Source organism: Chitinophaga barathri (assembly GCF_003807585.1).
GTDB lineage: Bacteria > Bacteroidota > Bacteroidia > Chitinophagales > Chitinophagaceae > Chitinophaga > Chitinophaga barathri.
Genome location: NZ_RMBX01000012.1, coordinates 1 through 57671, shown reverse-complemented (window position 1 = coordinate 57671; position 57671 = coordinate 1). Strand labels below are relative to the sequence as shown.

General features: G+C 53.0%; 49 protein-coding genes (1 of these 49 running past the window's edge). 18 read left to right on the top strand and 31 right to left on the bottom strand.

Annotated elements, in window-relative coordinates; all coding sequences use genetic code 11:
* From EG028_RS20665 to EG028_RS20650, 4 genes are all read right to left on the bottom strand, one after another.
* A protein-coding gene (locus EG028_RS20665; protein WP_120518238.1) for an MBOAT family O-acyltransferase crosses the window boundary here: on the bottom strand, nt 1–374 show its beginning. 1111 nt of this gene lie to the left of the window's left edge; only the first 374 of its 1485 coding nucleotides appear in the window; it begins with the start codon at nt 372–374; its stop codon lies off the left edge, out of view.
* Nucleotides 375–377: 3 nt separating this feature from the next.
* On the bottom strand, nt 378–1589 hold the full coding sequence (locus tag EG028_RS20660; RefSeq protein ID WP_120518237.1) for a GDSL-type esterase/lipase family protein: 1212 nt from the start codon (nt 1587–1589) through the stop codon (nt 378–380).
* Complete coding sequence (locus EG028_RS20655) at nt 1564–2928, bottom strand: SGNH/GDSL hydrolase family protein (protein ID WP_120518236.1); 1365 nt, start codon at nt 2926–2928, stop codon at nt 1564–1566. The genes EG028_RS20660 and EG028_RS20655 overlap by 26 nt, the downstream gene beginning before the upstream one ends.
* A gap of 69 nt (nt 2929–2997) precedes the next feature.
* The gene (locus tag EG028_RS20650; RefSeq protein ID WP_120518235.1) at nt 2998–3507 is read right to left on the bottom strand and encodes a glucosaminidase domain-containing protein; all 510 of its coding nucleotides are present in this window, start codon (nt 3505–3507) and stop codon (nt 2998–3000) included.
* A gap of 215 nt (nt 3508–3722) precedes the next feature.
* Here EG028_RS20650 and parS point away from each other — a divergent pair, with 215 nt between their 5' ends.
* Together parS and EG028_RS20640 are read left to right on the top strand one after the other, a co-directional pair.
* Nucleotides 3723–4232: a type II RES/Xre toxin-antitoxin system antitoxin gene (parS, locus tag EG028_RS20645; RefSeq protein WP_120518234.1), complete on the top strand. Its 510-nt coding sequence runs from the start codon at nt 3723–3725 to the stop codon at nt 4230–4232.
* Between the two features lie 3 nt (nt 4233–4235).
* A complete protein-coding gene (locus tag EG028_RS20640) occupies nt 4236–4694 on the top strand; it encodes an RES family NAD+ phosphorylase (RefSeq protein WP_120518233.1) in 459 nt (152 codons plus the stop codon).
* A 362-nt stretch (nt 4695–5056) separates the two neighbouring features.
* Here EG028_RS20640 and aspS read toward each other — a convergent pair whose 3' ends face one another.
* The 8 genes from aspS to EG028_RS28130 all read right to left on the bottom strand — a co-directional run bounded on the left by aspS (nt 5057) and on the right by EG028_RS28130 (nt 14617).
* On the bottom strand, nt 5057–6805 hold the full coding sequence (gene aspS, locus EG028_RS20635) for an aspartate--tRNA ligase (RefSeq protein ID WP_120518232.1): 1749 nt from the start codon (nt 6803–6805) through the stop codon (nt 5057–5059).
* A 61-nt stretch (nt 6806–6866) separates the two neighbouring features.
* Nucleotides 6867–7913 carry an NAD(P)/FAD-dependent oxidoreductase gene (locus tag EG028_RS20630; RefSeq protein WP_162946590.1) on the bottom strand — a complete coding sequence of 349 codons (1047 nt, stop codon included), beginning with the start codon at nt 7911–7913 and terminating at the stop codon, nt 6867–6869.
* Between the two features lie 138 nt (nt 7914–8051).
* Nucleotides 8052–8933: a succinate--CoA ligase subunit alpha gene (sucD, locus tag EG028_RS20625; protein WP_120518230.1), complete on the bottom strand. Its 882-nt coding sequence runs from the start codon at nt 8931–8933 to the stop codon at nt 8052–8054.
* Between the two features lie 97 nt (nt 8934–9030).
* A complete protein-coding gene (locus EG028_RS20620; RefSeq protein WP_120518229.1) occupies nt 9031–9843 on the bottom strand; it encodes an ABC transporter ATP-binding protein in 813 nt (270 codons plus the stop codon).
* 20 nt (nt 9844–9863) lie between these two features.
* Nucleotides 9864–10607 carry an MlaE family ABC transporter permease gene (locus EG028_RS20615; protein ID WP_120518228.1) on the bottom strand — a complete coding sequence of 248 codons (744 nt, stop codon included), beginning with the start codon at nt 10605–10607 and terminating at the stop codon, nt 9864–9866.
* A 40-nt stretch (nt 10608–10647) separates the two neighbouring features.
* Nucleotides 10648–11679 carry a hypothetical protein gene (locus EG028_RS20610; protein WP_120518227.1) on the bottom strand — a complete coding sequence of 344 codons (1032 nt, stop codon included), beginning with the start codon at nt 11677–11679 and terminating at the stop codon, nt 10648–10650.
* Between the two features lie 90 nt (nt 11680–11769).
* On the bottom strand, nt 11770–12222 hold the full coding sequence (locus EG028_RS20605) for a DUF2059 domain-containing protein (RefSeq protein ID WP_120518226.1): 453 nt from the start codon (nt 12220–12222) through the stop codon (nt 11770–11772).
* 88 nt (nt 12223–12310) lie between these two features.
* Nucleotides 12311–14617, bottom strand: coding sequence for an NADP-dependent malic enzyme (locus EG028_RS28130; RefSeq protein ID WP_120518225.1), 2307 nt, complete (start codon nt 14615–14617; stop codon nt 12311–12313).
* 115 nt (nt 14618–14732) lie between these two features.
* Here EG028_RS28130 and EG028_RS20595 point away from each other — a divergent pair, with 115 nt between their 5' ends.
* Nucleotides 14733–15182, top strand: a complete 450-nt coding sequence (locus EG028_RS20595; RefSeq protein ID WP_120518224.1) for a DUF4293 domain-containing protein — start codon at nt 14733–14735, stop codon at nt 15180–15182.
* Between the two features lie 55 nt (nt 15183–15237).
* On the opposite strand, the gene EG028_RS20590 is transcribed toward EG028_RS20595, so the two are convergent.
* Nucleotides 15238–15972, bottom strand: a complete 735-nt coding sequence (locus EG028_RS20590; protein ID WP_120518418.1) for a sulfite exporter TauE/SafE family protein — start codon at nt 15970–15972, stop codon at nt 15238–15240.
* A 106-nt stretch (nt 15973–16078) separates the two neighbouring features.
* Entirely contained in the window at nt 16079–18883 is a 2805-nt protein-coding gene (uvrA, locus tag EG028_RS20585) for an excinuclease ABC subunit UvrA (protein ID WP_120518223.1), read from the bottom strand.
* A 294-nt stretch (nt 18884–19177) separates the two neighbouring features.
* Between uvrA and EG028_RS20580 the strand changes: the two genes are divergently transcribed.
* Nucleotides 19178–19759, top strand: coding sequence for an RNA polymerase sigma factor (locus EG028_RS20580; RefSeq protein WP_174235434.1), 582 nt, complete (start codon nt 19178–19180; stop codon nt 19757–19759).
* 52 nt (nt 19760–19811) lie between these two features.
* Here the strand turns inward: EG028_RS20580 and EG028_RS20575 are convergent, their stop codons facing one another.
* Together EG028_RS20575 and EG028_RS20570 are read right to left on the bottom strand one after the other, a co-directional pair.
* Nucleotides 19812–20741: a DMT family transporter gene (locus EG028_RS20575; protein ID WP_120518221.1), complete on the bottom strand. Its 930-nt coding sequence runs from the start codon at nt 20739–20741 to the stop codon at nt 19812–19814.
* 67 nt (nt 20742–20808) lie between these two features.
* Entirely contained in the window at nt 20809–22008 is a 1200-nt protein-coding gene (locus EG028_RS20570) for a thiolase family protein (protein WP_120518220.1), read from the bottom strand.
* Nucleotides 22009–22105: 97 nt separating this feature from the next.
* Between EG028_RS20570 and rlmN the strand changes: the two genes are divergently transcribed.
* The 4 genes from rlmN to EG028_RS20550 all read left to right on the top strand — a co-directional run bounded on the left by rlmN (nt 22106) and on the right by EG028_RS20550 (nt 27275).
* Nucleotides 22106–23152 (top strand): 23S rRNA (adenine(2503)-C(2))-methyltransferase RlmN, encoded by a 1047-nt coding sequence (gene rlmN, locus EG028_RS20565; protein WP_120518219.1) that lies wholly within the window; start codon nt 22106–22108, stop codon nt 23150–23152.
* A gap of 47 nt (nt 23153–23199) precedes the next feature.
* Entirely contained in the window at nt 23200–24762 is a 1563-nt protein-coding gene (locus EG028_RS27950; protein ID WP_120518218.1) for a pseudouridine synthase, read from the top strand.
* The gene (locus EG028_RS20555) at nt 24759–25553 is read left to right on the top strand and encodes an RluA family pseudouridine synthase (RefSeq protein ID WP_317127248.1); all 795 of its coding nucleotides are present in this window, start codon (nt 24759–24761) and stop codon (nt 25551–25553) included. The genes EG028_RS27950 and EG028_RS20555 overlap by 4 nt, the downstream gene beginning before the upstream one ends.
* A gap of 123 nt (nt 25554–25676) precedes the next feature.
* Nucleotides 25677–27275 carry a S41 family peptidase gene (locus EG028_RS20550; protein WP_120518216.1) on the top strand — a complete coding sequence of 533 codons (1599 nt, stop codon included), beginning with the start codon at nt 25677–25679 and terminating at the stop codon, nt 27273–27275.
* Between the two features lie 461 nt (nt 27276–27736).
* On the opposite strand, the gene EG028_RS20545 is transcribed toward EG028_RS20550, so the two are convergent.
* Together EG028_RS20545 and EG028_RS20540 are read right to left on the bottom strand one after the other, a co-directional pair.
* Nucleotides 27737–28372, bottom strand: a complete 636-nt coding sequence (locus EG028_RS20545; protein ID WP_120518215.1) for a peroxiredoxin — start codon at nt 28370–28372, stop codon at nt 27737–27739.
* A 444-nt stretch (nt 28373–28816) separates the two neighbouring features.
* Nucleotides 28817–29407, bottom strand: a complete 591-nt coding sequence (locus EG028_RS20540) for a hypothetical protein (protein WP_120518214.1) — start codon at nt 29405–29407, stop codon at nt 28817–28819.
* A 98-nt stretch (nt 29408–29505) separates the two neighbouring features.
* On the opposite strand from EG028_RS20540, the gene EG028_RS20535 reads away from it, so the two are divergent.
* A complete protein-coding gene (locus EG028_RS20535; protein WP_120518213.1) occupies nt 29506–30513 on the top strand; it encodes a helix-turn-helix transcriptional regulator in 1008 nt (335 codons plus the stop codon).
* A gap of 54 nt (nt 30514–30567) precedes the next feature.
* Here EG028_RS20535 and EG028_RS20530 read toward each other — a convergent pair whose 3' ends face one another.
* Nucleotides 30568–31278, bottom strand: coding sequence for a LolA-like protein (locus tag EG028_RS20530; protein WP_120518212.1), 711 nt, complete (start codon nt 31276–31278; stop codon nt 30568–30570).
* A gap of 108 nt (nt 31279–31386) precedes the next feature.
* Here EG028_RS20530 and ade point away from each other — a divergent pair, with 108 nt between their 5' ends.
* Entirely contained in the window at nt 31387–33033 is a 1647-nt protein-coding gene (gene ade / locus EG028_RS20525) for an adenine deaminase (protein WP_120518211.1), read from the top strand.
* On the opposite strand, the gene EG028_RS20520 is transcribed toward ade, so the two are convergent.
* Complete coding sequence (locus EG028_RS20520) at nt 33034–34125, bottom strand: anhydro-N-acetylmuramic acid kinase (protein ID WP_120518210.1); 1092 nt, start codon at nt 34123–34125, stop codon at nt 33034–33036.
* Between the two features lie 97 nt (nt 34126–34222).
* On the opposite strand from EG028_RS20520, the gene EG028_RS20515 reads away from it, so the two are divergent.
* The 3 genes from EG028_RS20515 to EG028_RS20505 all read left to right on the top strand — a co-directional run bounded on the left by EG028_RS20515 (nt 34223) and on the right by EG028_RS20505 (nt 38246).
* Nucleotides 34223–36127: a YfbK domain-containing protein gene (locus EG028_RS20515; protein WP_120518209.1), complete on the top strand. Its 1905-nt coding sequence runs from the start codon at nt 34223–34225 to the stop codon at nt 36125–36127.
* A 221-nt stretch (nt 36128–36348) separates the two neighbouring features.
* Nucleotides 36349–37002: a uracil phosphoribosyltransferase gene (upp, locus tag EG028_RS20510; RefSeq protein ID WP_120518208.1), complete on the top strand. Its 654-nt coding sequence runs from the start codon at nt 36349–36351 to the stop codon at nt 37000–37002.
* Nucleotides 37003–37229: 227 nt separating this feature from the next.
* Entirely contained in the window at nt 37230–38246 is a 1017-nt protein-coding gene (locus tag EG028_RS20505; protein WP_120518207.1) for a PorP/SprF family type IX secretion system membrane protein, read from the top strand.
* A gap of 77 nt (nt 38247–38323) precedes the next feature.
* Here EG028_RS20505 and EG028_RS20500 read toward each other — a convergent pair whose 3' ends face one another.
* Nucleotides 38324–38935 (bottom strand): DNA-3-methyladenine glycosylase, encoded by a 612-nt coding sequence (locus tag EG028_RS20500; RefSeq protein ID WP_120518206.1) that lies wholly within the window; start codon nt 38933–38935, stop codon nt 38324–38326.
* A gap of 91 nt (nt 38936–39026) precedes the next feature.
* On the opposite strand from EG028_RS20500, the gene EG028_RS20495 reads away from it, so the two are divergent.
* The 3 genes from EG028_RS20495 (at nt 39027) to EG028_RS20485 (ending at nt 41196) form a co-directional block, all read left to right on the top strand.
* Nucleotides 39027–39800, top strand: a complete 774-nt coding sequence (locus EG028_RS20495) for an EI24 domain-containing protein (RefSeq protein ID WP_120518205.1) — start codon at nt 39027–39029, stop codon at nt 39798–39800.
* Complete coding sequence (locus EG028_RS20490; RefSeq protein ID WP_120518204.1) at nt 39790–40494, top strand: SAM-dependent methyltransferase; 705 nt, start codon at nt 39790–39792, stop codon at nt 40492–40494. The genes EG028_RS20495 and EG028_RS20490 overlap by 11 nt, the downstream gene beginning before the upstream one ends.
* Nucleotides 40495–40581: 87 nt before the next feature.
* A complete protein-coding gene (locus tag EG028_RS20485) occupies nt 40582–41196 on the top strand; it encodes a class I SAM-dependent methyltransferase (RefSeq protein WP_206614486.1) in 615 nt (204 codons plus the stop codon).
* A 75-nt stretch (nt 41197–41271) separates the two neighbouring features.
* Here EG028_RS20485 and EG028_RS20480 read toward each other — a convergent pair whose 3' ends face one another.
* Both EG028_RS20480 and EG028_RS20475 read right to left on the bottom strand, forming a co-directional pair.
* Entirely contained in the window at nt 41272–41667 is a 396-nt protein-coding gene (locus EG028_RS20480) for a hypothetical protein (RefSeq protein WP_120518202.1), read from the bottom strand.
* Nucleotides 41668–41674: 7 nt separating this feature from the next.
* The gene (locus tag EG028_RS20475) at nt 41675–43048 is read right to left on the bottom strand and encodes a M20/M25/M40 family metallo-hydrolase (protein ID WP_120518201.1); all 1374 of its coding nucleotides are present in this window, start codon (nt 43046–43048) and stop codon (nt 41675–41677) included.
* Nucleotides 43049–43127: 79 nt separating this feature from the next.
* On the opposite strand from EG028_RS20475, the gene bshA reads away from it, so the two are divergent.
* Nucleotides 43128–44264, top strand: coding sequence for an N-acetyl-alpha-D-glucosaminyl L-malate synthase BshA (gene bshA / locus EG028_RS20470; RefSeq protein ID WP_120518200.1), 1137 nt, complete (start codon nt 43128–43130; stop codon nt 44262–44264).
* A 70-nt stretch (nt 44265–44334) separates the two neighbouring features.
* On the opposite strand, the gene EG028_RS20465 is transcribed toward bshA, so the two are convergent.
* From EG028_RS20465 to porU, 7 genes are all read right to left on the bottom strand, one after another.
* Nucleotides 44335–45765: a murein hydrolase activator EnvC family protein gene (locus EG028_RS20465; protein WP_162946589.1), complete on the bottom strand. Its 1431-nt coding sequence runs from the start codon at nt 45763–45765 to the stop codon at nt 44335–44337.
* A 56-nt stretch (nt 45766–45821) separates the two neighbouring features.
* Complete coding sequence (locus EG028_RS20460) at nt 45822–46652, bottom strand: DUF4292 domain-containing protein (protein WP_120518198.1); 831 nt, start codon at nt 46650–46652, stop codon at nt 45822–45824.
* A gap of 42 nt (nt 46653–46694) precedes the next feature.
* Nucleotides 46695–48434, bottom strand: a complete 1740-nt coding sequence (locus EG028_RS20455) for a tetratricopeptide repeat protein (protein WP_120518197.1) — start codon at nt 48432–48434, stop codon at nt 46695–46697.
* 2 nt (nt 48435–48436) lie between these two features.
* On the bottom strand, nt 48437–48880 hold the full coding sequence (gene dut / locus EG028_RS20450) for a dUTP diphosphatase (RefSeq protein ID WP_174235433.1): 444 nt from the start codon (nt 48878–48880) through the stop codon (nt 48437–48439).
* Between the two features lie 32 nt (nt 48881–48912).
* Nucleotides 48913–49395, bottom strand: a complete 483-nt coding sequence (gene ispF, locus EG028_RS20445) for a 2-C-methyl-D-erythritol 2,4-cyclodiphosphate synthase (protein WP_120518196.1) — start codon at nt 49393–49395, stop codon at nt 48913–48915.
* Nucleotides 49396–49484: 89 nt separating this feature from the next.
* The gene (porV, locus tag EG028_RS20440) at nt 49485–50651 is read right to left on the bottom strand and encodes a type IX secretion system outer membrane channel protein PorV (RefSeq protein ID WP_120518195.1); all 1167 of its coding nucleotides are present in this window, start codon (nt 50649–50651) and stop codon (nt 49485–49487) included.
* A 125-nt stretch (nt 50652–50776) separates the two neighbouring features.
* Nucleotides 50777–54154: a type IX secretion system sortase PorU gene (gene porU, locus EG028_RS20435; protein ID WP_120518194.1), complete on the bottom strand. Its 3378-nt coding sequence runs from the start codon at nt 54152–54154 to the stop codon at nt 50777–50779.
* Nucleotides 54155–54374: 220 nt separating this feature from the next.
* Between porU and EG028_RS20430 the strand changes: the two genes are divergently transcribed.
* On the top strand, nt 54375–55892 hold the full coding sequence (locus tag EG028_RS20430) for an SUMF1/EgtB/PvdO family nonheme iron enzyme (protein WP_241559192.1): 1518 nt from the start codon (nt 54375–54377) through the stop codon (nt 55890–55892).
* Between the two features lie 175 nt (nt 55893–56067).
* On the opposite strand, the gene EG028_RS20425 is transcribed toward EG028_RS20430, so the two are convergent.
* On the bottom strand, nt 56068–56859 hold the full coding sequence (locus EG028_RS20425) for a hypothetical protein (protein ID WP_123864738.1): 792 nt from the start codon (nt 56857–56859) through the stop codon (nt 56068–56070).
* Nucleotides 56860–57671: the final 812 nt, after the last annotated feature.

The window sequence follows — 57671 nt, the reverse complement described above, 5'->3', positions numbered from 1 at the left end:
GCCGTCACATCGTTGACGATCTGTATAAAGAAGTTCGTGTATTTGAAATAACACAACATCCCCACATTGATCACCACGCTGAACCATAGCAGCCGTTTGCGGATGATGTCCTTTTGTTCGGTATGGATGCGGTTGCTGATGTAAAAATCCACGATGGCGGAAAGGATCACCAGCAGTACATATTCGTTGCAGGCTTTATAGAAAAAATAAAGGGAAAACAGTGTGAACACCCATACCCTGGCCCTTTCGTTCTTACGCGCCAGCTGGTAACAAAACAGGAAGGTGGCGAAGAAATACAGGAAAAATGCGCTGTTAAAGAGGATCAATTCCTCTTTGTTATAGAGCAACAGCGATTTCAGGTTTTCAAAAGACATGGGTTATGGTTTGCTTTTTTGTTTGTTCCATTGTTGAAAAGAATCCAGGACGGCTTCGGCCAGCAGCTGCCCTTGCAGGTTGTAGCCGTAGGCGTTAAAATGCACGTGGTCCCCGCTCCAGGCGCGGGCAAACCGTTTGTCCGCCTTCATCGCCTCGTACAGGTCCCAGTACGCCCATCCGTTCTCGTCGCACAGGGTGATCATGGCATCGCGGAGGGTGGTGGCCTGGGGCACTTTTACATAACTCACGCGGTAATACGTGCGTTTTTTGCCCTTCTTTTTATACGGCACCTGCCGTTTTTTCATCATCCCCGATGGCGGGGTGGTAAAAATAAAACGCGCTTCCGGCGCAAGGCTTTTCATCACCTCCATCATCTTCCCGATCTCCTGCCGAAGCTGCACTGCGGATATTCCTCCAAAGGCTTCGTTCGTACCCAGCGAAATGATCACCAGCGCAGGTTTTAATATTTCCATCTGCGAAGCGGTGATCTTCCCCTCAAACTGGTTGTAGTGGGAGAACTGCGCCCCGTTGATCCCGATAGCATGATACAATATGCCAGGCTTTCCATTCTCCGCCACTGCACCATAAAAGCGGCTGATAGAAGGGAACCTCAGGCTGATGCCGCTCACCACCGAATCCATACACACCTTTACTTCCTTTGCCGCCATCACCGGCTCACCTTCATACACCATAGCCTCACCGGCTGCCGGGTGGTCTTCTCCGGCGTTGGCTTCGGGCAGGCCCTCCCCGCCTTCGTACCACAGCTTCAGGCATTTTACGGGTTTGCCGCTGAAAGTAAGCAGCGACATGCCCTGCTGCCTGCTGATCATGATACCTCCCGGACCAGGCCACTGACCCAGGTTCCGGTCCACCATACGATCACCGTTCCAGCGGAAAAAACTGCTCCAGCGGTAATCATCCGGACCATTGGTGCCTGCAAGGTTATAGGGAAACACCCAGCCTTGGCCCGCATCGCCAAATTCACCCTGCAGCCTGTCCCTCACTGCATTCGGGAAAAATCCCGCCTGCACATGCGAATCGCCGAGGTGAAGGATAGGTATCACTTTCTCTTCTTTTTGCTGCAACAGGCCATAAACCCGGTACAGGCTTGTATCGTTGTACAGGTGATGCCGCTGTGCGAATGCCGCCGTGCAACTCCCTGTGAAAAACCAAAACCATATGAGGCCCTTACATATCCGCCTGCTGATATTCATCCATGATCGCTTTATATAAAAGGGCGCCTACCTTGGAGGCCCCGCGGAAATTGAAGTGCGTGTAATCTTTATTGGCCATGGCCGTATCCACCCAGCGCGTCATAGCCCCTTCGCCGCCCATAGCCGAAAAGAGGTTCCAGTAAGCGATGCTGCGGCTTTCCGCAAACTTGTGCTGCACTTTCATCAACGCTTTTACACCGGGCGCGGTCACGTATTTGCCTTTTTTCTTGTACGCCTTATCCGCCGTACCTACGATCAGGATAGAGGTATGCGGAAAATACCGGCGCAGGGAATCCACCACTTTCACCATCGGTTTTTCGTACCAGTCAAACCGGGTGTTCTCCGGCAGGAAAAGCACGTTGGCACCGTAATGCAGTACAATGAGGTCGTACGGGCGCACGCTCTGCACCTGGTCCCACATGCTGCGGCTGAGCTTGCCCAGCTCTATGCCGCTGATGCCGCGGAAGGAATAATTATCGAGGAAGATGCCGTTCAGGCTTTCGAAACATACGCCATAAAAGAGCGCGGGATTGTTGTTGTTGAATTTGAGGGTGAGGGACCTCTGGGAAGAATCCGTTACGAAGGAATAAGCGTTGATCTTGCCCTTGCCGTTCAGTTCCAGGCTTTTGTTGTTCACCACAATGTTCCGGTGGCCGCTGCCGTAGAGGAGGCTTATTTCTTCAAACTGGTCCAGGCGGTGGTGTTTCACCGGCTGGTAGCGCACCCAGCTTTCGGGCGCGGGCACAAATGCATGGCCGGAAGGGCCCAGCTCAGTGCCGGCCGGCGGGTTGTTGCGGAAATGATAATCCGTCCAGTTAGGGGAAAAGCTGTGGCTGATGGTGGTACGGAAGCCGGATACCACGGAAGTGGCGGGCACAAAACCCACGCCTTCCCCGCCGAAATAAGCCTGGAGGCTGTCCCGCAGGTCCGCCGTGATCAGGTCGCCTTCTATCATCGAGTCCCCGAAATAGGCGATCCGCACTTTTTTGCGCCTGCCGGTCTTCAGCTCTTTCAGCGCGTGCATAAAATATTGCATCCCGGCGCCTTTGTCCCCGGCGTTGAAACCGTAGTCCAGGATCCCGGTGTAAGTGGCAAAGTCTTTAGGAATGTGCATCCCTGCCGAATCCGTCTCAAGGGAATCCGCGCCGGCGGGTATAGCCGCCACCGTTATCGTGTCCCCATCGGGCTGCTGCCTGCGGAGATCGGCCAGGATATCCAGCGGCCGCAGGGTATAACTGCCGAAGGTAATGGTATTGTTGACAAGCGAGATCACGGCAAGGCCGAGCAGGGTGCCCAGCACTATCATAAAAGGATAGGGATGTTTGTTTCCGGATGGCATAGTCGGTATATTCAAAAGCGGAATCGTATACCCGGCCCGGTTATACCCCGCTTAAAATCGGATACAAATCTATTGTTTTGCCAGCTTTAATTCATCATCCAGTTCATATAATTTATACTTCCGGATCATGGATTTTACGCGGCTCACCCACACATTTCCCGCGGAGGAATAATTGGAATGAATCAGCTTCTCCAGCCAGGCGTTATAATCCTCGTTCCCTTTCATGGCGGGGTACCATTTCCTTTTCAGCACCAGCCTCACGAATGAATGATAAGAGGCGGTATCTGTGGCATACTCGCGGTACACGCTGCGGTAAGTTTCACCGCGTTTGGCAAGGTTGTTTTTGCCCACGATCCCGAAGTGATTCCGAAGGAGGCGGGCGTTTTTGCTGGTGCCGCTGCCGGACTCCAGCATAGCGATGCCCAGGATCACACTGGCGGGCACGCCGGTTTCTTTCATGAGGTTAACTGCAACGGGCGAGAATTTCTTAATGTAATTTTTGGGGGCTTTCTGTGCCGGGGCCGCAAGGCTGGTAACCAGGAGACCGCTGAGCAACAGGTTTCTTTTCTTTAAAAACATGCGTAAAAATTAAGTGGACCAATCTGCACAGGTAAGGCGTATTCACCCGGCAATATTACAGCAATATGGATACATATCTTGCAATTGATATGTTAATCGGTTGTAATTTAACCTACAGCAAAGGGTATCCGGCTGGTTTTCAGGAAGAAAGGAGAAGAAAGGAATGTTTTGGAAATAGGTAAAATGCATTGTACCTTTGGGTAAAATTACCCACAATGATCAGGAGACACAACAAACAGGAAACATTGGCCGCCGTCGCGCCGGCCTCGGCTTATACCGCCAGGGGCAACTTTTCCGTGTCCCAGTTCACATGGTACCTGCTGGGAGCGGCGAGTTACATCAAAGTAACGCCCACTTCCACCATAGACGTATTCAGGATACTCCACGAAGGCATCCCCAAAAGCGCGGTGGACCACTTTTCGCAGTTCCTCGATATACCCATGACGCTCATGGCCCCGCTGCTGAACATGTCTTACAAAACCCTCATCCGCAAAAAAGAGGACGAGAAGCTGGAAGACTATGTAAGCAGTCATATGTACGAGATTGCCGGCACTTATGCCATGGCCTTCGGCATCTTCCAGGATGCTGGTAAGGTCACACGCTGGTTCAATAAAGAAAACAAAGCCCTTAATAATCAAAAGCCCTTCGACCTGCTGAACACCCCTACCGGCATCAAACTCGTTACCCAGGTGCTGGGCCGTTTGGAAGAAGGCGTTTATTCCTGATATATGCTGGTGTACCGGATCGTTCAGAACGAAGAAAGAACGCGGGACCTTTCCGGCACGGGCGCCTTTAAGTTTGGCGGCCGCTGGAACAATCCCGGCACGTTTGTATTGTATGCCAGCGAAAACCGCTCCCTGGCCATGCTGGAAACCCTCGTGCACGTAGATGAGTCCGAAATGCCCCCGGATATGTTCATCATGGAGATCGAGGTAAGCGACAAGGCTCCCGTTTACCACTTCCCGGATGATAAACTCCCCGCCGAATGGATGGAAACGGAAAATATAGCGCTGAAAGAAGAAGGGGACGCGCTGATGAAAGACCTGCAATACCTCGCCGTCAAAGTACGCTCGGCTGTGTTGCAGCAGGAATTCAATTACCTCCTCAACCCGCTGTACCCGGATTTTAACAACCTGGTGAAAGTAGTAAAGGTGATACCCATCATCCCGGATATCCGGTTGTTCTAAGTTTCCTGGTACTATTTTACCACTTCTTCTCCTTGCTCTTCCCTTGCTCTATCCTTGCTCTTTCCTTGCTCTATCGTTCGACATGGCTTTAGGTGAATATATCATCACTTTAGATCGGCAGAGGCATTCTACCCGGTCTTTTGCTGCTAACCTTCTTCTAACCGGCCTCATACTGGCCTTATACCGGCGTGTAACCGGCATCGCTTCTCCCTTTTACGGCTTAGTAATACCGCAGTAAAAGCGTTCTCACAGCGTTGAAAAACAGATAAAGCGTTCTAATCACCAGAAAATCACCTCAGCCAACCTGCTTAAACGAAAAGGCCACCCAAACCGGGTGGCCCTTCCTTTTATCTTTTACCTGTTTATTTCAGCAGGTTCAATTTCAGTTCATCCAGCTGCACCTGGTCTATTTCACTCGGTGCATCCAGCATTACGTCGCGGCCGGAGTTATTTTTCGGGAACGCGATGAAGTCGCGGATGGTTTCGCTGCCGCCCAGCAATGAGCAGAAACGATCGAAACCGAAGGCGATACCGCCGTGCGGAGGCGCGCCAAACTCGAATGCGCCCAGCAGGAAGCCGAACTTGTGCGCCGCTTCTTCTTTGGTCATACCGAGGGCGGAGAACATTTTCTCCTGCAGGTCGCGCTGGAAGATACGGATAGAGCCGCCGCCGATCTCGGTGCCGTTCAGCACGATGTCGTAAGCGTTCGCTTTGATCCTGCCGTACTGCGAAGTATCATCCATGAGGTGGATGTGCTCGGGCTTGGGCGCTGTAAAAGGATGGTGACGGGCCACCCAGCGGTTGTCTTCCTCCGCGTATTCGAACAGCGGGAAGTCTATCACCCACAGGGGTTTGTACACATCTTTATTACGATATCCCAGGCGCTCGCCCATTTCAAGACGCAGTTCGCTCATCGCTTTGCGGGTGCGTTCTTCTTTTCCGGCGAGGATCAGGATCAGGTCGCCCGGTTTTGCCTGGCACTGGTCTGCGAACAGTTTCAGGGCCGTTTCGTTGAAGAACTTGTCCACGGAGCTTTTCAGCGAACCGTCCGTATTGTAACGGATATATATCAGGCCGGTCATGCCGATCTGCGGGCGTTTCACCCATTCGGTCAGTTCGTCCAGTTGTTTGCGGGTATATTCGGCGCAGCCGGAAGCATTAATGCCTACCACCAGTTCCGCGTCGTCAAATACTTTAAAACCGTTGCCACGGGCGGTTTCGCCGAGGTCTACCAGTTTCATTTCAAAACGGATGTCCGGCTTGTCGTTGCCATAATATTTCATGGCATCGTCCCAGGTCATGCGGGGGAACGGCTCATGGAATTCTATGCCTTTGATCTCGCGGAATACGTGTTTGGTCATTTCCTCGAAGTTTCCCAGGATATCTTCCTGGTCCACGAAGCTCATTTCACAGTCTATCTGTGTGAACTCGGGCTGGCGGTCTGCGCGCAGGTCCTCGTCGCGGAAACATTTCACGATCTGGTAATAACGGTCGTAGCCGCTTACCATCAGCAGTTGTTTGAATGTTTGCGGGGATTGCGGCAGGGCGTAGAACTGGTTGGGGTTCATACGGCTGGGCACCACGAAGTCGCGCGCGCCTTCCGGCGTGGACTTGATGAGCACCGGCGTTTCGATATCCATAAACCCGCGGCTGTCCAGGAAGTTCCGCACGGAGCGGTTCACCCGGTAGCGGAGGGTAAGGTTTTGTTTTACGATATTGCGGCGCAGGTCGAGGTAACGGTATTTCATGCGCAGCTCGTCCCCGCCATCCGTTTCGTCCTGGATGGTGAAAGGGGGCGTTTTGGAACCGTTCAGCACGGTGAATTCCGAAGCGGTTATTTCGACATCGCCGGTGGGGATATTGGCGTTTTTCGCGGTACGTTCTGTAACGGTACCTTTTACCTGGATGACGAATTCACGGCCCAGGGGCTGCGCGTCCAGCTGTGCGTTGAGCGATTCGCCCAGCAGCAGCTGCGTAATACCGTAGCGGTCGCGGAGGTCAACAAACGTAATACTTCCAAACTTGCGGACGGTCTGCACCCATCCTGCCAGCGTGACCGGCTGGCCTACGTGCTCCATGCGCAATTCTCCACATGTGTGCGATCTGTACATTGTATACTATGCTTTTCTATTGATAAAGGAGGTCAAAGATAAGCACTGGACCTCTGAAAATCTATCTTAAGGCATTAAAATACCGTTTAATATCTATTTCAGGCGGCAGCGGGGTGTTTTCCAGCAGGTTGTCCACAAAGGCTTTAGCGGCCCAGGGAGCCAGGGAACAACCTTTGGAGCCCATCCCGTTGAAGATGCCCACCTGCGGAATACGCGGGTGCAGGCCGGCCATCGGCCGCCTGTCCGGCCCGGAAGGGCGCACTGCGGCAATATGGTCCTTTACCTCAAAGCCGGTGTTCAGCAATTGTTTGAGCTGGTTTTCCAGCGATTCACGGGCGGCTGCGGTGGGCAGTGCGTCCGTATAATCCCAGGAAAAGGTGGCGCCTGCCCAGTAGAGCGCTTCAGCAGGCATACCGGGTGCGTCATCCAAAGGCACGAGCGTGACGCTTTTTTTGATAATGTCCGTGGTAGGAAAGGGTAGTTGTATGATCAGGGCTTCTCCTTTATTGGGTAAAAACTTCAGCTTGCCGAACCATGGGTTCAGCGGGCTTTCCACGCCTTCGCAGAAGATCACGGCCTTTGCCTGTACGTCTTCGTATTCCACCCCGTTTTCCTTCAGCGCCAGCTTCCCCGCATCAAACCGTTCCGCGCGCACTTCGGCGGTCTTTCGCCAGGCGGGCAGCAGGCTGCCAAGCTGTACATTCGCTCCCTTCACGATCCCCGCGCCAAAAGGCTGCTGCAATTCCTCTTTATATCTCAGTTCCGGCGGTTGATGGGAATACGGTGTGGGGCAGGCGGCGAACGCGTCCCGCATCTGCGCGGAAGGCCATACGTTCCAGATATCCCGCTCCCGGAAACAGCTGATCTGCAAAGCCGCTTCCATGGCCCGGTAGGTCTGCTCCGCAAAAGGATAGATGCTGTCGTAGCGCCATGCCACTTCAAACTTCCGGCCAGACACGGGGTTGATGATACCCGCGGCGGTGCGGGAAGCGCTGTGCGGGCGGGCATCGTCATATACCACGACCTGCTGCCCCGCCTGTTGCAGGAACCAGCCGAGCATCGTGCCTGCAATGCCCTGGCCTACCAGTATGTAATCGTACGTTCGCATAAAACCGGTGCAAAGGTAATATTTAAGGCGCCATGCCTGTTGCCGGGCCGCAACCCCGTTCATATCTCTTATCCGCACAAAAAAGCCCCGTAGCTTAAACAGCAACGGGGCTTTTAACTATTTCTGAGCTTCCTGGCCTCAGGCGGGTACGCCTTTCAGCACTTCAGCCATTTTCTTTCCGATGTCCGCCGGGCTGTCCACCACGTGAACGCCACAGGCGCGCATGATCTTCATTTTAGCGGCAGCGGTATCGTCTTCACCACCAACAATTGCACCGGCATGGCCCATACGGCGGCCTGCGGGAGCAGTCTGGCCGGCGATGAAACCTACCACGGGTTTGCGGGGATTTGCCTTGATCCACTCGGCTGCTTCAGCTTCCATGCTGCCGCCGATCTCGCCGATCATGATGATAGCGTCCGTTTCAGGATCGTTCATCAGCAGTTCCACAGCGTCTTTGGTGGGGGTGCCAATGATCGGGTCGCCACCGATACCGATAGCGGTAGATACGCCCAGGCCTGCTTTCACCACCTGGTCCGCAGCTTCGTAAGTGAGGGTACCGGATTTGGATACGATGCCGATACGGCCTTTTTTGAAGATAAAGCCGGGCATGATGCCTACTTTAGCTTCTTCCGCGGTGATCACACCCGGACAGTTCGGGCCGATCAGGCGGGTATTATGATTTAACAGGTAACTCTTGGCTTTCACCATGTCCTGTACGGGGATACCTTCTGTGATACAAACCACCAGCGCGATGCCCGCATCGGCAGCTTCCATGATCGCGTCCGCGGCGAATGCCGGCGGTACGAAAATGATGGATACGTTCGCTCCCGTTGCTTTTACAGCATCGGCCACGGTATTAAATACCGGGCGCTCCAGGTGGCTGCTGCCGCCTTTACCCGGGGTCACGCCACCTACCACGTTGGTGCCGTATTCAATCATTTGTGTGGCGTGGAAAGTACCTTCAGTACCGGTAAATCCCTGCACAATCACTTTACTATGCTTATTTACTAAAACACTCATCGCGCTTGATTTAATTAATTTTTACGTTAAGGTGGGGCAAAAATAACGGATAATGGCTAAAAAGAAAAGGAAAGGCCATTTAGTTGAAGAATATTAACTATTTGTTACCGCCACCCGCCTGTTTGGCTCTCCAGTTCTTGTCCCGGAACATCTCCAGCTTCCGCATCTCCTTGATATCCTGGAAGAACTCGGACGCAAAAATGAAGTCGTTCAGCAGCTTGTCTTCGCTGAAGATGATGTCTTCATTGCTGCCTTCCCACTGCTTCTTGCCCTGGTGCATATAGATGATATGGTCGCCGGATTCCATTACGGTGTTCATATCATGGGTGTTCACCACCGTGGTAATGTTGTATTCCACGGTGATGTCCTTGATGAGTTTATCGATAATGAGGGAGGTCTGGGGGTCCAGGCCGGAATTCGGCTCATCCACAAAAAGATATTTGGGGTTGAGCACGATGGCGCGGGCAATGCCTACACGCTTTTTCATCCCGCCGGAGATCTCGGCGGGAAACTTTTTGTTCGCGTCTTTCAGTTCCACACGGTCCAGGCACTCCTGCATTCTTTTGCGGCGTTCCCTGTAGCTCATGCTGGAGAACATATCCAGGGGGAACATGATGTTCTGCTCCACGGTCATACTGTCAAACAGGGCGGAACCCTGGAACAACATGCCTATTTCCTGGCGGATGGGTTTCTTTTCGTGATCGTCCATGGCGGTAAAATCCTGGCCGTTGTACAGCACAGTGCCGCTATCCACCTTCATCAGGCCCACCATACATTTCATCAGCACCGTTTTGCCGCTGCCGCTCGCGCCGATGATCAGGTTCGTTTTACCCGGCTCCATGTTCGCGGACACGTCTTTTAGTATCTCCTTGTCTCCAAAGCTCTTCCGGATGTTTTTCAGTTCTATCATCTGTTCGTGTCTTGTGTTTTTTAGAGCAACAGTGCAGCCAGTGCGTAGTCAGCAAATAAGATCAGCACACAGCTTACCACCACGGCGGTAGTACTGGCGCGACCAATTTCCAGGGCGCCGCCGGTCACGTTGTAGCCGTAATAAGCGGGAATACTGGAAATGATAAAGGAGTAGGTGTATGCTTTACTCAGGGCGAAAAACACGTTGTACCCGTCAAAAGATTGCCTGAGGCCCTGCATGAATTCTTCGTGGGAAATGATGCCGCTCATCTTGCCGGCTTCCAGCCCCCCGAAGATGCCGAGGAAAGCGGCGATCACCACCAGCCCCGGTATGGTCACCAGGGCGGCTAGTATTTTGGGTCCGATGAGGTATGCTTTTGTATTGATGCCCATGATCTCCTGCGCGTCTATCTGCTCGGAAATGCGCATATTCCCCAGCTCGGAGGCTATTTTGGAGCCTACCACCCCGCCCAGCACGATACATACCATGGTGGGGGCCAGCTCCAGGATCAGGGTGTCCCTCACCACCTGTGCGATGGTGGATTTGGGAATGAAGCCGCTTACCAGCTGGTAAGCTGTTTGTACCGTGGTTACCGCCCCGAGGAACAGGGAGATGATCACCACAATGCCCAGGGAGCCCAACCCTATGTCCACACACTGTTTCATGAATTCCTTCCAATACATCCGCATGTTCTCCGGGCGGGAAAACATTCCTTTCAGCATCAGCAGGTACCTGCCGAAATGGTAAAAAAATCTAAACTCCATAACTAGTCAAAGATACTGGGAAAAACTATTTGAATGTCATTTATCGCAAGCTGCCTACCAGCAGCCGTTTAAGGCTCCGCTCGATAATTTCGCCCATCGTGGTGCAGCGGGCAAATACCGCGTCGTGGTAATGCTGCGCCAGCTCCTCACCCAGTTGTTTTATTTTCCCGGGAAAGGATACACGGTCCGTCATGATCACATCCCGCAGGTCTTTGATCCGGTGGCGCTGTACCTTGATGCGGCGGGCAATGAGCGAGCGCTCCTCCTGCTGGTACTGTTTCACCACCTCGGCGTTCAGGTGTTTCATGGCCAGCTCCACAAATACCCGGTTCTCCTTAAAGAACTGGGGCATGTACAGGGTCTTTTTGCCTTCATAGAACTGCTGGTCGAAGTCTATGGCGCGTATGCGGAACTGCACGTCGTCAAAGTCCGGCGTGATGTCGAAGATAAAATTGTAGGAGCGCATATCCCCCAGCAGCCGCACAAAACAGCGTTCGTTGAATTTCACGAACTCCTTGGCGATACGTTTGGGGTTGAACTCCGGGCGGTCCAGGTAATCTTTGGCGAACTGGTCGCCGGGCACGCCCGCAATGTGTTCTTCCACCAGCGTGTTGCCGTCCACGAGAAAGGTCATCCAGTACGGGCTGAGGATATGCTCCAGCTCCAGGCCGTATATCCGCGACGCATCCGCGATCTTGATGTAGAAATAATCGTACACCTCGTTGTAGTTGTTCACGATCTTGATACGGAAAGGATGGCTGTTGCCAAACGTGCAGTAGTCTATCCGCTCGATGTGCAGGTGCTCTTCCGCCGTCTGGTCCCCGCCGGCCTTCATGATGGAATAGATGCGTTTGAGGCCCGCCTGTATGGGGCCTACCATACTTTGCGGGTACATCACCGATTCCCATAGCGTGTCCTTCCCCTGCTTGTCGTACACGGGGATGCCGTAGTCGTAATACTTCAGCTCTTCGTAGCTGAGCGGCAGGTCCACTTCCCTTTCATACAGCTTCAGGTAGTTCCTGAATGCGGGGTTCAGCGGGAAAAATATCTTCTTGCGGGAGATAGATTGCATCCCGAAATTTACGAATTATCCCTGTTGCCGGGTAAAGAAAAACCACCGGGTTCGCCGGTGGTTTAGATCTGTTTTGTCTCTTCAGACAGCTCATCCCTTTTTTTCAAGGTCAATGCCTTTGGCCTTTAGCCGTTCCACTACCCGCTTGCCAAGCTGTTCACCATATTTCTGGCCAGCGTGATAACATTCCTGGGTGACCAGCGGCAATTGTGCCACCGTCTTTCTGCCCAGCGGCGTTTTGTAGAAGGCGATCAGCCCGTCCACATCCTGCGATGTGAAGTGTTTCTGGTAAATGGGAACCACCAGGTCCACCATTTCATCCACCTTCACTTCTTTCGCAAAATCCTGCCAGAATGTTGAATCCACGTGGGGAAGCATGGTCCTGAACTCACCGATCATGTTGTTCATCATCTGGATACCAAGATTGGCAGCGCCGGTGAGTTGCATTAATTCTTTTACTTTCTCAGGTGTCGGTTCAGTTTGGGAGAAAACAGTCTGCGCACAGAAAATGCAGACAAGCATGGTGCATACTAGTTTTTTCATCTTGTAGGGATATTTGGTTACGGCTAACAAAATACAAACGGCACGGGATATCCGTGCCGTTTGCTTATATTAAATTTCAGTTTAACACTTATTTCTTCTTCCCGCCCTTCGTTTCTGCCTCTTTGCAACATTTCGTTTGTGCATCCACGACAGCTATCAGCACCACGTTCACGATCTGCCTTACGGTAGATCCCAGTTGCAGGATATGCACCGGTTTCTTCATCCCGAGCAGGATCGGGCCGATGGCGTCAAAGCCGGCCACTTCCTGGAGCAGGTTGTAAGCCACGTTGCCGGCGGCCAGGTTCGGGAAAATGAGGGTGTTCACATCTTCGCCGATCAGTTCGGAGAAAGGATAATTGTCTTTCAGTATTTCTTTGTTGAAAGCCATCGCCGCCTGTATCTCGCCGTCCACCGTGAGGGTCGGGTCTTTCTTTTTTACGATCTCACGGGCCTGGCTCATCATCTGCGCCTCGGGCGTCTGGCTGGAGCCGAAGTTTGAATAAGACACCATGGCGATGCGCGGCGTGATGTTGAACTGGCGTACTTCTTTGGCTACCAGCAGCGTGATGTCCGCCAGCTCTTCCGCCGTAGGGTTCAGGTTCACCGTGGTATCCGCGAGGAACAGCGGGCCGCGTTTGGTATTGATGATGTACATCCCGGCCACGCGTTTGGCGCCTTCTTCCATGCCTATTACCTGCAGGGCCGGGCGGATGGTGTCCGGGTATTTGCGGGTAAGGCCGGAGATCAGAGCGTCCGCTTCTCCTGTTTCCACCATCATACAGCCAAAGTAGTTGCGCTCGCGCATGATCTTTTTGGCTTCGTACAGGTTCATGCCCTTGCGCTGGCGTTTCTGGAAAAACAGCTCCCCGAAGTGATGGCGTTTGGCCGCCATTTCTTCGCTTTTCGGGTCAATGATCACTACGTCGTCTATCTCAATGCTGTTCTCCTCCATCAGCTGGCGGATACGTTTTTCATTGCCCAGGAGTATCGGGTGCGCGATGTTTTCATCATTCACCACCTGCGCGGCTTTTAATATCTTGATATTGTCCGCTTCCGCAAACACCACGCGGCGAGGGTCTTTGCGGGCTTTGGAGCCGATCACGCGGAACAGCTGGTTGTCCAGGCCCAGGCGGTGGTTCAGCACCACTTTGTAGGCGTCCCAGTCTGTGATGGGCGCATGCGCTACACCGCTGTCCATGGCGGCTTTCGCCACTGCGGGGGCTACGGTGCTCAGCAGGCGCGGGTCCAGCGGTTTGGGAATAATATAGGTAGGGCCGAATACGAGGTTACGTTCGTTGTAAGCCAGGTTCACAATATCCGGCACGGGCGATTTGGCAAGGTCCGCCAAAGCATGTACGGCGGCGAGTTTCATCGCCTCGTTGATCTGCGTGGCGCGTACGTCCAGCGCGCCGCGGAAGATGTACGGGAAACCCAGTACGTTGTTCACCTGGTTAGGATAATCGGAACGGCCGGTGGCCATGATCACGTCTTTGCGGGAGGTTACGGCTGTTTCATAGGCGATCTCCGGGTCAGGGTTCGCCATGGCGAACACGATCGGGTTTTTAGCCATGCTTTTCACCATTTCAGCCGTAACGACGTTGCCCACTGAAAGACCCACAAACACGTCCGCGCCTTTCAGGGCTTCCGTGAGGGTGGTTGCTTTGGAAGTGGTGGCAAACTCAAGTTTCATCTGGTCCAGGTCCGTACGCTGGCGGTTCAGCACACCGTCTTTATCGAACATGATGAAGTTCTCCGGTTTGGCGCCCAGCGAAGCGTAAAGCCTCACACAAGCCATGGCGGCGGCGCCCGCGCCGTTCACCACGAACTTCACTTTTTCTATTTTCTTTTTCACCAGCTCCAGCGCATTCAGCAAAGCCGCGCTGGAAATGATGGCGGTGCCGTGCTGGTCGTCGTGCATGATGGGGATCTTCAATTCCTTTCTCAGCCGCTCTTCTATCGCAAAACACTCGGGGCTTTTAATATCTTCCAGGTTGATGCCGCCGAAAGTCGGTTCCATGGCTTTCACCACCTGTACAAACTCATCTACGTCCCGCGTATTCAGTTCAATATCAAACACATCGATGTCCGCAAATATTTTGAAAAGTACGCCTTTCCCTTCCATCACCGGTTTGCCTGCTTCGGGGCCAATATCCCCGAGGCCGAGTACGGCGGTGCCGTTGCTTATCACGGCAACGAGGTTACCTTTGGCGGTATATTTATAAACATTTTCAACGTCTGCGGCTATTTCCTTGCATGGTTCCGCCACGCCGGGAGAGTAGGCGAGGGAAAGATCCCACTGGGTTTTGGTGTCTTTCGTAGGTATAACTTCTATCTTGCCGGGCCTGCCCTTCGCATGATAATCGAGGGCATCCTGCTTATTCAGTTTCTTAGCCATATAAGATTGTTATTGGGCGTGCAATATACGAAGTATCGGAGGAACGGGGCCTACTCTGTTCGTGTAGGTTCACAATAATTATTTACTTTTACCCTGTTAAACATTCGCAAATATCATGATACAACGCATTCAAAGCCTGTTTCTGCTGCTTGCCGCCATTGCCGGGGGCGCCATGGGTAGTTTTGATCTCTGGAAAGCCACCCTTACCAGGGGCGCCACCACCGCCGTGGAAACGTTCAATGCCACCTCCAGTTATCTGATATTTACCGTGCTGATGGTGAGCACCATCCTGAGCCTGGTCACCATTTTCCTGTACAAAAAACGCAAGCTCCAGTTCAGGCTCACCGTACTGAACATCCTGCTGGCTATCGGCATACTGGCGCTGATCTATTTTAAAGTACAGGATACCGCCAATGCCCTCCAGTCCTCCGGTGCCATCATTGTGCGGGCAAACTACCTGCTGCCGGCCTTTCTGCCCGTGGTAATGGTCGTATGCCTCTTCCTGGCAGCGCGCGGGATCTACAAAGACGAAAAACTGATCAAAAGCCTGGACCGCCTGAGATAAGCGGCTCCATTAAAAGATATGTAAAAAGGCAAACCGCAGGGTTTGCCTTTTTCTATTACCGGAATGTATCCGCGATCAAAAATATCCCGATCAATATCAGCCCCCAGTAAATGTATTTGAAAAACGAATCGTCCTTTAACTGGTGGTTAAAATAACGCCCCAGGAATATGGCAGGTACTGTTACCGGCAATGAAAACAGGAAGTATTTCCACACTTCGGCATTTAAAAGCCCTTCCCAAAAATATCCGATCACGCCAATAAGACTGGCCGGTAAAAAATATGCCTGCAACGTAGCCCGGAATTGTTTAGCGCCCCATTGCCGCATATTGCCATACACCACGAGCGGCGGCCCGTTTATGCCATAAGCCCCGCCAAAAACGCCCGAGGCGAAGCCGCATATAAAAAGCCAGAACATGTTATCCTTTGGAAGCACGATCTTGCTTTTCCCCAACAACGAATACAGTGAATAAACGATCAGGATAAGCCCCAATCCGATTTTCACAAACAACTCACTCCCGTACATCAATATCACAATCCCCAAAGGAATTCCCGGCAATGCGAACAGGATCAGCCATTTTGCACTGCTTAAGTGGATTTTTTTATGGTCCTGCACTACTACGACCAACGCAATAAAAACCGACAAAAGCACGGAGAGCGGAACGGCGATATTAATCGGCAGAAAGAGGATAAGCAGTGGAACGGCGATCAATGCTTCCCCGAATCCAAAAGTTGATCTTATGATGGTGGCAATAAAGGTTATTGCCAATACACCAATCGTTGTATAATCCATTTGTATCTGATTACCAGCTGCAACATTCCCGTCATCCGGAACATGTTGCAGGCGAAACCAATCGGTAATTCGCCACTGGAATACATGCAATCGTTTAATCAGTTTATCAGAGGAACTTGCCGGTATAACTTTCCTTCACTTTTTTCAACCCCTCCGGCACACCGGCGTACAGCAGTTTCCCGCCACCTTCTCCGCCTTCCGGCCCCAGGTCTATCGCCCAGTCCGCACTGCGGATCACGTCCAGGTTGTGCTCTATCACCAGCACGCTGTGGCCCTGTTCTATCAGGGCGTTGAAACTCGCCAGCAGTTTGCGGATATCGTGGAAGTGAAGCCCGGTAGTGGGCTCATCGAAGATAAAAAGGATATGCCCCTGCGCTTTGCCTTTGCCGAGGAAACTCGCGAGCTTCACACGCTGCGCCTCGCCACCGGAAAGCGTATCAGAGCTTTGGCCCAGCTTCACATAACCCAGGCCCACATCGCTGAGCGGGCGGATCTTTCCTGCCACATCTTTTTCTTCTTTGAAAAACTCGATGGCCTCGTCCACACCCATTTCCAGGATGTCGTAAATGCTTTTGCCCTTATACTGCACCTCCAGCACTTCGTCTTTAAAACGTTTGCCGCCGCAGGTCTCGCAGGTGAGGTGCACGTCCGCGAGGAACTGCATTTCCACGATCACTTCGCCTTCGCCTTTGCAGGTATCGCAGCGCCCGCCGTCTACGTTGAACGAAAAATGTTTGGGCTGGAAGCCGCGCATTTTTGACAGCGGTTGTTTGGAGAACAGGTCGCGGATCTCGTCGTAGGCTTTGATGTAGGTCACCGGGTTGGAACGGGAGCTTTTGCCGATCGGGTTCTGGTCGATCATCTCGATCTGGGTGATGTGGTCCATATCACCTTTCATGAGCCGATGCGTGCCCACACGGTCCGTAAACTCCCCTTTCAGCTTCATCAGCGCGGGATAGAGTATCTGTTTCACGAGGGTGGTCTTGCCTGAGCCGGACACGCCGGTCACTACACAAAGCACGCCCAGCGGGAATTCCACGTCAATATTTTTCAGGTTGTGCTGGCGGCAGCCTTCCAGCGTGATGGAGCGTTTCCATTTGCGGAGGTGCGCCGGCGGCTCTATGCGGAGGTGGCCGCTGAGGTATTTGCCGGTGAGGCTTTTGCCGTCTTTTAATATCTCGGGGTAAGTACCTTCAAAGATCACTTCGCCGCCCAGGTGGCTGGCCAGCGGCCCCATGTCTATGATATAATCCGCCTGTTCCATCAGCTGCTCGTCGTGCTCCACTACCACCACGGTGTTCCCCAGGTCGCGGAGCTCGTGCAATACGCGGATGAGGCGGTGGGTATCGCGGGCGTGCAGGCCGATGCTCGGCTCGTCCAGGATATACAGGGAATTGGTCAGGTTGCTGCCAAGGGTGCGGGTGAGCTGGATACGCTGGCTTTCCCCGCCGCTGAGCGTGTTCGCCACACGGTTCAGGGTAAGGTAGCCAAGACCTACGTCCAGCAGGGTCTTTACGCGGTGGTGCACTTCTATCAGGATCCGTTTGGACACCTGTTGCTGGTATTCGTTCAGTTCCAGGCCGTCAAACCATACTTTCAGTTTCTCCACGGGCATTTCCACGAGGTCCGCAATGCTGGCCTCCCCCACTTTTACATAAAGGGCCTCTTTACGCAGGCGGGCGCCGTTGCAGGTGGGGCATACAGTGCGGCCGCGGTAGCGGGCCTGCAATACGCGGTATTGCACCTTGTACAGGTTCTGCTCCACCATTTTGAAGAATTCGTTCAGGCCGTAAAAGTGCTCGTTGCCCGTCCAGAGCAGCTTTACCTGCTCATCCGTCAGCTCGGAGACGGGTTTGTGGATGGGGAAATTGAACTTCCGGGCGGCTTTCACCAGGGCTTCCTTGTATTCACCCATCTTTTCGCCCCGCCAGGGGGCCACGGCGCCTTCGAACACGCTCAGGCGTTTGTCCGGGATCACCAGGTCCGCGTCTATGCCCAGCACCTGGCCAAAACCTTCACAGGTGGGGCAGGCGCCGTAAGGATTGTTGAAGGAAAAAAGGTTCGGTACAGGCTCTTCAAACTGGATGCCGTCCAGCTCGAAGCGGTTGGAGAAGGTCTGGGCGAGCTTGCCGTCCACTTCCAGGATACAATCTCCTTCGCTTTCGTAAAAGGCGGTCTGGATGGAGTCCGCGATCCGGTGTTTATCATCTTCCTCAAAGTCTTTCACCACGATGCGGTCTATCAGCACATAGGCGGAAGCGGGTATTTTGGGCGATTTTTCCTCCAGCAGCTCTTCGATGCGCACCAGGCCGCCGTCCGTATACAGGCGGGAAAACCCTTTCTGCATCAGGATATTCAGTTCTTCCGGCGCTTTACGGTTCGCGTGCTGGCGGAAAGGCACCAGTATCTGCACTTTGCTGCCATGGGGGAGGCGGCTGATAAAGTCCACCACGTCCGCCACTTCGTGTTTTTTGACCAGCTGGCCCGAAACGGGGGAATACGTTCTGCCGGCGCGGGCAAAAAGCAGGCGCAGGTAGTCGTACAGTTCGGTCATGGAGCCCACGGTGGAGCGGGGGGTACGGGTGATCACCTTCTGTTCGATGGCGATGGCCGGGCAGATGCCCTTGATGTAATCCACGTCCGGCTTGTTCATCCTCATGAGGAACTGGCGGGCGTAGGAGCTGAGGCTTTCCGCGTAGCGGCGCTGGCCTTCGGCATACAGGGTGTCCATGGTGAGGCTGGATTTGCCCGAGCCGCTCACACCGGTCACCACTACGAGTTTATTTCTGGGAATGGATACGCTGACATTCTTGAGATTATGCACCCTGGCACCTTTGATGAAGATATGGTCAGGTGAGCTAACTGGTTCACGTTCAACGGTCACTTCCTTGGATTTTACTTTTGCGCACATAGGATCACAAATTTAAGGATTCGGAGGCAGTATGCCGGTCAAATTCCCCCGGGTAATTTTCCCCAAATCCGGGAGCCCCGATCCCTCGTACATCTTTAGTAGCAAAATTATCCGGCTGGTGTTGTTTTATTCAAACATTCCGTTATATTTGCAATAACCGACATCTTATACCTAGTCCCGGTTGAATATTCATAACTTATAAAATTGTACATTATCGCTTAAACTTTACGCTACTAAAACAACCTACTGACTGTTAAGTCCGTACTATTTACTAACCGCTATTGGTAGACGTATATGCAAGTAATGTACAAAATGAACGACGAACAACTGATCAATCTGTTCAAGAAAGGTCACTCTTCCGCCCTGGAAGAATTGGTGTATCGTCATAAGGACAAACTTTTCACCTCCATCGTATTGCTCGTAAAAGATACTTTTCTTGCCGAAGATATCTTCCAGGATACTTTCATCAAGATTATCGATACCATCCGTGCGGACCGGTATACGGAGAAAGGCAAATTCCTTCCCTGGGCCATGCGCATCGCGCATAACCTGTGCGTGGACCATTTCCGTAAAATCAAACGCACGCCTGTTATTAAAACCGGCGACGATAAAGACATCTTCAACGTACTGAACTTCTCCGAGCCCAGCGCTGAAGAAAAGATGATGACCCGGCAGAGCCACGACAGCGTGCGCCGTATGCTGGATCTGCTTCCCGGCGAACAAAGGGAAGTGATCATCCTGCGTCATTATGCGGAGCTGAGTTTCAAAGAAATTGCCGACCTCACAAATGTGAGCATCAATACTGCATTGGGCCGTATGAGATACGGTCTGATCAATCTCCGGAAGATGATGACGGAGAAGCAGATTTGTTTGTGAGTACCCTTTTTTGCTTTTGCTTGCCAATGAACGGGCGGTGGGATGTTAAAGTCTACCGCTCGTTTTTTATTGCCGTTTCCTTTTCCTTCCCGTTTTTCCCGATCAGCAGCACGCCCGCCAGCACCAGCGCCGTACCGCCCAGCTGAGGCCAGGTAATAGGCTCATCCAGGAAAATATATGCCTGTACAATCGTTGCCACCGGGCCCACGCTCGTGATGATCGCCGTATTGCCGGACCCGATCTTCCGGATGCCTTCACTGGTAAGGAACGTGGGGATCACCGTGGACACGATCGCCATCTGGAAACATAACCAGTACGTATGCCCGGAAAAATGCCGCACCTCGGTGCCGTGTTTCACGAAATACTGTACAAATATGCCGATAGCGGCGAAACACAGGGCATAGGAAGTGAATTTCATAGAGCCTACCCTCGGGATGATCTCCCCGCCGCCCACGATATAAAAAGCATAAGTCACCGCGCAACCCAGTACCAGCAGGCTTCCCGTGATCACGCCGGGGTCCCATTGCTGCTGCACGTCTCCCGCAAAAGCCACTATCATGCCGCCATACGCTATCAGCAAGGCTATCCACTGGATGCGGCTGATCTTTTTACCGAAGCCGATGGCACCGATCAGCAACGCGAACGTGGGGTAAAGGAAAAGGATCAGCCGCTCAAGACCGGCGGTGATATAAGCCAGCCCCATAAAATCCAGCAGGCTGCTGGCATAATAGCCGAGGAAACCGAGTACCGCTATCCAGCTCCACTGGCGGGCGGTGAGCTTCACATTGTCCGCCCGGCGGAAAAGCACGACGGCGGTCACGATGTAAAAAGGCACGGCGAACATCATACGCAGCGCCAGCATGGAAATAGCGTCTATATCTTCCGTGCGGTAAACGAGTTTTACGTAAATGGCCTTGGCGGAGAACATCATAGCGCCGATGAGGGCCATGGCAAAGCCGAGGGCATAATTGGATCTTTTCATGGTTCGGTGCCGCAAAGATCGGGGATTCGGGAAAGAACTTCAGCGGGATTTGATGAATGAATCATGCTTACACTTTCTCAAACACAATCGCCGCACCCTGCCCTACGCCCACGCACATCGTAGCCAGGCCGTACTTCACACCCTGCTGCCGTTTCATCTCATGCATAAGCGTCGTGGTAATGCGCGCGCCGCTGCAGCCCAGCGGGTGACCGATGGAAATGGAGCCGCCGTTGAAGTTGATCTTCTCCGGGTTCAGCCCCAGCTCACGGATGCAGGCAAGGGATTGGGAAGCAAAAGCCTCATTCAGTTCTATCACATCCAGGTCGGACACGGACAGGTCCGCCCTTTTCAGCGCTTTAACCGTGGATGGCACCGGCCCGATACCCATGATGGCGGGGTCCACACCGCTCACGGCCATGGAGCGGACCATAGCTATCGGTTTGAGATTGAAACGTTTAAGTGCGCTTTCGGAGACGATCAGCAGGGCGGAAGCGCCGTCGTTGATGCCGGCGGAGTTGCCCGCGGTCACGGAACCGTCTTTGGCAAAAGCGGGGCGCAGGCCGGCCAGCTTTTCGAGGGAGGTTTCACGGGGATGCTCGTCTTTGCTGAAGATCACCTGTTCCTCCTTATTGGGTGTGATTTCCACGGGAATGATCTCATCCTGCCATTTGCCCGCCAGGAGGGCCTGTTTGTATTTCAGCTGGCTTTCGAAGGCAAATCGGTCCTGGTCTTCACGGCTGATCTTCCATTCCCTGGCTACGTTTTCAGCGGTTTCGCCCATGGAAAAGGGATAATACAGGTCCACCAGCTTCTGGTTGGTAAAGCGCCAGCCGATGGTGGAGTCGTAAATTTCGGTTTTGCGGCTGAAGGCGCCGTCTGCTTTAGGCATTACGAGCGGGGCGCGGGTCATGCTTTCTACGCCGCCGGCGATGTATACATCCCCTTCGTTGCACATAACGGCGCGGGCAGCGTCCATAATCGCCTGAAGACCAGAGGCGCAGAGACGGTTTACGGTGTTGCCGCCCACGGATACGGGCAGGCCGGCCAGTAATACCGCCATCCGGGCCACGTCCCGGTTATCTTCCCCGGCCTGGTTGGTGGCCCCGGCTATCACATCCTCGATGGAAGCGGGGTCCAGCGAGGGATTACGTGTTAATAAGCTCCTGAGCATCAGGGCCAGCATATCATCCGGCCTGATGGTGCTGAGCTTGCCACCATAGCGGCCTATAGGGGTCCTTACAGCGTCAATTATATAAGCAGTTTGCATATTGTCTTTTGTTAAAGTTGCGAATTTAGGTAACTATCCGGTATTAACGGGCCTCCTTCCTAATCTCAAATCCGAAATATGGATGTACCTTTGCGGGATGATGAGGAAGCAGAATATCAGGCACCTGAGCCTGGCCCAAATCCAGGAAGTATTTGAACAGATGGGCGAAAAGTCGTTCAGGGCCAAGCAGGTCTATGAGTGGCTGTGGCTGAAACAGGCCCCTGATTTTGAGAGCATGACCAATCTCAGCAAGCCTTTGCGCGCTGCCCTGGAAGAAAATTTCGACTTCCCCTCCATCAGGATAGACGCTACCCAGCATAGTACAGACGGCACCATCAAAAGCCGCTTCCGCCTGCACGACGGCCACCTGGTGGAAGGTGTGCTCATACCCACCAGCACCCGCCAGACCGCCTGCGTTTCTTCCCAGGTAGGCTGCAGCCTCAGCTGTAAGTTCTGCGCCACCGGTTTCATGGACCGCAAAAGGAACCTGGAATTCGACGAGATATTCGACGAAGTAGCCCTCATCAACAAACAGGCCATCGAAACCTCCGGTAAGAAACTCACTAATATCGTATACATGGGCATGGGCGAACCCCTGCTCAACTACCGCAACGTACTGAAATCCATAGAAAAGATCACTTCCACTGACGGCCTGGCCATGAGCCCGAAAAGGATCACCGTATCCACCGCGGGCGTAGCCAAAATGATCCAGCAGCTGGGAGACGACCAGGTGAAATTTAACCTCGCCCTGTCCCTCCACGCCGCGAATGATAAAAAACGCAGCCAGATCATGCCGATCAACGAAACCAACAATCTCAAGGTGCTCGTGGATTCGCTGAACTATTTTTACAAAGCCACCGAAAACGAAATCTCTTTCGAATACATCCTGTTCAAGGACTTCAACGATTCCGAAAAGGATGCGGACGAGCTGATCAAGATCTACCGCCAGGTGCCGGTGGACCTTGTGAACATCATCGAATACAATCCCATCGATCAGGCACGCTTCCAGAAACCTTCTCCCGAAGCCACGGAAGCATTTATGGAATACCTTGGCAAAAACCGTGTGAACGCGCGCCTGCGCAGGAGCCGCGGCAAGGATATAGATGCCGCCTGCGGGCAGCTGGCAAACAAAGCAACCGTTTAATAAAGCATAGTATCTACTGCAGGAATGCAGCAACCTAAACATACAGCATGAAAAAAAGCAGACCCGCCCCCCGGAAAGGGTTCACACCCTTCAAAGAAAACAAGACCGGCAAACCCTCATCAGAACGCCGCCCAAAAAAGGACGGAGAGGATAGCCCGCGCGGAAGGTCCGATGAAAAAGGATCCTACAAAAGTTTCAGGGACAACCGCTCCGGCAGCGGGGACGACAAACCGAAGCGCAGCTTCGGTGATAAAGAATTCAAACCAAGAAAAAGCTTCGGCGATAGCGAAGACCGCCCCAAACGCAGTTTCGGTGACAGGGACGATAAACCTAAACGCAGCTTCGGCGATAAAGAATTCAAACCCAGGAAAAGCTTTGGTGACGGCGAAGACCGCCCCAAACGCAGTTTCGGCGACAGGGACGATAAACCTAAACGCAGCTTCGGCGACAAGGAATTCAAACCGAGAAAAAGCTTTGGTGACGATGAAGACCGCCCCAAACGCAGTTTCGGTGACAGGGACGATAAACCTAAACGCAGCTTCGGCGATAAAGAATTCAAACCTAGGAAAAGCTTTGGTGACGGCGAAGACCGCCCCAAACGCAGTTTTGGTGACAGGGACGATAAACCTAAACGCAGCTTCGGCGATAAAGAATTCAAACCCAGGAAAAGCTTTGGTGACGATGAAGACCGCCCCAAACGCAGTTTCGGTGACGGCGAAGACCGTCCGAAAAGAAAGTTTGAAGATCGCGAAGACCGCCCGAAAAAAGACAAGGATAAGTCCTCCGACCGTCCCCGCAAAAGCGAGCGCAAAGCGGAAATACACGGCAAAAAGAAGGAAAAGAGCACCCGCAAACGTATCATAAAAGAAACCGCAACGGACGAAAGCAGCAGCAATGAAATGCCGCTGAACAAGTTCATCTCCCATTGCGGCATCTGCAGCCGCCGTAAAGCCGTGGACTACATCAAAGAAGGCCAGGTAACGGTGAACGGTGAAAAGATCGTTGAGCCCGCATTTAAGGTTACCGCCAAAGACGAGGTGAAACTCAACGACAAACGCATTTACATTCAAAAGAACCTCATCTACGTTCTGCTGAACAAACCCAAAGGTTACATCACCACCACCGATGACCCCGAAGGCCGCCAGACCGTAATGGAACTGGTGGAAGACGCGGCGGATGAAGAAAGGCTCTTCCCCGTAGGCCGCCTGGACCGCAATACGTCCGGCCTGCTGCTGCTCACCAACGATGGCGAACTGGCGCAGAAACTGGCTCATCCGAAACACAACATCAAAAAGATCTACCACGTAGAGCTGGACAAGCCGCTTACCAAAGCAGACTTCGACCAGATCATCTCGGGCGTCACCCTCGAAGACGGGCTGGCCCTCGTGGATGCCCTCGGTTATGTGGACACCAAGGATAAGAAGCAGGTCGGCATCGAGATACACAGCGGTAAAAACCGTATCGTGCGCCGCATCTTCGAACACCTGGAATACAAGGTGGAAAAGCTGGACCGCGTGATGTACGCCGGCCTCACCAAAAAGAATGTCAACCGTGGCAAATGGCGCTTCCTGACCGAAAAGGAAGTGATCCTGCTCAAACACTTTAAATAACCGGCAGCGGCCTTGCAATCAACAGCAAGGCCGCTTTTGAAATACACAATCCATACATGAGACTGGAATCGCTGATCATATTCGAGAATGACGATTTTGTAGCGGTGAACAAACCTTCGGGCCTGCTTACCATCCCCGACCGTCATGACAACGAGCTGGAAGCCCTCTCCGCCCTTCTTAAAAAACATTACGGGCAGATCTTCACCGTGCACCGCCTGGACCGGGATACCAGCGGCATCGTGATCTTCGCCAAACATGAAGCCGCTCATAAAAGCCTCTCCCAGTCGTTTGAAAGCCGGGACGTGGAAAAGTATTATCTCGGGCTGGTAAACGGTGAGTTCGCAGACCCTACCGGCAGTGTGAACGCCCCTATCATGGAACACCCCGTACAGCGCGGCAAGATGGTCACTAACGCCAAAGGCCGCCCCTCCCTCACCGATTACACCGTGGAAGAAGCTTTCGGGCTGTTCAGCCTGGTACTGCTGCGCATCCACACCGGCAGAACGCACCAGATACGCGTACATATGAAACACCTGGGCCATCCCATCGCGGTGGACCCGCTGTATGGCAACAGCCAGCCCATCCTGCTGAGCGCCATCAAAAAGAAATTCAGGCTGGGGAAATTCACGGAAGAGGAAAAGCCGCTGCTGGGAAGGCTGGCCCTGCATGCGTACAGGATTAAGTTTACAGACGAAAAAGGCCAGGTATTTGAGCTGGAAGCCCCCCTGCCCAAAGATATGCAGGCCGTATTACAGCAGTTACGGAAACATAAAAAACCACAAGGCAACTAAATTTCAGTTTTTGCCGTTAGTATGTTAAATCTATGCGTTTAACCGGCAGATTTATAGATTGGCCGGTTCCTGTTGCGGGATTTGACAGATTTGACGTAATTTTCTAGTAAATCGCTTCAATTTATGATTAAGCTCCGGATCATCGGCACAGTATTCCTGTGCGCCGCCGCTTTAGCCGCCTGTAAAAAGAGTTCAAAAACGGAGCCTGATCCTCCGGGACCGACCACGCCAACAACCGGCAGCCGCCTTGAGTTAAGCCTCGACACTCTGTACCTTTTCGCTAAAGAGACTTACCTCTGGTACGACGCTATTCCTGATTACAACACGTTCAACCCCAGGGGATATGCCGGCTCCGACGATCTGGCTAGCCTCAAAAGCGCGATGTATAAGATCAGCCAGCTGAAAGAAAATCCCACCACCCAGAAACCTTACGAATATTATATTCCCAGCCCTTCCCGCTCCAAATTTTCCTTCGTGGAAAGCGGTAACCTGGCGCGTGGTATCAAAGGCGCGCTGGAACTGGAACAAAGTGCGGTGGACCTGGAAGGGGACGGCAACGACATGGGCTTCCTCGCTATCCCCGTTACTTTCACCACTGACCCGGGAAAAAGATATGTGTACGTAGCTTATGTGGAAAAAGGTTCTCCCGCTAACGTGGCGGGCCTCACCCGTGGATGCCTGATCACCAGAGTGAACGGCGCCGCGCCTCCCACAGACGCCGGCTCGCTGAGCAGCCTGACGAACAGTACCACCCTCAGCCTGGAGTTCACCAGGCCGAATAATACCCAGGGCACCGTAAACCTTACCAAAACCGCTTATAAAAACGATCCCCTCACCACCTACAAAGTGATCCAGGGCACCGGCGGCAATAAGATCGGTTACCTGACCCTCATGCGTTTCTCCCGCATCGGGGTGGTGAAACCGTCGCTGGACGAAGCTTTCAATGCCTTTACCGCGGCAGGTGTGAACAGCCTGGTAGTGGACCTTCGCTATAACGGCGGCGGGTACGTTGAAACCTTCGAGTACCTTGCTAACCTCATCGCTCCCAATGCATTGAACGGCAAAGTGATGTACAAGGAACAGTTCAACGATCTCCTCCAGCAAGGCAAAGCCCCCATCCTGAAGTCGCTCCCCCTGCTGGATGCTAATTACAAGCAGCAGGTCAGCTCTTCCGGCAAGCCACTTACCTATGCGGATGTGGACTTCTCCCTGGCCGGGAACGTGACTGATTTCAGCAAAAAAGGCACCCTGAACAACGTCGGCAAGGTAGTGTTCATCATCACCGGTTCCTCAGCCTCCGCCAGCGAACTGACCATCAACAGCCTGGCCGCCTGGCCCGAATATATCGACGTAAAAACAGTGGGCAGCACTTCTTACGGCAAACCGGTTGGTTTCTTCGGTATCGGCATAGACAAGTTCACCGTATACATGTCCCAGTTCTCCAGCACCAATGCAGACAACGAAGGCAATTATTATGCAGGCATGACGCCCAATATGCCCGAGCAGGACCTGGTAACAAAAGACTTTGGCGATGTACAGGAAAGCAGCCTGGCCAAAGCGATCAACTACATCAACACAGGCTCCACCGGCAGGCTTTCCAACGCCCGTATCGCCATTGCGGACGGAACCGTGATAAATGCCTCCGACCTGAAAATGGACCCCGTTGTAAGCCCCGGTTTCAACGGTATGATCGAGCACAGGAGAAGGTTAAAACCCGAATAGATCCCTTTTGGTAAAATATATCAGGAAGGGCTGCCATCCGGCGGCCCTTTTTTTATCTTTTGCCGCGCCCATCCTCCGGCGAACCTCCGACGATCCTCCGGCGATCCTCCGGCGAAACACCCTCAAACCCTTGCTACGACCGAACACGGTCGGAGGATGGTCGGAGGATGTCAGTAGGGTGTCAGTAGCCTGGCGCGCCTAACATACTGATAATCAGCATCAACATTTTAATTCTGCAAAAAAGAGAAGGAAACTTCCGGGCATAAAAAAACGGGGAAAAATCCCCGTTTCGTAAAATCAAAAACCAACCATTAAAAAAAACGATCAGGAGTAAAACCCTTGCAACCAGCGGTGTTGCCGGTCTTTTTGCTCCTTTAATATCTTCCCTTCGTTGGCTGAAGGATGGAACCAATGCAGTATATAGCGTATGATCCTTTTCATGGCAAAGATAATGCAGCCATTTATTTATTTGGCTGTGGTGTTGTTCTCAGGTAAGGTTTGATGATTTTGTGACCTTTCGGGAACTTGCCAGGAATGTCTTCCGTTTTCACCGCGGGCACCACAATCACATCTTCCCCGTCTTTCCAGTCTGCCGGTGTAGCCACGCTGTAGTTGGCTGTCAGCTGCAGGGAATCTATCACGCGCAGCACTTCATGGAAGTTGCGGCCGGTGGAGGCGGGATAAGTGATCGTGAGTTTCACTTTCTTATCCGGACCTATTATAAAAAGCGAGCGTACGGTAAAGGTTTCCGAAGCATTCGGATGGATCATACCATAGAGGTTCGCCACTGTTTTATCTTCATCGGCAATGATGGGAAATGTTACATCACAACCTTGTGTTTCATTGATATCGCCGATCCAGCTTTTGTGTTTATCCAGGGGATCAACGCTGAGAGCCAACACTTTTACGTTACGTTTGGCAAATTCGCCGTTCAGGAGCGCCGTTTTGCCAAGCTCGGTAGTACAAACAGGAGTAAAGTCCGCGGGGTGAGAAAATAATACGCCCCAGCTGTCGCCGAGGTATTCGTAAAAATCTATTTCGCCTGCTGTAGTATTTGCCTTAAAGTTGGGGGCAGCATCGCCTAATCTTAAACTCATGGTCAGTTCCTGTTTTGATGGAACCAAAAATACTAATTTCCTACAAATTTTATAGACTTTACGGATTTTTTTTACAGTTTTTTAATCTTGCTCCAAAAGGGCCGCCTGTATTGTATTCCAGGGACGGCAGGCAATCTGGTGCCTGCCGGAGCCCTGTTCATACAACAATGGACGAGTGGGGGTTAACAAATGTCCGGATGTGGCCGTTCTCTCCCCGGGGGCAAAAGGGATCAAACGGTGCTTCACAGGTTAACAAAGGGATAAATGGACGCTCCAGGGTCAACAAAGGGATACACGGTCGTTTTGATGGTTAACATAGGGTTACAATGAATGTGTCTTAAGGGTTAACCGGAGAAACGGATGTTTTTAAATGGTTAACAAAGGGTGCAATGAATGTTTTAAGGTTAACAAGGGGAAACGGATGATCAGAACGGCTGAATATTTTTAAGCTCTTTTAGCGGATTGTTGCCAGGCGTAATACGCCAGGGTGTATTTCATATCGTCCTGCAGTTCAGCTTCCTGCCGGGCGGTTATTTCGTCAAATTCAAGCTCCAGGTAACCCAGGTACAGCTCGTAATGACCGGCCAGCGTGCTCATGCACTGCGCCACGCCGCGGGCGTTGGCTTCCGCGCTGGTGATCGGCTCGGCTTTGCGGATATAAAAACAGTTGTTATCTGAATATTCCATCCATTCGGTACCCGGCTCAAACTGCGGGCGGGCCAGCTGGAAACTGAGATTGTCAAACAATACGGGCTCACCCAGCTGCGCTTCAAAATCAATCATTTCAGGTATCTGCTCCATCGTTTCCAGCTTCTGCACGATCGCCATCTGTACGGCCTCGCTTTTGTCTTCCACGGCGCGCAGCATCGTGTTCAGCACGTCGTAATTGGTGACAAAATCGCATTTGCGCCAGCCTTCCGCCGTCTCAAGATAACCCCAGCAGGTGAGGTAGTGAGAATCGTCCAGTATGATCTGGCCCACTTTGATGGCGGTTGCTTCCCTGTAATCTGATGTTTGTACGGATACCTTTTTCATAGTTGCTGAATTGATAACGATACAAAAGTATTGGGGCTTTACGCAGGGGATATGCGTAGCAAAATTGTTTTATTTTAGAGCCGGTAAAAAAGATAAAAATGCCCAAAAATAAAGATGCGCTTTCCCGTTACCGCTGGCTGGACGAGCGCTTTCGCAATAAACGCCTGCCCAAACCCTCCCTGGAAGACCTGGTGGCGTTCGTTTCGGACAAAATGGACAAGTCCATTGCCGTGCGTACGATCCAGAAAGACATAGAAGATATGCGTAACGATGCGGAGCTCAACTACTTCGCTCCTATTGTATACGACCGCGGCAAGCGGGCGTACCATTATTCGGATGAAAATTTCTCGATCAGCAACAGCCCCATAGACGAAGCGGACCTCCAGGGGCTGGAAGTGGCCATCGGCATACTGGAACAGTTTCGCAACCTGCCCGTCATCCAGCGGTTCGAAGACGCTATCCTCAAAATAGCCGCCAGCCTCAAAATGAACCGCCAGCAGCTGGAAAACCGCGGCCTGATCAAATTCAGCAGGGGTAGCCAGTACAAGGGCGCGGAACTGATCCCCGAGATCGTGGACGCCATCAAAAACCTGGAAGTGATCCGTATCGCCTACCAGAGCTTTGACCGCAGCGAACCCAAAGAACACTGGGTGGAGCCCTACCACCTCCGCGAATACAACCATCGTTTTTACCTCATCGGCAAAAGCCAGAAAGCAAAAGGCGGCACCCTGCTCACCTTTGCGCTGGACCGTGTGGTGAAACTCTGGCCCACAGACAAACACTTCGACGAAAAGAATTTTGACGACGCCAGTTATTTCCAGCACGCTATCGGCATTACCGTATCGGAAGGCGAGCCGGAAGAGATCATTCTTTCCTACACCCCGCACCAGGGGAAATACGTGAAAACGCAGCCGCTGCACTCTTCCCAGCAGGTGCTGATAGACAATGAAGAGGAATGCCGCATCAAACTGAATATCGTGGTGAACCATGAGCTGATCATGTTGCTGCTCAGCAACGGCAGCCGCGTAAAAGTGCTGCAGCCGCAACACCTGGCGGACCGCGTCAGGGACGAGGCCTCGGAAATGCTCAAAAAATACAAGCCATAAAAAAGAGGGTGCCCCTTGTGGAGCACCCTCTTTTTTTATACGTTGCCGGGATGTTTATTTCGCCGGTTTGTCGAAGATCTTTTCGTCCACGGGGGGATTAAAAGTAATCTTGTTCACTTTCACTTTTACGCCGGTGGGCTGTGTTTCCACAACAGTAGCGTAAGCGTAGCCGTCATCCGTCTTTTTATAATCCAGCAATGAATTGATCGCTTCCTCACCACCCATGTTTGCTGATCTTTTGGTGATGTAGTAAGTTTTTGTGTCGATGAAATAGTTCGCCACATTACCGTCTTTACGGGTCAGCTTGATCTTGTACAGTTCAGCGCCGCCATCAATAGGTTCTTTGCCGATCAGCTCCAGGGTATGCCCTTTTTCTTTGGCATTTACCAGTTCACCTTCAATATCCAGGTCCGGGCCGATTTCTTTCAGGCTTTCGGCGGGCACGTCCACCGGTTCTGTCTGCTGCTGTACGCCCAGCAGGTTCCAGCCGCCGGTAGTGGTAGCCACCTGCACGTTTTTGGTGCCCATGGCCTCAAATTCGATGCGCATGCCGCGTTTATTGATGATCGTCGCTTTAAAGGGGAATTCCATGCCCTGTACTTCCATCGTGCCTTCCGTGGTGGTAGACTTGATGGCGGCCAGCTTATCTTTCCCGCCCATTGCGGTGATATGTTTCTCAACAATTTCGTCCACTGTCTGTGCTTTCGTGCTAACCGCAGTACCTGTAAGGGTTACCGCCAGGGTTAACATGAGGAAATTCTTCATAAAAAATAGTTTAGTGATAGATTGGGAATAGATACAAATGTATCTTTTTATCAGAACTGGCAAAATCAATTAAGTTTTCTTTAACGGTTTTTCACGAGTTTTACGGCTATGAACGAATTACAGCTGGCCGGCCATGTGGTGGACATTCCCGGCAGAAGAACATACCCCGCCGTGGTGACCATTGCGGGCGGTTTTATCCGGAATATTCAGCCCACAGCAGACCCTGTGCCGGACCGCTTCATTCTCCCCGGTTTTATCGATGCGCATGTACACGTGGAAAGCGCCATGCTGGTGCCTTCGGAATTTGCCCGTATGGCCGTGGTGCACGGTACCACCGGCACCGTATCCGACCCGCATGAAATAGCCAATGTTTGCGGTGTGGAAGGAGTGGAGTTTATGCTGGAAAACGGCCGCCAGGTACCTTTTAAATTCTGCTTCGGGGCGCCTTCCTGCGTGCCCGCCACCATATTCGAAACAGCGGGGGACAGCATAGACGCCAAAGCCGTGGACCAGCTCCTGCAACGCCCCGATATTTATTACCTCTCCGAAATGATGAACTACCCCGGCGTACTGCATGAAGACGCGGAGGTGATGGCCAAAATAGCCGCGGCCAGGCAGCAGGGAAAACCCGTGGATGGCCATGCTCCCGGCCTCCGCGGCGCGGACGCGGGCCGTTATATCGCGGCGGGCATCTCTACCGATCATGAATGTTTTACACTGGAAGAAGCCCTGGATAAACTGCAATACGGTATGCACATCCTCATCAGGGAAGGCAGCGCCGCGCGGAACTTCGAAGCCCTCTCCTCCCTGATCGATTCACATCCGCAGATGGTGATGTTCTGCAGCGACGACAAACATCCGGACAACCTGGAGGAAGGCCACATCAACGTACTGGTGAAAAGGGCGCTGGCAAAGGGCTACAACCTCTACAACATTTTACAGGCCGCCTGCGTCAATCCTGTTTTACACTACAAAATGCCCCTGGGCCTGCTGCGGGTAGATGACCCGGCTGATTGTATCGTGGTGGATAATCTAACAGACTTCAACATTCTCGAAACCTATATCAACGGCACGCTGGTGGCGCAACACGGACAGACGCTGATCCCTTCTGTGCCCATCACTCCCATCAACCGCTTCAGCTGCTCACCCAAAACGCCGGCGGATTTTCATATCGCCTGCCACGAACAGACAATCAGGGTAAAGGTGATAGAAGCCCTCCAGGGCCAGCTGATCACGAACCGCATCAGTGCGATATTGTGCAGCCACAATGGCAATCTCCCTTCGGACGTTTCGCAGGATGTGCTGAAAGTGGCCGTGGTGAACCGTTACAACGACGCTCCCGTAGCCTGCGGGTTTATCCATCACTTCGGGCTGAAACACGGGGCTATCGCATCTACCGTGGCGCACGACAGTCATAACATCATTGCCGTAGGCACCGATGACGAAAGTATCTGCGCGGCGGTGAACGCCCTGATCGAATGCAAAGGCGGCATCAGCGTAGTGTCTGAAAAAGGGAATGAAGTGATGCCCTTGCCGGTGGCGGGGCTTATGAGCGCGGAAGACGGTTACCTCACCGCCCACCGCTACGGCCGGCTGGACAAAGCGGCCAAGGCTTTAGGATGCAAACTGGATGCGCCTTTTATGACATTATCCTTCATGGCGCTGCTGGTGATCCCTCACCTGAAGCTCAGCGACAAAGGATTATTTAACGGGGATAGTTTTACGTTCGAGGAACTGGCTTTCCCGCAGGACTGATCAGCCTTCGCCCAGGTACAACGCACCATTCACACTGTCCCGGGCGGCGCCTGTTACAGAGCTGAGCACATTCGGCTGCTGGCGCCAGCGCAAAGCGCCTATCAGCGCCATTACCAGCGCTTCCTTGTAAGCGGCCGTCTGCTCATCGGGAATCACCACCGCGATGCCCAGGGGCTCCAGCTGTGATTTTATCGTTTTGACCAGGAAGTGGTTAAACGCACCGCCGCCGGTGACCAGCAATTTCTTTTCCTGTGTATTTTCTCCTGAAACGGCTTTAACGGCCGCCGTTACCTGCTGCGCGATATGCTCCACGTACGTGCGCAGTTTGCCCTGCGTGGACAGCGTATAGGTGCCGATCAGCGGCAATATCACATCCGTGCCGAAGTCGTTCGCCAGGGATTTGGGGAAGGGCTGCGCGTAATAAGGCTGTGCGTTCAGCGCGTCCAGCAGTTTGGAGTCTGTGACGCCGCCGGAAGCCAGGGTGCCGTTTTCATCATAATTTTTGCCGAGGGCCAGCGCCAGGGCGTCCAGCACACGGTTCGCCGGGCATACGTCAAAAGCGTGGTAAACGTCCGCCGTTCTGGCTGAAAGATTGGCGATGCCTCCCAGGTTCAGCCAGTAATCATAATCCTGGAAAAGCAGTTTTTCCCCGATGGGCACGATCGGGGCGCCCTGGCCGCCCAGGGCTACGTCCATGGAGCGGAGGTCGCTGATCACAGGCAGGCCGGTCTCCGCGGCGATAGCCGCGCCGTCTCCCAGTTGGGCCGTCATTTTCTGTTCGGGTATATGAAAGGTGGTATGGCCATGTGAGGCAATAAAATGTACCCGGTGCTCCAGGTGATGGCGGCGGATAAATTCTTTTACCTGCGTGCCGATATAATGCCCGTAGGCGGTATGCAGCAGCTGGTATTCCCGCGCGGGCAGGTTTACGGCGCCTTTCAGATCAGTTATCCATTGGGCGTCGTAAGGCAGGCATTCAGCGGCATGGATCACATACCCCCACTGGCCCCGCACCTCGCTCAGCTCCACAAATGCAAGATCCAACCCGTCCAGCGAACTGCCTGACATTAAACCGATTACGTTATATACCATACCGCGAATTTTTGCAAAGATAACGGGAAGGAAAAAACTTTTATGGAATACCTCCTGTTTCCTGCATCTATATCCAGGAAAACAAACCTGATCTGTTATGAAAAAAATACTCCTGCTGGTGCTGGCAGCCTTCCCCGTATTGATGGCAAACGCCCAGAAAACAACCGATAAAATAATCTCAGGGCAGGTGGTGGGCGCCGGCGATCAATTGCCTGTTCCATTCGCCCAGATAGTGGTGGCGGACACGCGCTTCAGAACGTCCACAAACGATTCAGGCAGCTTCAGCCTCAAAGTGAAAACCGATTCTGTGACGCTGGAGATACGGGCCATCGGTTATGTATCCCAACTGCAATCATTCTCCGTAAACGATAAAAATATCCGCATCGTGCTGACCGAAACCCAGACGGCAATGAAGGATATAATAGTGAGAGGGTATAATTCACCCAGAGCAAAAACGGAGGATAAAAATTTCGTAATCGGTAATGCCAGTGAAACCGAGGCGAGAATGGCGGCGCCAGGTCTGGTGCATACCCAGCCCATACTTGCCTATTCCGAAGAGGTAAACACCAACGAATTCAGCAGCATCAGCGAAAACAAATACCACACCGTGAAAAGCGAGCCGCTGAGCACGTTTTCAGCGGATGTGGACCGCGCTTCGTACACCCTCGTACGCCGTTCTCTGGCAAACGGCCAGCTGCCGGATGTGGACGCAGTCCGGGTGGAAGAGCTGATCAATTATTTCGATTATAACTATCCCGCGCCGCAGAACCAGGACCCGGTGGCCATTCATACGGACCTGGCCGTTTGCCCCTGGAACCCTTCCCACCAGCTGGTGCGCATAGGCATGCAGGGCAAACGTATACCCACCGATAATCTCCCCGCGTCCAATCTCGTATTCCTGCTGGATGTATCCGGCTCTATGGATGCGGAGAACAGGCTGCCCCTTGTGAAAGAAGCATTTAAACTGCTGGTGCAGCAGTTGCGGCCGAAAGACCGTGTGTCTATCGTAGTGTATGCGGGCGCGGCAGGCACGGTGCTGCCCTCCACCCCTGGCAATCAGAAAGGCCGCATCATTGCCGCCCTGGACAAGCTTGAAGCAGGCGGCTCCACGGCAGGCGGCGAAGGTATCCAGCTGGCTTACCGCATTGCAAAAGAGAATTTCATGAAGGAAGGGAACAACCGCGTGATACTGGCTACAGACGGAGATTTTAATGTAGGCATCTCCAGCGACCGGGACCTGGAAAAACTGATCGAAAAAGAAAGAGAACATGGCGTATTCCTGTCCGTGCTTGGATTTGGAATGGGCAACTATAAAGATAATCATCTCGAAACCCTTGCGGACAAGGGAAACGGAAACTATGCCTATATCGATGATTTCGAAGAGGCCCGCCGGACTTTTGCTTTAGAGTTTGGCGGCACCCTCTTCACCCTTGCAAAGGACGTAAAACTCCAGGTGGAGTTCAATCCCGCGCAGGTTCAGGGTTACCGGCTCATAGGTTATGAGAACAGGCTGCTGAACAAAGAGGATTTTAACGATGACAAAAAAGACGCGGGGGACATGGGTTCCGGCCATGCGGTGACCGCCCTGTATGAGATCGTGCCGGCGGGCTCCCGCATGCCGGCAGGCGGCACCGTGGACCCGCTCAAATACCAGCAAAACACACCGCCGCCGGCTCCGCTGGTGCAGAGCAAAGAAGTGCTCACAGTAAAGGTGCGTTACAAAACCCCACAGGGCCATAAGAGCATGCTCCTCCAGGAAGTACTGCAGCCCGGCGCGAAAAATATCACGGAATGCCCGGCAGACTTCCGTTTAGCCGCTTCCGTGGCACAGTTCGGTATGTTGTTGCGCAGCAGCCCGCATGCAGGTAAATCCAGCTACGATGCGGCCATCAAACTGGCGGTATCCGCCAAAGGGGACGACACCGAGGGATACCGCGCGGAATACATCCAGCTGGTGAAAAAAGCGAAGGCCATCAGTGAATCCGTGGCAAAAGGGGAATAGACGGGCAATCCCGGACAAACTTTACAACAATGGGTAATAAAAATAACGGCGGCCGGTAAACGGCTTCGGGCACCTCCGGCGGAAGGGCCAATAAGCCACCGGCGCCTTATTTAAAGCATCACGGCGGCGAAAGGTTAATAAATCCTTTCGCCGCGGTGCTTTTCACCATTGGTAAGCTAAAAAGTGCTATTTTGGCGTGCAAACGCAAAACGGCAGGGCTTATGATTATCAATTTGAGTGAAACCAATTCGCTGGTAGGCGAATGGATGAGCGAAATCAGGGACGAGGTCATTCAGACGGACAGGATGCGGTTTCGCAGGAACCTGGAGCGCCTGGGCGAAGTAGCCTCCTATGAGATCAGCAAAACCCTCACCTACGTCGATAAAGAAGTACAGACGCCGCTGGGCACCGCCACCTGCGGGGTAATCCGGCAGCAGCCTGTACTCGGCACCATTCTCCGGGCCGGCCTGGCTTTACACCAGGGCCTCGTGAATTACTTCGACAAAGCGAACCACGCCTACATCTCCGCCTACCGTAAGCACAACCGGGACGGTACCTTCGAGATCAGCCTGGAATATGTATCCTGCCCCCCGCTGGACGGACAGGTGCTGATCCTCTCCGATCCCATGCTGGCCACCGGCGCCTCCCTCGTCAAAACCATCGATCACCTGGCTGAATACGGAAAACCCGCTCATATTCACATTGTTACGGCCATTGCCTGCACCATCGGCATCGAATACGTACAAAGGAATGCGGACGCCAATATCAGCATCTGGGCCGGGGATATAGATGACGAGCTCACGGCCAAAGGGTATATCGTTCCCGGCCTCGGCGATGCGGGCGATCTCGCTTTCGGAACCAAGGTGCAGCAGTAACAAATTCCGTTTTTTTGCGTTCTATTGAAAGAAACCAGTCCCTTCCCGGGGCGTTTCCGTGCGTCAACCAGATCCGTAGCAGCTGTCGATCAGAAAACCTTCTACAATTCATTTCAAAGCAGATACATTAGCGTATTTTCGTTATATAGATTTAATTTGAAATATGAATATTGTTTTGTAGCTTTGGATTATATAGTGTCCCTATATTTTTTATAACCGTTGAAGTGATGAAAAAAGTTCTACTCCTATTAACCATTACCCTTTATGCATTCAGCTCCGCCAAGGCGCAGGACCCGCATTTCACGCAGTTCTTCGCCTCTCCGCTTACGCTGAACCCTGCTTTTACAGGGTACTTCTCCGGAGACCTTCGTCTTTCCGGCAATTACCGCTCCCAATGGCGCAGTATTGCCTCCCCATATGTTACCGGTACGCTTGCCGCGGACTTCGGTATCCTCAAAAACACCATTTCCTACACCGATACCTGGGGCGTAGGCATCCTGGCGCTGTATGACAAAACAGGCGGCGGCGCGCTGAATTCCAACTATGTGGCGCTCAGCACGGCCTATCATAAAGGCCTTGACGTGGAAGGGAATCACACATTGGGTATCGGCCTCCAGGCGGCTTTTGTGCAGAAGAGGGTGGACCAGAGCAAACTGATATTCGAGCAGCAGATAGGGGACAACGGTTACGATCCTTCCCTGCCCAGCGGCGAAACCATCACCAACCTTGCTATTTCTTACATGGATTATAACGTGGGATTGTTGTATAGTGGCCTGGTAGGCGAATCTTCCAACCTTTACCTGGGCGTGTCTTATTATCACTTTACACAGCCCACGGAAACGTTCCTCAATGCGGACAACAACCGCCTGAGCTACCGTTATACCATCCATGGCGGCGGCTCTTTCCCGGTGAACGGCAGCAACCGCATTCACCTTAGCGCGCACTACATGAAACAGAACCAGGCCGTGGAAACTACCATGGGCGGTGCTTACGGCTTTAACCTCAACGGAGATCCGGATGCGCCCACCGTCTTTTACCTGGGCGCATGGTTCCGCCTGAAAGATGCAATCAACCCCTACGTAGGGCTTGAATTCAACAGCGTGAAAGTAGGCCTGAGCTATGACCTGAACGTGTCCACACTGAAACCTGCCTCCAATTACCGGGGTGGTATGGAACTTTCGGTCATCTACATCCGTACCAAAAACGACAACAAGAAGAACGGCACGCTTTGTCCGAAATTCTAACCGTTTCTCATAATAATGAAGGGCTGGCTCAGAGATTGCCAGCCCTTCTTATTTAAACCAGTTTGTACGTTTTATACCTATTTCTCCAGCCCCTTCCCTTTGCTCACCCAGCGGCTCCCTTTCAATGAAAACCGGTAAGGCAGGTAAGCATCTTCCATCGCATATGCCACGCCTACACGGGTGCCCGTCACAATATCTTTTTTAGGCACCGCCGGCGCATCTTCTATCCAGATCGTATCGCCCAGCAGGCTTTGCCCCGTGAGCGCGGTGGTAATGCCCAGGGCTTTGGACAGGCTGCCGGGGCCGGCCGTAAGCGTATGATCCAGCTTCTGTTTGCCACAACGGAAAAGCATCGGCTCAATTCCTTCCAGCGGCTCCAGGCCACGTACCAGCACGGCATTCGGCACATCCTTCACATTGGTGACCACGTTGAACAAATGATGAATGCCGTAACAGAGATACACATAAGCCGCGCCACCCGGGCCGTACATGATCTCCGTCCTGTTCGTGCGCCGGTTGTTCCAGGCATGGGAAGCCCTGTCCACCGCGCCGTTATAAGCCTCCGTTTCCACGATCTTTCCCGAAGTGCGCACACCATTTATTTCTGTCACCAAAATCTTACCCAGCAAGGCTTTAGCAACTTTTAACACATCTTTATCAGCATAAAATGCTCTGTCCAGTTTAGCCATACTGCAAAATATTACTATTTTACATTCGTTACATCCTTTGTTCCTGTGTTTCTCCCTCTGCCTGATTGCGTCATTTTAAAAAGAAAGACCTTTGTTTTCATTAAGAGAAGTACTGGGCGCCATCCAGTCTTACGGCAAAGCGCACCAGTTCATTTCAGCGAACCGTTTGTGGAAGTGGATCATTATACCGGGCATTATCTATTGCCTGCTGTTTGCCGTGGGTATATATTTCGTATTCGATTATTCCGGCGTGTTCATAGACTACGTGCTGAACCTGCTGCCTTTAAAAACCTGGATCGCTGACATACAGAACGCCTGGGTCAATTTCTTTTTCCTGCTGGTCGGGTTTGCAATGCGGCTGGTATTCCTGCTCATGTATTTTTCCTTCTTTAAATATCTTTTCCTGATCGTGGGCTCGCCGCTATTTGCGTACCTCTCCGAAAAAACGGAAGCGATCATGCAAAAGAAAGAGTTCCCTTTCAGTTTTTCCCAGCTCATGAAAGACGTGGTGCGCGGTATCCGTCTTTCCCTGCGCAACCTGCTGTACCAGACCGTATTCATGCTCATCATCGCGATACTGGCTTTTATTCCCGTCGTGGGCTGGCTCACGCCGCTCATCGCTTTATTCGTGGAGTGTTATTATTTCGGCTTCTCCATGATGGATTATAGTTTCGAACGCCGCCAGTGGACCATGAAGCAGAGCATCACTTACATCGGGCAGCACAAAGGCATGGCCATCGGCAACGGTGTCGTGTTTTACCTGATGATGTTCGTCCCCCTGCTGGGATGGATACTGGCGCCCTGTTACGCCGTGATTGCCGCTACCATCCATTTACAACAACAACGCCTTCCCAATGCCCGGTAAAGTTTTCCTGGTGCCCACGGTACTGAGCGCGGACGCGCTTTTCAGCCTGCCGCCCTACATTACGGATACGGTGCGGCAGCTGAAGATATTTTATGTGGAAAATGAAAGAACGGCCCGCCGTTTCCTGAAAGCGCTGGATAAGTCCATCGACATCGATTCGCTGCAGCTGCACCTGATGAACGAACACAACCCGCCGGACCTGAACCTCACGCGCAAACTATTGCAGGAAGGCCATTCCATCGGCGTGATCAGCGAAGCAGGCTGCCCCGCCATTGCGGACCCGGGGCAACTCGTGGTTCAGGCAGCGCACAGCGTAAATGCCAAAGTGGTGCCGCTCGTTGGCCCCAACTCCATGCTGCTGGCCCTGATGGCGTCCGGCATGAATGGACAGAATTTCCAGTTTGTAGGTTACCTGCCGGTGAAGCCGCCGGAGCGCGGCAAAGCCATCAAAGACCTGGAAGCTGCTTCCGCCAAAAAACAACAAACACAGCTTTTCATCGAAGCGCCTTACCGGAATAACCAGTTACTGAAAGATATCCTCGCCAACTGCAACGACAGCACGTTGCTCTGCGTAGCCGTTGATCTCACCGCCCCCACGGAATACATCCGCACGCAGACGGTGGCGCAGTGGAAGAAACAGGCCGATGCGGATTTTCATAAACGGCCGGCGATATTTTTGATCTATGCGGGGTGAATTGAACCCTTGCATATTTTGCAACAGTTGAATGCTGAGCACACAGTTCCCCATTTTATCAGGTAACTTTGTTTAAAATTCTTTGTGATGATGACCAACAAACAGCATTGGGAGAAAGTCTACACCGAAAAACAACCTCATGAGGTAAGCTGGACCCAGGAAGTTCCGGAAACCTCCCTGGCCTTTATCCGGGAATTTAATCTCCCAAAAAACGCGAACATCATTGATATAGGAGGAGGCGACAGCAAGCTGGTAGATTTCCTGTTACAGGAAGACTTCCAGGATATTACCGTTCTGGACATCTCAGCGCAGGCCTTGCAAAGGGCTCAGGATAGATTAGGGGCGCAGGCCGGCAAGGTAACCTGGATCGTTTCGGACATTACGGACTTTAAGCCGTCTAAGCGTTATGATCTCTGGCACGACCGGGCTACATTTCATTTTCTGACCTCAGATCAACAGATCGAAAAATACCTGGAGATTGCCCGGCTTTCCGTGAATGGTTTTCTTACCATTGGCACCTTTTCGCATGATGGGCCTACGAAGTGCAGCGGCCTTGAGATCAGGCAGTATAACGAAGAAGATTTGCAGGAGCGGCTTTCTGAAGGATTTACCAAAATCAGGTGCATTACTGAAGACCATGTAACGCCTTTTAAGACAATGCAGAATTTTACTTTCTGCAGCTTCAAAACAAAGCACAACTGATCCCATCATTTTACTTTATCAATAACAAAGCCGGGCTGCCATACAGCCCGGCTTTTATTTTGAAAGATCATTATCCTAAAAAGGCACCTTTTTCCCCGTAGCCGGATCGGTTACAGACAATACGCTGTCCACGATAAAGTTGCTATAACCGCGCCAGGGAAGCGCGCCCAGGTATTCCTTATAATGCAGCTCCAGCGTTTTGCCGCTGGCCGCCATCAGCTGTGCGGCCACTTTTTCGCTGGTCACGGAAAACTGGAATTCGTTGGACTGCACCCCGCCCATGTTCTGGGGTTTGAAACCGGTCTGTATCAGGCGGCCTTCGTAAGTTTTCCAGACGTATCCTTTCTGCACAAAAAAGTTCAGTTCCCCGGCCTTGGTGCCGCGCCCGAATACGAAATAATAACGGATCACAAAAAAGACCCCAAAAATGAGCAGCAGCACTGCAACGATTACGAGAATAAATCTTTTCATAGTTAAATTATAAACCGTATTTATCTACGAGGTATACCAGCGCGCCCATTCCTACGGCGCCCAGTTCAAGCTCCCGCTTGTTCACGGCTTCAAATACATCTGAAGCGGCATGGTGAATATCAAAATAACGTTGTGAGTCGGGAGAAAGTTCAGCCATGGGGGTGCCCAGCAGGTTGTGCAGCGGGCCGATGTCCGCTCCGCCGCCTACTTCGTCGAAATCATACAGCCCATAAGGCAGGAAAAGCGGTAGCCAGCTTTTGATCTTGTTGCGCTGCGCATCGCTCATATCCATGATAAACCCACGGGGCGTGAAGCCGCCCGCGTCACTTTCCAGGGCGAAGAGGTGTTTTTCATTGTTGGCTTTGGCCTGTTCCGCATATTTGCTGCCGCCGCGCAGGCCGTTCTCTTCATTGGCGAACAGTACCACGCGGATGGTGCGTTTCGGGCGGATGCCGAGAGCTTTGTAGGCACGGATGATCTCGATGCTCTGCACGCAGCCGGTGCCGTCATCGTGCGCGCCTTCGGTATTGTCCCAGGCATCCAGGTGGCCGCCTACGGTGATGTATTCGTCCGGGAACTCGGAGCCGCGCAGCTCGCCGATGATATTATGGCCGATGGTATCGGGCAGCATCTGGCAGGTGGTGCGCAGGAAGAGTTTCATGGAAGGGTCGTTCGTGATGCGTTTGCTGAGTACTTCCGCGTCTTTCAGACCAATGGCCACTGCGGCGATCTTTGGAAAAGAATCGTTGTACCGGGTGCCGCCCGTATGCGGATGATTGTCCGTGCTGTGGCTCATGGAACGCACCACGATAGCCAGCGCGCCGTATTTGGATGCACGACTGGGGCCCTGGCTGCGGAAGCGTACCGCATCGCCGTAGGAACGGAATGTTTTGATGAATTTTGGGTTAAATTTATAGTTGTAGAACACGATTTTCCCCTTCACCAGGTCCTTCTTTTCTTCCAGTTCTTCAAATGAATTGATCTCCAGGACGGGGGCCGTAACGCCTTTGGCACCGGTGCCTACAGAGTTGCCCAGGGCGATGATATTCAGCGGAGCCACATAGTCGCGGCGGTTGCTGATGATGCGCGCCTGCTCCTTTTCACCGCGGACCCAATGCGGCACCATACATTCCTGGGTATAGACCTTATCCGCGCCTGCTGCTTTCAGCGCGGCTTCGCCCCACTTTTCGGCTTTTACCATCTGCGGGCTTCCGGCCAGCCGGCCGCCAATGGTCTTGGTCAGCACACGCAGGTTGTCATAGGCTTTTCCGTTCGTCAGCACCTCATCCGCCAGGCGGCGGAGCGTGGTGGAATCGTCCTGCTGCGCAAAGGAAAACTGTGCCGCACAGCAGGCCAGGAGTACTAAAATTGGCTTTCTCATTGTAAGGATCTCGATTTGGCTTTAAAGCTAACTAATTTTAAAATATGTACCTTAGCAACTCATAAAAACCACAACAGGGATGCGCATTGGAATAGTTTGCTATCCTACTTACGGGGGTAGCGGTGTGTTGGCTACAGAATTAGGGAAAGCGCTGGCGGACAAAGGGCATATGGTACATTTTATCACCTACCAGCAACCCGTTCGCCTCAATGGCTTCCACGCCAACATTTTTTATCATGAAGTACAGGTTCCCACATATCCGCTGTTCGACTTTCCTCCTTATGAAAGCGCCCTGAGCAGCACGATGGTGGACGTGATCCTGAACCAGAAATTAGACCTTTTACATGTACACTATGCCATTCCCCACGCCTCCACGGCATATATGGCGCAGCAGATCGTGGCCAAACACGGCAGGTACATACCTTTCATCACCACCTTACATGGTACGGACATCACGCTGGTAGGCAAGGATAAAACCTATGCCCCGGTGGTTACTTTCTCGATCAACGAGTCCGACGCCATTACCGCGGTATCCCACAACCTGCGGGAAGAAACGTTTAAGTCATTCCCTATCGAAAAGGATATCTCCGTGATCTACAACTTCGTGGATACGGCGCGTTTTGCACGGAAAGACCTTCCGCACTTCCGCCAGGCCGTGGCGCCTAACGGGGAGAAGATCCTCCTGCACGTGTCCAACTTCCGCAAAGTGAAACGTGTACCGGATGTGGTGAAAGTATTCAAGCAGGTGCGCGACGTGATGCCGGCTAAATTATTGCTGGTAGGTGACGGGCCGGACAGGCCTTCCATCGAATGCCTCTGCCGCGAGCTGGGCCTCTGCGACGATATCCGTTTTGTCGGGAAACAGGAGCAGCTGGAAGATGTCATGTCCATCAGCGACCTCTTTATCCTGCCCTCCGAATACGAGAGCTTCGGCCTTGCCGCGCTGGAAGCCATGGCTTCACAGGTACCGGTACTGAGTTCGAACGCGGGCGGGCTTCCCGAGATCAATATCGACGGTGTGACCGGCTACAGCAGCCCCGTGGGCGATGTGGACCAGATGGCGGCCCATGCCATCGCCATCCTGAAAGATGACAACCTGCTGGCCCAGCTGCGCAAAGGTGCGCTGGAGCAAGCCTCCCGCTTTCACATCGACAATATCATACCGCAGTATGAGGCTTTGTACGACAATGTATTACAAGCGGCGCTGGTGAAATAACCGGCCCCGGTCAAATAAAAAAGGCGTCCCGAAAGCTTCGGGACGCCTTTTTTTATCTTGTCAAATCACCCTATCTGCGGTTAGGTATCCAGAGATTGGTGTTCTGCAACTTATCCAGTTTGTAGATCTGTACTTCCACGGTGCCGGCGCTTTCTTCTTCATTTGTTTTGGCGGTGCCTATCACCTGGCCGGTGCTTATTTTCTGCCCGGATTTAACAGTGAAGGATTGCATGCCCACATAGTTGGTGAAGTACTGGCCATGTTTCACCAGGATGGAATAACCACCACCAGGGATCGCCATTACCACCCTTACTTCTCCTTCAAAAATAGCTTTTACGCTGCCGCCTTTGCGGGTGGCGAAAATCATCCCGTCATTTTCTTCCACTACTTTATCGATATCGACCATTTTCTGTTTCCCGAAAAACCCGATGATCATCCCTGATTCCACCGGCCAGGGAAGCCTGCCTTTGTTGTCTTCAAATTTTTCTGAAAGTGCGGCAGCTTCGGGGGATGCTTCCAGTACGTTGTATACACGGGAAGATTTGGCTGCGGGGGCAGGGGCCTCTGGCTCCGGTTTGGGAGGGGGGGCTGGCGCTGAAGGCTGGCTGGCGGCGGCTGTGTTGTTGGCTGCATTGTTCGCGGCGGCAGCTTTGGCGGCTTCCCTTGCTGCGGCGAGTGCGCGCTGTCTTTCCTCTTCTCTGCGTTTGCGTTCTGCTTCGGCGGCCTTTTTACGGGCCAGCTCTTCGGCTTCCGCCTTTTTACGGGCGGCTTCTATTTCTTTCCGGATCACGGAGCGGATCAGGTCCTGTATCTTTTTCTGGTCTTTCTGTTTCTGGCTGATGTCCGCCAGCAGTTCTTTTTCACGGCCTTTCAGCTTGGCTACCACTTCATCTTTTTCCTTGCGGTCTTTTTCGAGGGTGGCGCGTTCTTCCTGCTCGGTTTTGAGTGTAACGGAACGTTTCACTCGCTGATCCTGGAGGTTCTTCACCTTCGTTTGCAGCTGTGTTTGTGTTTCGATGATATTGTCTGCCTGGCGGCGGCGGAAGTCCCGGTATTGTTTGAGGTACTGGTAACGTTTGATCGCTTCGTTAAAACTTTCGGCGGAAAAGATGAAGTTCATCAACGCATAGGAGCTGCGGTTTTTGTACGCGGCTACGATCAGTTGGGCGTATTGTTGCTTGAGCGTGTCCAGGTCGTTTTGCAGGGTCTTCACATCGCGCAGGGCGTTGTTGATGTCGCCATTGATGAAGTTGATCTCTTCGTTGATATTCCGGATCATTTTGCTGCGCACGTCAATCTTGTTGCGGAGGGCGCGCAGCTGGCCCAGGCTTTCTTTACTGGTTTTTTTCGTCTCTTTCAAAATAGCCTGCGCTTCCTCCATTTCCTTTTGCAGCTCGCGCTTTCTCTTCTCCAGTTCCTCCCGCGAAGGTTGGTTTTGCGCATGCAGCATTACGGGCATGAGGGCCAGCGCCAACAACAAAACAGGGATAAACTTTTTCAATTGCACCATATTGCTATTTAGTGATGATTATAACGTTAAATATACAACGAAATTGTTTACTGACGGGTGTAGGATGGAGGAATGGCAAAGGGGAAAGTCAGCGGTTTGTTCAGTTCCATCTTCTTGAAATCCAATGCCACTTTCACCACGTTCTTTTCTTCCACGTATATTTTCCGCTGGAAGGCCATTTTTTTATTCTCCACGGGTTTGTGATCGCCGTAGGTCAGCTCCACCACGCGGGGATCGGGGCGGGTGCTGTCTTTTTCGGTGATCTTGCATTGTTGTATCAGGAAGTCGTCCGCAAATACATTAAACATACTTACCAGCTCGGGCTGTAAGGACGTAAAAGAAATGATGGACGGAGTGCTCACGATATTGCTGATGGAATCGGACAGGAATACGGGGTTGCCCACGATCAGGTCCTGCAGGGCTGCCAGGCTCAGGTCCATCTTCAGCAGTTCCTTCCCTTCGCTCACGCTGCGGAGGGTGACGGTGCCTTCCATCTTGTTGATGATCTTGATGCTGTCCTTTGTAACGAGTATACGCGCGCCTTCCACGTTCAGCGGGCCGGATACGCGGATCCAGATGATGCTGTCGTATTGCATACGCACGTTCACGCCAAGGTTGTTCATTTTTTTCCCCTTGTCGTCCTCGTAGTCCATTTTCATTTCGGCTGAAAAGGTCTTGTATTCCAGGCGGTTGGCAGTCACTTTTTCATGAATGCTCCTGGCAAGGGCAAGGTCTTTTTCACTACCGGCGGAGTCCGCGGTACGCGATGCCGTGGTGTCTGAAGGAAAAGTGGCGCGCGTGATCTTCGTGGAGCGGCAGCTGAACAGGGCCAGGCTGGCAAGACATGTAACAAGCTGTAGTACTGCTTTTGGCTTCATTGTGCGTGTAATAGTTTATAATTTACCGGTACGTGCGCGCACTTACCGGTCCATGTTTCTGATGTAACGTTTCTCTGCTATCTTCCGGGCCAGGCCGTTGGAGTTCGCTCCTTTTTCCTTGGCCAGCTGCCAGTACTGAACAGCTTTTTCTTTTTCGTTCAGGTTAAAAAGAATATCCCCGTAATGTTCCAGCACATCCGGGTCCTGCTGCGCTTCAGGATTCTGCAGCGCCTTCTCGATCCATACTTTTGCTTCTTTATAACGGCCCAGGCGGAACAATATCCAGGCGTAAGTATCCATGTAGGTGGGGCTTTCCGGCTTCAGTTCCAGCGAGCGGCGGCTCAGCTGTTCGGCTTTGTCCAGCTTGTCTCCCCGCATGGACAGGTAATAGCTGTAGTTGTTCATCACCATATGGTCCTTCGGGCGCAGGCTCAGCACCATGTCGTAACAGCTGTCGCTGCGGGCGTGCATGCCGCTGGCGTGGTAAGTATCGCCCAGCAGCGCGTACACATCACCCACGAAACGTTTTTCCCCGCCGATGGCAAGGGCGGTGTTCAACGAGCGGGCCGCGGCGTCATGCCGTTGTTTGAAATAGTTGGCAAGACCGTTAAAATAATAGCCCATGAACTCTTTCGGGAACTGCGTGATCACATGATCGCTCACGCGCAGCAGGGAGTCCGACTGGTCCGCCCTCGAATACAGCCACATCAGCTGGTACCATACGCTGAAGCGTGTGCTGTCCAGTGCAATGGACTTGTGGTAATTCACGATGGCGCTATCCGGCATGTCCGCCTGGGAGAACATGTCCGCCCGTAGCGCGTATGCCTTCGGCTCATTGGGATGGGAATCCACAATGAGTTTGGTAAGCAGGATGCCTTCGTCTTTTTTGGTCGTGTCCGTCTCCAGCATTTGCAGGTACGGATATACGAAAGATACTTTTTCGTCGATCGTGTAATCCGGGTTGCTGAATGCTTTGATCAGGTATGCGCGGTATTGCGGTTCGTTGCCGTTTTTCTTTTCGAAGTTGGCGATGGCGATCAGCGCCCGCGGATGTTTCGGGTCCATCGTGAGGATGGTGTCATAGACGGCCCTGGCTTCTTTGGTGCGTTCCACGGATTCGTAAATCTCCGCCAGCAGGCCCCAATAGCGCAGTTCAGCCGGCTCCTGGGCTATCAGCCTCCGCACCTGGGCGGCTGCTTCGTCCACCATGTCCAGCCGCAGGTAAATGCGCTGCTTCTGGAAGATGATCTCTTCGGCCACGCCCACCTTGGCTTCCAGCGTGTCAAACACCTGGAGCGCTTCGGAGTAGTTCCTGGCTTTGGAGAGCGAAATGCCTTTATTGAACAGCAGCTCTTCGTTCAGTGGGTCCTGTTTGCTCAGGCGGTCGTATACGATCGCCGCGCTGTCAAACATTTCGTTGACGGAATATCCTTCAGCCAGCGCCATCTGGAACCATTTGTTCGAGGTGTCCATGGCGGCGGCGCGGCGTGCGAAACCAAGCGCGTACTGCGGGTTGCGCACTTCCAGGAAGAGGCGGCTCAGTTCGTAATAAACGGTGGGATTGTTCCGGTTCAGCCGGATATAATCGGAATATTGCGTGATCGCTGTTTTGTAATCGCCGAGCATTTTGGAACGCTGCGCGGCGAAAAACAGGCTGTCCGCGCGCTGGGCCATTACCTCCTGTTGCAGGGGGCCGGGTGTGGAAACGACTTTTTTCGTGTTCCCACAGGCTGCGGCTATCAGGCACGCGGTGACAGTTATAAATATTCCGCTTAAGCGCATGCTCAGGATTTTCCGGTATGGCCAAATCCGCCCGCTCCTCTTTCCGTATCGCTCAGCTCGGGCACTTCGGCCAGCGTAGCCTGTACAAAAGGCGCAATCACCATTTGGGCAATGCGGTCCCCATGCTGGATGGTTTGCGGTTCCACGGACAGGTTAATTATAATGATCTTAATCTCTCCCCTGTAATCTGCATCTATCGTGCCAGGCGTATTCAGCAGTGTAAGCCCTTGTTTAATGGCGAGGCCGCTGCGTGGGCGCACCTGTGCTTCAAAACCGGAAGGCAGTTCCATAAAAAGACCGGTAGGCACCAGGGTGCGCTCCATCGGCTGCAGGGTGACAGCAGCTTCCAGGTTCGCGCGAAGGTCCATGCCGGCGGCGTCCGCCGTGGCGTATGAAGGCAAAGGGTTTGCCGAGCGATTGATGATCTTTACTTGAATATCAGCCATTGAACAAAGGTAACTAGTTATCTATAAATGAATTATTGCTTTTCCAGCAGCACGGTGGCATAGGCCACCACGCCTTCTTCGCGCCCTACAAAACCGAGCTTTTCGGTGGTCGTGGCCTTGATGGACACTTCCTCCACGGTCACGCCCAGGTGCTGCGCAATCACTTCCTGCATGGCGGGCACATAAGGTTTGATCTTGGGTGCCTGCAGGCAGAGCGACGCATCCACATTCACTACGCTGTAGCCTTTGGCCGCTATCAGCTCTGTAGTGCGGGCCAGCAGTATTTTGCTGTCGATATTTTTATACGCCTGATCCGTATCGGGGAAATGTACCCCGATGTCTCCCAGGCTGGCCGCGCCCAGCATCGCGTCGCAGATGGCGTGCAGCAGCACGTCCGCATCGCTGTGGCCCAGCGCGCCTTTTGTATGCGGCACCAGTACGCCGCCCAGCCAGAAGTCCCTGTCCGGCACCAGTTGATGAAAATCCACGCCTAATCCGATCCTTAACTTGCTCATATTGTTTGTTTAGCAGACCCGTAAAATAATAAATCCCCCTTAGCTTCGGAGGATTTATTCAACTATCAGTTATTATGGCAAATATACGTTTATTCCTCTTTGGCACCGATGTCGAAGCTGAGCGTGAAGCGCAGCGTGTTAGACAATGGGTTGCGCTGGATCCCCGTACCGGACGGCACCAGGTAGGAGAAGTTGAGCCCGAAGATGTTGTATTTAACGCCAATGCCGGCTGTAAAGTATTTGCGGTTGCCTTTGGTGGCGTGCTCGTTGTAATAACCGGCGCGCACGGCAAACATGTCGTTGTACCAGTATTCAGCGCCCACTGAATACATCAGTTCGTGCATTTCTTCCTTCAGGCCGCCGGGGGCATCGCCAAAGGAGGAAAACAACCCTTCCAGCACGCTTTTGTCAGGATATACCAGCATGGTATCGCCCTGGTACTGGGGTGTGGGCACCAGGAGTTTGTTCACGTCCAGGGTAAAGGTCACTTTATTATATTCATCCATCCCAATGGTGTAAGCGGCGCCAACGCCCAGGTTCGTAGGCAGAAAGTCTTTCTGCGCGGACTGGGTGTAGGAGATCTTCTGACCGATATTGGTAATGGCAAAACCAAAGCTGAAATTGTTATTCACCCCATCGTCCTTCTCGAAGTCTTTCGTATAAAAACCGGTAAGGTCCGCGGCTACGGAGCGGCCGGGCCTGATGGGCTGGTTGTCTATCGTTCCGGAAGCAAGGCTGGAATGAATGTAGCGAAGTGCTACGGACATGGACCAGTTGTCACTGAGCTTGCGGGCGTACCCAGCGTCCAGCGCCCATTCGCGGGGGCGGAAGTTACCGTCGAACTGGCCGTTGCTGTTCCTGAACTCAATGTCGCCCAGGGAAAAATAACGGAGGGAACCGCCGATGGTCTGGAGCTCGTCTATCTGGGTGTAACCGGCAACCTGTGCGAGGAACACATCGTTCACCAGCTCTTTCAGCCAGGGAGTATACGTAACGGCTACCGCTGATTTCTGTTTGGCAAAAGGCAGCTTGGAGAAGTTCCAGTACACGGAGTTGGCATCAGGCGAAATGGCAATGCCCGCATCGCCAAGCGCACCGCTGCGCGCGTCCGGGGATATTCTTAAAAAAGGAACAGCCGTGCTGATTACATTTGACCTGCCGTCCACCGGTACACCGGGATCCAGCTGAGCGTAAGAACGCTGACATAGGAACAGGGAGAAAATGCAAATAACAACTGTCGTTATCCTGGAAAACATGCAATACTATATTTAGTTAGTAGTTAGCTTAAACGTAAAAATAATGTGTAATTTATTAAATCCAAGTAAAGGAGCCGAACGTATAATATTTATTATTCAAATATAGTCAATTTTTAATCTATACATTATAATAATATAAGTTGCCCTCCGAATACTTTTTGAGTATTGTCCCTTCCCTTTACAACGATTTGATAAAAGTAGATGCCAGGGGTTACTCTCGCTCCTGTGTCGGCCGTGCCATTCCACGAGACGCCATCATAACGGCCATTTCCCGTGTTTATTGTGCGCCGGATCGTGCTCACATTTTGTCCGGCGGCAGTAAAGATACGTATAACCACATCAACATCAACGCCTTGCTGGTTATGATAAAAGATAAACCTCGTCTGCCCCCGGAAAGGGTTGGGGTAATTACCGACCTTTTCCACTGCCAGCGAGGATTTGGGGATGACCGTAAAACGGATGTTAATGGTCGTGGAGTTATTGTAGCTGTCCCATGCTCGGATGGTGAGCGTATGCTCCCCCGGGGCCAGCCCGGCCATGGGGAAACGTATATTCCCTTCCCGGTAGTCGCCGGGCAGGGCTTCGTGGAACTCGTTGAGTATGAAGAACTGCGTACTGTCATCCAGGATGGCGGTAATGTCGTGGCCGATGCCGTTGCCCGTGGCGTTGATGCCGTTGGCGTCGCGGAGGTTGATGAGCAGCAGCGGGTTTTCGTTTGTAATGTCCCCGCTGGTAAAACCCCGGTCGTTCATCCAGGCCCTGATCGCGGGGCCTTCGTTGTCTTCCGGCGCATCGGGCGCGGTGCCATTGGCTGCCAGCCGGTTATAAAACCCGCCGCCGTCTTCCCGGGCATTGCTGGTATAATAACTGATGCGCGCGTTGCCGTCCGCCTGGCTCATGTCTTTCGGCACCACGAACGTGAACCTGAAGCGCCCGTTCTGCACGGTATCGCGCCCCCGGAAAAGGATACGGTCCTGTACCGCAAAACTTACGGGGCTGCTGCCCGGGTCGTTTCCCCGGGTATTGCGGCCCGCGGGTTTATCGTACACCGTCACGTCCAGTATGCCGCTGTAGCCGGATTGCAGGTTGCCCGCCCCGTCCCGCACGCTGCCGGAGAGGGTATATTTTCCCAGTGCCTTCAGCGAATCACTGAGCTGTATCTCCCGCCCGTTCAGCGAATCGGTGTTCACCGTCCATTCCGGGAAAGCCAGCGGCATGGCCGGATCGCCCAGCAGCTGGAACTTCCGGTTATTGATCACATCCCCGTTCTGGGAATAGGTATCGTTTTTAGCCAGCATGGCGCCTTCGCCCAATGTGGGCATCCGGCCGCCCGCGCCGGGGCTGAACGCGCGCCGGAAATAATTGGCGTTCATCACGAGGTTCGAATAAGCGAACACTGCGCGGGTGGTGGTCATCAGCGCAATCGCACCTCCATTTTCCCGCAGCAGCAGCTTTTCTCCGAGTGAATTAAAATCCGGATTGTCAAATGGCGCAAAGTCGCAGGTAGCCGTCACCATCAGGGGCAGCCGGCCCGCATTCTGCCAGCCGTCGATGGCGCTTTCTTCCAGCACGGCCTCTTCGGCCAGCCGGTTGAAGGTGCCATGGCCGGTATAATTCCATACCAGGTTCCCGCTGTACATACGCTGCCGGATCGCTTCGTTCACCGCGGGATAACGGCTTCCGGCCGTGGCGGATACCTGCGGGAATGCGTCCAGGTACAGTTTGCCGATATTAAAAGCGCTTTCTTCCCCGGCTACGATGTTGCTGACTATCTCCGCATCTTCCAGGTGCAGGTTGCCGTCCTCATCGTCCGCCACAAAGGTCATTTCCTGCCGCCATGGGCCAAAATCAGCCGGGGTATTGTATTGTATGATCTTATTCACAGCTGCATCCGCCTCCTGCGGGATCCTCACGGGCAGGCGGCCAACGGCCGCGTCCAGCAGGGCGCCGCTGCCATTGATGTCGTCCCTGTCTCCCAGGAAACCATAAAAGTCGTCGGACATGTAACTGTTGATGCCATGAAGGGAATTATCGCTTTGCCAGGTGGGCACAAAGTTCGTATTGTTCCTTACCCGGTCTTTATAATCGCAGGAGGCGCGGCCCAACAGGAGAACGTACCGCAGGCCGCCGCGGTCGTGCAGCATTTTCAGGAGATCGCGCAGGGCCGCGGGATCGCCGATGCCGGAGCCGAATTCGTTCCATACCTGTTCGGTAGGCACCACCGCCACTTTCAGCCCATGCTTTTCCCCATGCCATGCCGCCAGCCGGTTTGCCGCCGGTTGAAATGCGGCGGGGCAGACGATCAGCATGTCCTGTGCGGAAAGCCCGTGCAAATCCTGGTTTGCCACGGGGCCCACATACAGGGGCGCGGGCAGCACGGCGGGATTAAAGGCGGCGTATTCCCTCAAAACAGCGGCATCCCTCGAAAAACGAAGCGTGCTGCCGGTGAGCGAAGCAGCGAGTCGTACGGGCTGATGCGGTATGCTCACGTCCCAGACCATCGTTTGCGCGGTACCGTTGGCCAGCTCAAAACCGGCCGTTTGCCCCGCGCCCGTGCTTGGATTGTCGCGGAACATTAAAACGCCCTGTGCCGGTAAAGCCAAAGGGCTTCTGCCTTCTATCGCGATAAAGTCCAGCCAGCCCTGTGCGCCGGAGTTGCCGGTGAACCGGAGCGTAAAGTTACCCGCGCCGGCCACGGTCAGCCTTTCGGTGACCGTGCTGGCATAGGTTTCAAAAATATTCCCGCTCACGGGGGGCGGGAGGAAGGATTTTATGGCGTTGTTGCCCAGGCTCAGGTCGAAACGGGCGCCGGAGCTGCTGCGGGCCGCCAGCCGGATACGCAGGATGGCCGCGGTAAGCCCGGCGGGGGCGGTAAGTGCATAACTTCTTTCCGCAACACCGCCCGGTACGGTGCTGAACAGCTGGCCGAACCATTGTTTGCCGCTGGACAGGATATTTATTTCGTCTTTTTCGTATACGGTATGAAAGTCGTAGGCCGTCACGGTGCGCGTGGCTGCGGGCATGGCAGTATCCGTGTTTATCCGGAGCCCGCCGGGCGCAATATTCACAAAGTAACAGGCTGAGTCTGAATACAGATGGCTGGTATGGTAGTACCCGCTACCGTCGCGGGCCCAGCGGTGCGGCCCGGGAGCGTAAAATAAAAGGAAGTCGCCACCGTTAAATAAGCCGTCTCCCCCGTCTTCCACAAAAATGGCATTCTGCCGGAGATCGTCCGGCCGGGGTACGGCATTATCTTCCGGGATCATACCGCCGCCGTTTCCGAAGAGGCGGATGGAGCCTGAGGCGAGATTGGCGGTGGAAATGCCCATGGACTGGAGTTGGGCGGCATCTATCTTATATATACCCGCCTCTTTTACGGCGATCTTGTGCCAGCTGCCGTCCGCCAGTACGGACCGGGGGGCATAAGTTCGCTGGCCCGCAACCCGGCCGGCCCCGCAAAGCAGGCAAAAGATGGCGCAAAGGGCAAAGCGGGAGCGGTTCATAAAGAATGGCAGGGTTTGTATTCAACACAAACCTAATGTATTACAAGGTATTTCGCAACCGGGGGACGTTTTCCGGTAAACTTTTAGGGCTATGCTATTACAGATTAATTAATTTTGTTATAAAATAAAAAGAATTACATTTGCGTTTACTTAATTGAATACCTAAATTGTATCGATCAAAAGCTGTTATCGCATGCGCAGATTAACCTCCTTATCCTTGATGCTAGGCACCGGTGTGTTGTTGTCAATGTCGGCCTGTAAGAATGGTGGCCTTTTTGGAAAGAAGAAAGAGTCTTCTTCAGCTACAGGCTGGGCCTACAACGACCCTAAAATGGGTGGTTTTAGCGTAGCCAAAAGCAAAGACCAATTCACCGGTCCGGGTCTCGTTTTCGTTCAGGGCGGTACATTCGCCATGGGTGCTACCGAGCAGGATGTGATGATGGACTGGAACAATATACCCCGCCGTATCACGGTATCTTCCTTCTATATAGACGAGAATGAGGTATCCAACGTGAACTACCGCGAGTACCTGTACTGGCTCACCCGCATGTACGGCGAATCTTTCCCGGACACATACCGCGGCGCCCTGCCGGATTCCCTGGTTTGGCGTAGCGAGCTGGCTTACAACGAGCCTTTGGTGGAATATTATTTCCGTCACCCGGCTTATAATGATTACCCGGTGGTAGGCGTTACCTGGAAACAGGCGACCGATTACGCCAAATGGCGCTCCAACCGTGTGAACGAAAAGCTCCTCATGGATGCCGGCCTGCTGTCCAAAGCGGACATCATGAACCAGGCGGACGATAATACCTTCGACAGCAAATCTTACCTCGCCGGCCTTTACGAAGGCACTCCCGGCAAGATGAGCAAAACCTCGAAAAAGCAGTTCAGCAATCCTGACGGCTCACCCCGCGGCGCACAGTTCGAAGACGGTATCATGCTCCCTAACTACCGCCTCCCCACGGAAGCTGAGTGGGAATATGCAGCCCTCGGTTATATTGGCCAGAACCCGAACCCTTCCAAAAAAGAAGGCAAACGCGGTGAAGAGCTGATCATGAACAAACAGATCTACTCCTGGGGTACGAACAACAGCGGCCTGCGCGACATCCGCCGCGGCAACTGGCAGGGCCAGTTCCTCGCGAACTTCAAACGCGGCTCCGGTGACAACATGGGTATGGCCGGTGGTCTGAATGACCGCGCTTCCATCCCTGCTCCCGTTCAGTCTTATTTCCCGAACACTTTCGGTATCTATAATATGTCCGGCAACGTAAGCGAGTGGGTGAACGACGTTTACCGTCCCCTCACCACCATCGACGGTGACGACTTCAACTACTTCCGTGGTAACAAATTCCAGACAGTATACCAGAACGCTGAAAAAGAGTTCGAAAAAGACAGCCTGGGCGCGCTCAAAATGCGTGATGTAACCGACGAAGAATCCGCCAGCCGCCTGAACTACCAGAAAGGCGACGTGATCAACTACCTTGACGGTGACAGCCTTTCACTGGTAGAATACGGTTACGGCATTACCACCCTGATCAACGACAAGTCACGCGTTGTAAAAGGCGGCAGCTGGAACGACCGCGCTTACTGGCTCTCCCCCGGCAACCGCCGCTACATGCAGGAAGACATGGCAACGAACACCGTAGGTTTCCGTTGCGCCATGGACCGCGTGGGCAGCCCCGAGGGCAACAAGTTCAAGACCGGTCAGATCTTCCGCAAACAACGTCAGAAGAGATAACAACAGCCAACTGTTTCACATACAAAGAGGCCGTCTCCGCAAATGGGACGGCCTCTTTTTTTGTTCGTATGTCCTTGCAGGGTATCTACTTTTTCCCCCAAACTTCTTTCCATTTATCGCGACAATTACCCATTTATTCGGCCTGATTGGCCTTTTTTGTCGCAAAACATTCATTTTATGTCATAAAAGAAAGAAAGTGTCTCCGCAATGGGACGGCCTCTTTTTCCGTCCGGGCATGAGCATTTTTTGTGCCGGGTACAAACGCACGGGTGGTTTTCCGTGAATATAATTTGCCACCGGATCGCCTTAAATTCCCTATCAGGGATGCACGCTCTTCCCCTGGTTTTGAAATCTCCCGTCTGCATGGTTCCAGCTTGCCCCCGGCGTCTACGCTGATGACGCCGGCTACCGGAGCCTGTTTCTTTATCGTGCTTTCCAATGCGTTTAATGCCTCTGTACCGGCGGGCACTTCCGGCATCTGCATTTTGTTTTCCGTCAAGGCCGGTGCTTTCGCATCCTTCCTTGCCACTTCCGGCACGGCCTCCCCAACAGGTTTCATTATCGTTGATTCAGGCCGTTTTTGCGCGGCAGCTTTCCGCGTCGTTAACTTTTCTTTCATTGCCTGCATAGCCAGGATTTCCGGCTGGAACATCGCCTTCAGTTCCGCTTCCAGCCGCTCTTCCGTGCATCCGGTCTTCAGCAGCTTCAGCCCCGCGCTGACCATTTTGCGGTAAAAGGTCACATCCCGCTCCTGCCTTGGAAGCCTGCGGTAAATGTGGGCGGCCGTCCCGGAAGCCAGGCCCATCCTGCGCGAATACATTCTTGTCCGCTCAAAGTTCGGGTCGGTCTTGACGCGTTTTCCGCTCAGCGAGCTTTTGCTGCGGGCGTAATATTGCCCGTTCATTTCGTAAAAAGTGATACCTCCGATGGTGCCTGCAATCGGGATCACGCCCATTTGTCTGGCCATAAAAAATTGTTTTTTGAGTTAAGAAATAATTTTATCAGAGGCAATTTACCGGCCCCGGGAAACATCGCCAAACCAAGGGTCCGTTTTGGCCGCTTTTGGCCATTTTGGGTCGTTTTGGCCGGTCTTTTTTGGGATAAAGACCGGTAGTTTTTCGTTTTCCCATAGCGGTGCTTATCATTTTTCCTAACTGCCGCAGCATTGGCAGCCTCAAATAAGATCGCTGTAGGTGGCACGTCGGCCGCCGGTCCGCCTTTGTACCGCCGCCGGCGGCCTGTCCGCCGCTTCTCCCTTGCTTCATCACCGCCTGTTGACGGCGTCCTATCGGCCTCTTACCGGCCTGTAAACGGCATCATATCTCCCTGTAACGACGATGTAACAGCATCGTTACGGCAGGGTAAAAGCGTTCTAACAGCGAGGTAAAAGCGTTCACAAGGCTGGCATCTTCCCGGAGCAGAACAAGCCCATGCGGGGTGCCGGGCTTTCAGCGCAGAGGTTTGGAATCCGGACTAAAGTCCTGCTTCGGTGCTGATCCTCAACATTAGTGCCCAAGCTGGCGCAAAGCCCGGCATTGCGCGGAGCAGCAGCGCTAAAGTGGGGTGGGGCGACGAAGCAATCTCCTGCATCGAATGGAGGTACACCTAGATCTGGAGATTGCTTCGTCGCGGCTCTTGCACAAATCCCCGCAGCTCCTCCTTTAGTTCAAAATAGTTCTTTGAAAAAGATTGCTACTACTATTACTACTATAAGCATTTAAGGAGGGGGGCCCGGGGGAGTGCGGATACTGTGAAAAAGATGTGCATTTTTGTGGAAAG

Excerpts from the sequence above, each read along its gene's own strand:
- EG028_RS20535 (WP_120518213.1), top strand. The coding sequence starts at position 29,506 with ATGCCCAAAAATAAAGATGCGCTTTCCCGTTACCGCTGGCTGGACGAG.
- EG028_RS20660 (WP_120518237.1), bottom strand. The coding sequence starts at position 1,589 with ATGAATATCAGCAGGCGGATATGTAAGGGCCTCATATGGTTTTGGTTT.
- rlmN (WP_120518219.1), top strand. The coding sequence starts at position 22,106 with ATGATGAGGAAGCAGAATATCAGGCACCTGAGCCTGGCCCAAATCCAG.
- porV (WP_120518195.1), bottom strand. The coding sequence starts at position 50,651 with ATGTTTTCCAGGATAACGACAGTTGTTATTTGCATTTTCTCCCTGTTC.
- EG028_RS27950 (WP_120518218.1), top strand. The coding sequence starts at position 23,200 with ATGAAAAAAAGCAGACCCGCCCCCCGGAAAGGGTTCACACCCTTCAAA.
- EG028_RS20630 (WP_162946590.1), bottom strand. The coding sequence starts at position 7,913 with ATGCGAACGTACGATTACATACTGGTAGGCCAGGGCATTGCAGGCACG.
- dut (WP_174235433.1), bottom strand. The coding sequence starts at position 48,880 with ATGGCTGATATTCAAGTAAAGATCATCAATCGCTCGGCAAACCCTTTG.
- porU (WP_120518194.1), bottom strand. The coding sequence starts at position 54,154 with ATGAACCGCTCCCGCTTTGCCCTTTGCGCCATCTTTTGCCTGCTTTGC.
- uvrA (WP_120518223.1), bottom strand. The coding sequence starts at position 18,883 with ATGTGCGCAAAAGTAAAATCCAAGGAAGTGACCGTTGAACGTGAACCA.
- EG028_RS20640 (WP_120518233.1), top strand. The coding sequence starts at position 4,236 with ATGCTGGTGTACCGGATCGTTCAGAACGAAGAAAGAACGCGGGACCTT.
- EG028_RS20515 (WP_120518209.1), top strand. The coding sequence starts at position 34,223 with ATGAAAAAAATACTCCTGCTGGTGCTGGCAGCCTTCCCCGTATTGATG.
- EG028_RS20650 (WP_120518235.1), bottom strand. The coding sequence starts at position 3,507 with ATGTTTTTAAAGAAAAGAAACCTGTTGCTCAGCGGTCTCCTGGTTACC.
- EG028_RS20520 (WP_120518210.1), bottom strand. The coding sequence starts at position 34,125 with ATGGTATATAACGTAATCGGTTTAATGTCAGGCAGTTCGCTGGACGGG.
- EG028_RS20430 (WP_241559192.1), top strand. The coding sequence starts at position 54,375 with ATGCTAGGCACCGGTGTGTTGTTGTCAATGTCGGCCTGTAAGAATGGT.
- ade (WP_120518211.1), top strand. The coding sequence starts at position 31,387 with ATGAACGAATTACAGCTGGCCGGCCATGTGGTGGACATTCCCGGCAGA.
- EG028_RS20505 (WP_120518207.1), top strand. The coding sequence starts at position 37,230 with ATGAAAAAAGTTCTACTCCTATTAACCATTACCCTTTATGCATTCAGC.
- EG028_RS20580 (WP_174235434.1), top strand. The coding sequence starts at position 19,178 with ATGCAAGTAATGTACAAAATGAACGACGAACAACTGATCAATCTGTTC.
- parS (WP_120518234.1), top strand. The coding sequence starts at position 3,723 with ATGATCAGGAGACACAACAAACAGGAAACATTGGCCGCCGTCGCGCCG.
- EG028_RS20490 (WP_120518204.1), top strand. The coding sequence starts at position 39,790 with ATGCCCGGTAAAGTTTTCCTGGTGCCCACGGTACTGAGCGCGGACGCG.
- EG028_RS20485 (WP_206614486.1), top strand. The coding sequence starts at position 40,582 with ATGATGACCAACAAACAGCATTGGGAGAAAGTCTACACCGAAAAACAA.
- EG028_RS20475 (WP_120518201.1), bottom strand. The coding sequence starts at position 43,048 with ATGAGAAAGCCAATTTTAGTACTCCTGGCCTGCTGTGCGGCACAGTTT.
- EG028_RS28130 (WP_120518225.1), bottom strand. The coding sequence starts at position 14,617 with ATGGCTAAGAAACTGAATAAGCAGGATGCCCTCGATTATCATGCGAAG.
- EG028_RS20545 (WP_120518215.1), bottom strand. The coding sequence starts at position 28,372 with ATGAGTTTAAGATTAGGCGATGCTGCCCCCAACTTTAAGGCAAATACT.
- EG028_RS20570 (WP_120518220.1), bottom strand. The coding sequence starts at position 22,008 with ATGCAAACTGCTTATATAATTGACGCTGTAAGGACCCCTATAGGCCGC.
- EG028_RS20455 (WP_120518197.1), bottom strand. The coding sequence starts at position 48,434 with ATGCGCTTAAGCGGAATATTTATAACTGTCACCGCGTGCCTGATAGCC.
- EG028_RS20605 (WP_120518226.1), bottom strand. The coding sequence starts at position 12,222 with ATGAAAAAACTAGTATGCACCATGCTTGTCTGCATTTTCTGTGCGCAG.
- EG028_RS20590 (WP_120518418.1), bottom strand. The coding sequence starts at position 15,972 with ATGGATTATACAACGATTGGTGTATTGGCAATAACCTTTATTGCCACC.
- upp (WP_120518208.1), top strand. The coding sequence starts at position 36,349 with ATGATTATCAATTTGAGTGAAACCAATTCGCTGGTAGGCGAATGGATG.
- EG028_RS20610 (WP_120518227.1), bottom strand. The coding sequence starts at position 11,679 with ATGCAATCTATCTCCCGCAAGAAGATATTTTTCCCGCTGAACCCCGCA.
- EG028_RS20500 (WP_120518206.1), bottom strand. The coding sequence starts at position 38,935 with ATGGCTAAACTGGACAGAGCATTTTATGCTGATAAAGATGTGTTAAAA.
- EG028_RS20620 (WP_120518229.1), bottom strand. The coding sequence starts at position 9,843 with ATGATAGAACTGAAAAACATCCGGAAGAGCTTTGGAGACAAGGAGATA.
- EG028_RS20550 (WP_120518216.1), top strand. The coding sequence starts at position 25,677 with ATGATTAAGCTCCGGATCATCGGCACAGTATTCCTGTGCGCCGCCGCT.
- ispF (WP_120518196.1), bottom strand. The coding sequence starts at position 49,395 with ATGAGCAAGTTAAGGATCGGATTAGGCGTGGATTTTCATCAACTGGTG.
- bshA (WP_120518200.1), top strand. The coding sequence starts at position 43,128 with ATGCGCATTGGAATAGTTTGCTATCCTACTTACGGGGGTAGCGGTGTG.
- EG028_RS20655 (WP_120518236.1), bottom strand. The coding sequence starts at position 2,928 with ATGCCATCCGGAAACAAACATCCCTATCCTTTTATGATAGTGCTGGGC.
- EG028_RS20540 (WP_120518214.1), bottom strand. The coding sequence starts at position 29,407 with ATGAAAAAGGTATCCGTACAAACATCAGATTACAGGGAAGCAACCGCC.
- aspS (WP_120518232.1), bottom strand. The coding sequence starts at position 6,805 with ATGTACAGATCGCACACATGTGGAGAATTGCGCATGGAGCACGTAGGC.
- EG028_RS20530 (WP_120518212.1), bottom strand. The coding sequence starts at position 31,278 with ATGAAGAATTTCCTCATGTTAACCCTGGCGGTAACCCTTACAGGTACT.
- EG028_RS20480 (WP_120518202.1), bottom strand. The coding sequence starts at position 41,667 with ATGAAAAGATTTATTCTCGTAATCGTTGCAGTGCTGCTGCTCATTTTT.
- EG028_RS20460 (WP_120518198.1), bottom strand. The coding sequence starts at position 46,652 with ATGAAGCCAAAAGCAGTACTACAGCTTGTTACATGTCTTGCCAGCCTG.
- EG028_RS20615 (WP_120518228.1), bottom strand. The coding sequence starts at position 10,607 with ATGGAGTTTAGATTTTTTTACCATTTCGGCAGGTACCTGCTGATGCTG.
- EG028_RS20575 (WP_120518221.1), bottom strand. The coding sequence starts at position 20,741 with ATGAAAAGATCCAATTATGCCCTCGGCTTTGCCATGGCCCTCATCGGC.
- EG028_RS20425 (WP_123864738.1), bottom strand. The coding sequence starts at position 56,859 with ATGGCCAGACAAATGGGCGTGATCCCGATTGCAGGCACCATCGGAGGT.
- sucD (WP_120518230.1), bottom strand. The coding sequence starts at position 8,933 with ATGAGTGTTTTAGTAAATAAGCATAGTAAAGTGATTGTGCAGGGATTT.
- EG028_RS20595 (WP_120518224.1), top strand. The coding sequence starts at position 14,733 with ATGATACAACGCATTCAAAGCCTGTTTCTGCTGCTTGCCGCCATTGCC.